46 protein-coding genes, 3 pseudogenes and 1 riboswitch (1 of these 50 cut by a window edge) are annotated in these 50235 nt (G+C 69.3%); of the genes and pseudogenes, 18 read left to right on the top strand and 31 right to left on the bottom strand.

Going from position 1 to position 50235, the window contains the following annotated elements; genetic code table 11:
• Nucleotides 1–55 precede the first annotated feature (55 nt).
• Nucleotides 56–2329: an MMPL family transporter gene (locus ABZ078_RS21360; RefSeq protein WP_189906322.1), complete on the bottom strand. Its 2274-nt coding sequence runs from the start codon at nucleotides 2327–2329 to the stop codon at nucleotides 56–58.
• Between the two features lie 74 nt (nucleotides 2330–2403).
• On the opposite strand from ABZ078_RS21360, the gene ABZ078_RS21355 reads away from it, so the two are divergent.
• Nucleotides 2404–3021 (top strand): TetR/AcrR family transcriptional regulator, encoded by a 618-nt coding sequence (locus ABZ078_RS21355; RefSeq protein ID WP_189906323.1) that lies wholly within the window; start codon nucleotides 2404–2406, stop codon nucleotides 3019–3021.
• A gap of 324 nt (nucleotides 3022–3345) precedes the next feature.
• On the opposite strand, the pseudogene ABZ078_RS21350 reads toward ABZ078_RS21355, so the two are convergent.
• The 3 genes and pseudogenes from ABZ078_RS21350 to ABZ078_RS21340 form a co-directional block, all read right to left on the bottom strand.
• Nucleotides 3346–4340 (bottom strand): annotated as a pseudogene (locus ABZ078_RS21350) (serine hydrolase domain-containing protein).
• Nucleotides 4341–4585: 245 nt separating this feature from the next.
• Nucleotides 4586–4789: a hypothetical protein gene (locus tag ABZ078_RS21345; protein WP_189906326.1), complete on the bottom strand. Its 204-nt coding sequence runs from the start codon at nucleotides 4787–4789 to the stop codon at nucleotides 4586–4588.
• A gap of 247 nt (nucleotides 4790–5036) precedes the next feature.
• Complete coding sequence (locus ABZ078_RS21340; RefSeq protein WP_355274085.1) at nucleotides 5037–5318, bottom strand: hypothetical protein; 282 nt, start codon at nucleotides 5316–5318, stop codon at nucleotides 5037–5039.
• On the opposite strand from ABZ078_RS21340, the gene ABZ078_RS21335 reads away from it, so the two are divergent.
• Nucleotides 5317–6084, top strand: coding sequence for a transposase (locus ABZ078_RS21335; protein WP_189906328.1), 768 nt, complete (start codon nucleotides 5317–5319; stop codon nucleotides 6082–6084). The two genes, ABZ078_RS21340 and ABZ078_RS21335, sit on opposite strands and share 2 nt — an antisense overlap.
• 79 nt (nucleotides 6085–6163) lie before the next feature.
• Here the strand turns inward: ABZ078_RS21335 and ABZ078_RS21330 are convergent, their stop codons facing one another.
• From ABZ078_RS21330 to ABZ078_RS21290, 9 genes and pseudogenes are all read right to left on the bottom strand, one after another.
• Nucleotides 6164–7042, bottom strand: coding sequence for an XRE family transcriptional regulator (locus tag ABZ078_RS21330; protein WP_356577361.1), 879 nt, complete (start codon nucleotides 7040–7042; stop codon nucleotides 6164–6166).
• A complete protein-coding gene (locus tag ABZ078_RS21325; protein ID WP_356577359.1) occupies nucleotides 7032–7490 on the bottom strand; it encodes a hypothetical protein in 459 nt (152 codons plus the stop codon). Before ABZ078_RS21325 ends, ABZ078_RS21330 begins: the two co-directional genes overlap by 11 nt.
• Before the next feature lie 425 nt (nucleotides 7491–7915).
• A pseudogene (locus tag ABZ078_RS21320) lies at nucleotides 7916–8612 on the bottom strand (IS256 family transposase); the annotation flags it as partial.
• Nucleotides 8613–8650: 38 nt separating this feature from the next.
• The gene (locus tag ABZ078_RS21315; protein WP_356577357.1) at nucleotides 8651–10228 is read right to left on the bottom strand and encodes an ISL3 family transposase; all 1578 of its coding nucleotides are present in this window, start codon (nucleotides 10226–10228) and stop codon (nucleotides 8651–8653) included.
• An 82-nt stretch (nucleotides 10229–10310) separates the two neighbouring features.
• A pseudogene (locus ABZ078_RS21310) lies at nucleotides 10311–10814 on the bottom strand (transposase); the annotation flags it as partial.
• Nucleotides 10815–11056: 242 nt separating this feature from the next.
• On the bottom strand, nucleotides 11057–12646 hold the full coding sequence (serA, locus tag ABZ078_RS21305; RefSeq protein ID WP_189906330.1) for a phosphoglycerate dehydrogenase: 1590 nt from the start codon (nucleotides 12644–12646) through the stop codon (nucleotides 11057–11059).
• A gap of 147 nt (nucleotides 12647–12793) precedes the next feature.
• The gene (locus ABZ078_RS21300) at nucleotides 12794–14092 is read right to left on the bottom strand and encodes an MFS transporter (protein WP_189906332.1); all 1299 of its coding nucleotides are present in this window, start codon (nucleotides 14090–14092) and stop codon (nucleotides 12794–12796) included.
• Nucleotides 14089–15291: a PLP-dependent cysteine synthase family protein gene (locus ABZ078_RS21295; RefSeq protein WP_189906334.1), complete on the bottom strand. Its 1203-nt coding sequence runs from the start codon at nucleotides 15289–15291 to the stop codon at nucleotides 14089–14091. The genes ABZ078_RS21300 and ABZ078_RS21295 overlap by 4 nt, the downstream gene beginning before the upstream one ends.
• 781 nt (nucleotides 15292–16072) lie before the next feature.
• Nucleotides 16073–16417: a hypothetical protein gene (locus ABZ078_RS21290; protein WP_189906336.1), complete on the bottom strand. Its 345-nt coding sequence runs from the start codon at nucleotides 16415–16417 to the stop codon at nucleotides 16073–16075.
• A gap of 598 nt (nucleotides 16418–17015) precedes the next feature.
• Here ABZ078_RS21290 and ABZ078_RS21285 point away from each other — a divergent pair.
• Complete coding sequence (locus ABZ078_RS21285) at nucleotides 17016–18530, top strand: potassium/proton antiporter (RefSeq protein WP_189906338.1); 1515 nt, start codon at nucleotides 17016–17018, stop codon at nucleotides 18528–18530.
• A 122-nt stretch (nucleotides 18531–18652) separates the two neighbouring features.
• Here the strand turns inward: ABZ078_RS21285 and ABZ078_RS21280 are convergent, their stop codons facing one another.
• Entirely contained in the window at nucleotides 18653–19297 is a 645-nt protein-coding gene (locus ABZ078_RS21280; RefSeq protein ID WP_189906340.1) for a M23 family metallopeptidase, read from the bottom strand.
• Nucleotides 19298–20171: 874 nt separating this feature from the next.
• Nucleotides 20172–20891, bottom strand: a complete 720-nt coding sequence (locus tag ABZ078_RS21275) for a transglycosylase SLT domain-containing protein (protein ID WP_355274062.1) — start codon at nucleotides 20889–20891, stop codon at nucleotides 20172–20174.
• 470 nt (nucleotides 20892–21361) lie between these two features.
• Between ABZ078_RS21275 and ABZ078_RS21270 the strand changes: the two genes are divergently transcribed.
• The 6 genes from ABZ078_RS21270 (at nucleotide 21362) to ABZ078_RS21245 (ending at nucleotide 26892) form a co-directional block, all read left to right on the top strand.
• Nucleotides 21362–21745, top strand: coding sequence for a BlaI/MecI/CopY family transcriptional regulator (locus ABZ078_RS21270; protein WP_189906342.1), 384 nt, complete (start codon nucleotides 21362–21364; stop codon nucleotides 21743–21745).
• Complete coding sequence (locus tag ABZ078_RS21265) at nucleotides 21742–22653, top strand: M56 family metallopeptidase (protein ID WP_189906344.1); 912 nt, start codon at nucleotides 21742–21744, stop codon at nucleotides 22651–22653. Before ABZ078_RS21270 ends, ABZ078_RS21265 begins: the two co-directional genes overlap by 4 nt.
• Nucleotides 22654–22867: 214 nt before the next feature.
• Nucleotides 22868–23893: a C40 family peptidase gene (locus tag ABZ078_RS21260; RefSeq protein ID WP_189906347.1), complete on the top strand. Its 1026-nt coding sequence runs from the start codon at nucleotides 22868–22870 to the stop codon at nucleotides 23891–23893.
• 22 nt (nucleotides 23894–23915) lie between these two features.
• A complete protein-coding gene (locus ABZ078_RS21255) occupies nucleotides 23916–24785 on the top strand; it encodes a F510_1955 family glycosylhydrolase (protein ID WP_189906349.1) in 870 nt (289 codons plus the stop codon).
• A 53-nt stretch (nucleotides 24786–24838) separates the two neighbouring features.
• The gene (locus ABZ078_RS21250; protein WP_356577353.1) at nucleotides 24839–26158 is read left to right on the top strand and encodes a type II restriction endonuclease; all 1320 of its coding nucleotides are present in this window, start codon (nucleotides 24839–24841) and stop codon (nucleotides 26156–26158) included.
• Between the two features lie 137 nt (nucleotides 26159–26295).
• Entirely contained in the window at nucleotides 26296–26892 is a 597-nt protein-coding gene (locus ABZ078_RS21245) for a hypothetical protein (RefSeq protein WP_356577351.1), read from the top strand.
• A 362-nt stretch (nucleotides 26893–27254) separates the two neighbouring features.
• On the opposite strand, the gene ABZ078_RS21240 is transcribed toward ABZ078_RS21245, so the two are convergent.
• Complete coding sequence (locus ABZ078_RS21240) at nucleotides 27255–28424, bottom strand: peptidoglycan bridge formation glycyltransferase FemA/FemB family protein (RefSeq protein ID WP_356577349.1); 1170 nt, start codon at nucleotides 28422–28424, stop codon at nucleotides 27255–27257.
• Nucleotides 28425–28567: 143 nt separating this feature from the next.
• On the opposite strand from ABZ078_RS21240, the gene murJ reads away from it, so the two are divergent.
• The 3 genes from murJ to ABZ078_RS21225 are packed head-to-tail and all read left to right on the top strand — an operon-like array spanning nucleotide 28568 to nucleotide 31660.
• The gene (gene murJ, locus ABZ078_RS21235; RefSeq protein ID WP_189906362.1) at nucleotides 28568–30259 is read left to right on the top strand and encodes a murein biosynthesis integral membrane protein MurJ; all 1692 of its coding nucleotides are present in this window, start codon (nucleotides 28568–28570) and stop codon (nucleotides 30257–30259) included.
• Complete coding sequence (locus ABZ078_RS21230; RefSeq protein ID WP_189906364.1) at nucleotides 30256–30831, top strand: SigE family RNA polymerase sigma factor; 576 nt, start codon at nucleotides 30256–30258, stop codon at nucleotides 30829–30831. The genes murJ and ABZ078_RS21230 overlap by 4 nt, the downstream gene beginning before the upstream one ends.
• Complete coding sequence (locus ABZ078_RS21225; protein WP_189906366.1) at nucleotides 30824–31660, top strand: hypothetical protein; 837 nt, start codon at nucleotides 30824–30826, stop codon at nucleotides 31658–31660. The genes ABZ078_RS21230 and ABZ078_RS21225 overlap by 8 nt, the downstream gene beginning before the upstream one ends.
• 181 nt (nucleotides 31661–31841) lie before the next feature.
• Here the strand turns inward: ABZ078_RS21225 and ABZ078_RS21220 are convergent, their stop codons facing one another.
• The 5 genes from ABZ078_RS21220 to ABZ078_RS21200 all read right to left on the bottom strand — a co-directional run bounded on the left by ABZ078_RS21220 (nucleotide 31842) and on the right by ABZ078_RS21200 (nucleotide 36993).
• Nucleotides 31842–33236, bottom strand: coding sequence for a peptide chain release factor 3 (locus ABZ078_RS21220; protein WP_356577347.1), 1395 nt, complete (start codon nucleotides 33234–33236; stop codon nucleotides 31842–31844).
• A 582-nt stretch (nucleotides 33237–33818) separates the two neighbouring features.
• The gene (locus tag ABZ078_RS21215; RefSeq protein WP_189906689.1) at nucleotides 33819–34067 is read right to left on the bottom strand and encodes a hypothetical protein; all 249 of its coding nucleotides are present in this window, start codon (nucleotides 34065–34067) and stop codon (nucleotides 33819–33821) included.
• Nucleotides 34064–34927, bottom strand: coding sequence for a prolipoprotein diacylglyceryl transferase (lgt, locus tag ABZ078_RS21210; RefSeq protein WP_356577345.1), 864 nt, complete (start codon nucleotides 34925–34927; stop codon nucleotides 34064–34066). The genes ABZ078_RS21215 and lgt overlap by 4 nt, the downstream gene beginning before the upstream one ends.
• Nucleotides 34928–34945: 18 nt before the next feature.
• On the bottom strand, nucleotides 34946–36487 hold the full coding sequence (lnt, locus tag ABZ078_RS21205; protein ID WP_356577343.1) for an apolipoprotein N-acyltransferase: 1542 nt from the start codon (nucleotides 36485–36487) through the stop codon (nucleotides 34946–34948).
• 50 nt (nucleotides 36488–36537) lie between these two features.
• Nucleotides 36538–36993 carry a hypothetical protein gene (locus ABZ078_RS21200; protein ID WP_189906694.1) on the bottom strand — a complete coding sequence of 152 codons (456 nt, stop codon included), beginning with the start codon at nucleotides 36991–36993 and terminating at the stop codon, nucleotides 36538–36540.
• A 152-nt stretch (nucleotides 36994–37145) separates the two neighbouring features.
• Here ABZ078_RS21200 and ABZ078_RS21195 point away from each other — a divergent pair, with 152 nt between their 5' ends.
• Nucleotides 37146–37343 carry a hypothetical protein gene (locus ABZ078_RS21195; RefSeq protein ID WP_356577341.1) on the top strand — a complete coding sequence of 66 codons (198 nt, stop codon included), beginning with the start codon at nucleotides 37146–37148 and terminating at the stop codon, nucleotides 37341–37343.
• A 49-nt stretch (nucleotides 37344–37392) separates the two neighbouring features.
• On the opposite strand, the gene ABZ078_RS21190 is transcribed toward ABZ078_RS21195, so the two are convergent.
• The 3 genes from ABZ078_RS21190 to ABZ078_RS21180 all read right to left on the bottom strand — a co-directional run bounded on the left by ABZ078_RS21190 (nucleotide 37393) and on the right by ABZ078_RS21180 (nucleotide 39132).
• Nucleotides 37393–37605 carry a hypothetical protein gene (locus ABZ078_RS21190; RefSeq protein ID WP_189906696.1) on the bottom strand — a complete coding sequence of 71 codons (213 nt, stop codon included), beginning with the start codon at nucleotides 37603–37605 and terminating at the stop codon, nucleotides 37393–37395.
• Nucleotides 37606–37717: 112 nt separating this feature from the next.
• Complete coding sequence (locus tag ABZ078_RS21185) at nucleotides 37718–38491, bottom strand: cytochrome c biogenesis protein CcdA (RefSeq protein WP_189906698.1); 774 nt, start codon at nucleotides 38489–38491, stop codon at nucleotides 37718–37720.
• A complete protein-coding gene (locus tag ABZ078_RS21180; RefSeq protein WP_356577339.1) occupies nucleotides 38488–39132 on the bottom strand; it encodes a TlpA disulfide reductase family protein in 645 nt (214 codons plus the stop codon). Before ABZ078_RS21180 ends, ABZ078_RS21185 begins: the two co-directional genes overlap by 4 nt.
• Before the next feature lie 746 nt (nucleotides 39133–39878).
• On the opposite strand from ABZ078_RS21180, the gene ABZ078_RS21175 reads away from it, so the two are divergent.
• From ABZ078_RS21175 to ABZ078_RS21165, 3 genes are all read left to right on the top strand, one after another.
• Nucleotides 39879–40289: a four-helix bundle copper-binding protein gene (locus tag ABZ078_RS21175; RefSeq protein WP_189906702.1), complete on the top strand. Its 411-nt coding sequence runs from the start codon at nucleotides 39879–39881 to the stop codon at nucleotides 40287–40289.
• A gap of 144 nt (nucleotides 40290–40433) precedes the next feature.
• A complete protein-coding gene (locus ABZ078_RS21170) occupies nucleotides 40434–40751 on the top strand; it encodes a metal-sensitive transcriptional regulator (protein WP_189906704.1) in 318 nt (105 codons plus the stop codon).
• Between the two features lie 293 nt (nucleotides 40752–41044).
• A complete protein-coding gene (locus ABZ078_RS21165) occupies nucleotides 41045–41185 on the top strand; it encodes a hypothetical protein (RefSeq protein WP_356577337.1) in 141 nt (46 codons plus the stop codon).
• Nucleotides 41186–41346: 161 nt separating this feature from the next.
• Here ABZ078_RS21165 and ABZ078_RS21160 read toward each other — a convergent pair whose 3' ends face one another.
• Nucleotides 41347–43629 (bottom strand): heavy metal translocating P-type ATPase, encoded by a 2283-nt coding sequence (locus tag ABZ078_RS21160; protein WP_189906706.1) that lies wholly within the window; start codon nucleotides 43627–43629, stop codon nucleotides 41347–41349.
• A gap of 112 nt (nucleotides 43630–43741) precedes the next feature.
• On the bottom strand, nucleotides 43742–44035 hold the full coding sequence (locus ABZ078_RS21155) for a heavy-metal-associated domain-containing protein (RefSeq protein WP_189906708.1): 294 nt from the start codon (nucleotides 44033–44035) through the stop codon (nucleotides 43742–43744).
• 214 nt (nucleotides 44036–44249) lie between these two features.
• Nucleotides 44250–44321, top strand: a riboswitch (cobalamin riboswitch).
• 51 nt (nucleotides 44322–44372) lie between these two features.
• Here ABZ078_RS21155 and ABZ078_RS21150 point away from each other — a divergent pair.
• Nucleotides 44373–44609 carry a CbtB-domain containing protein gene (locus tag ABZ078_RS21150; RefSeq protein WP_189906710.1) on the top strand — a complete coding sequence of 79 codons (237 nt, stop codon included), beginning with the start codon at nucleotides 44373–44375 and terminating at the stop codon, nucleotides 44607–44609.
• Between the two features lie 10 nt (nucleotides 44610–44619).
• Nucleotides 44620–45375, top strand: coding sequence for a CbtA family protein (locus ABZ078_RS21145; protein ID WP_356577334.1), 756 nt, complete (start codon nucleotides 44620–44622; stop codon nucleotides 45373–45375).
• Between the two features lie 68 nt (nucleotides 45376–45443).
• On the opposite strand, the gene ABZ078_RS21140 is transcribed toward ABZ078_RS21145, so the two are convergent.
• From ABZ078_RS21140 to ABZ078_RS21120, 5 genes are all read right to left on the bottom strand, one after another.
• A complete protein-coding gene (locus tag ABZ078_RS21140) occupies nucleotides 45444–45794 on the bottom strand; it encodes a cupredoxin domain-containing protein (protein ID WP_356577333.1) in 351 nt (116 codons plus the stop codon).
• A gap of 280 nt (nucleotides 45795–46074) precedes the next feature.
• Nucleotides 46075–46968: a DUF5134 domain-containing protein gene (locus ABZ078_RS21135; protein ID WP_356577332.1), complete on the bottom strand. Its 894-nt coding sequence runs from the start codon at nucleotides 46966–46968 to the stop codon at nucleotides 46075–46077.
• Nucleotides 46969–47269: 301 nt separating this feature from the next.
• Nucleotides 47270–48691, bottom strand: a complete 1422-nt coding sequence (locus ABZ078_RS21130) for an NADH-quinone oxidoreductase subunit N (RefSeq protein WP_356577367.1) — start codon at nucleotides 48689–48691, stop codon at nucleotides 47270–47272.
• Between the two features lie 5 nt (nucleotides 48692–48696).
• Nucleotides 48697–50205 (bottom strand): NADH-quinone oxidoreductase subunit M, encoded by a 1509-nt coding sequence (locus ABZ078_RS21125; protein ID WP_356577331.1) that lies wholly within the window; start codon nucleotides 50203–50205, stop codon nucleotides 48697–48699.
• A gap of 5 nt (nucleotides 50206–50210) precedes the next feature.
• Nucleotides 50211–50235: the 3' portion of a proton-conducting transporter membrane subunit gene (locus ABZ078_RS21120; protein ID WP_189906714.1), read on the bottom strand. The gene runs 1826 nt beyond the window's last position; only the last 25 of its 1851 coding nucleotides appear in the window; its start codon lies beyond the right edge, outside the window; the stop codon is at nucleotides 50211–50213.

The raw sequence follows: 50235 nt of genomic DNA, 5'->3' as shown, positions 1-50235 counted from the left end.
CCGCTCCCGGCCTGCTGTCCAACGGGCAGACGCGGCCCCCAGGCTCACAACTGACTCACCGCATGGCATGCTGCGTCGGCGAGACGTCATCGGCGGAGTTGGGGGCGGCTTCATCCTCGCCAGAGGACGGGCCGTGGCTGAAGCCGATCCTTTCGTGGATGCGCCGCAACGGCGCGGGGGCCCACCAGTTGGCCCGTCCGGCCAGCCGCATGAAGGCCGGCACGAGCAGCCCCCGGATGACCAGGGCGTCCATGAGGATGGCGAGTGCCGTGCCGAGGCCGAGCATCTTGACGTGGGTGACACCGGCGCTGACAAGGGCGAGGAAGAAGATCGCCAGAAGACCTGCCGCCGCTGTCACGATCCGTCCTGTGCTCTCCAGTCCTGCCGCGACGGCGGCGCGGTTGTCTCCGGTGCGGTCGTACTCTTCCTTGATCCGCGACAGCAGGAAGACCTCATAGTCCATGGACAGGCCGAAAATGATGCAGAACATCAGGATCGGCATGGTCACGTCGATACGGCCCGTGACGGTGAAATCGCCGACCAGCCACTGCAGATGACCGTCCTGGAAGACGAACACCATCGCCCCGTAGGTAGCCGTCAGGCTCAGCAGGTTCAGCAGAATCGCCTTGACCGGCATGACGACGCTGCCGGTGAACAGGAACAGCAGGACGAACGTCAGCACCGCGATGATCAGAGCGGCGTACGGCAGAGCGGACCACAGGCTGTCCAGCGTGTCCGCGTAGGTCGCGGCAGGTCCGGCCACGAGTGCCTCGGTGCCCTGCGGCGGACCGGTCGCCCGCACGTCGGAGACGAGGTCTTGGCCGGCCTCCGAGTAGGCCTCGACTCCCGTGGCAAGGGAGAGCCAGGCGCCGTTGGAGTCGGTGAAGAGGGACCCCGCGCCCGCGGCGGGCGGCGCGATGCGGGCGCCGTCGCGGAAGCTTCCAGTGGCCGTGTCCACGCGGTCGATGCCCGACACCTTGGACAGTGACTCGGCGTACGAGGTCAAGGCTGCGTCGTCCGGCCTGCGGTCGGGCAGGACGACCTTGAGCTCCTGCCCGGCGAAGGACGGGAAGTCGGTGCGCGTGGCGGCACCCACCTGTGCCGCGGCCATGTCCTTGGGCAGCGCCCTGTCGTCAGGCAGGCCGAATGAGGCTTTGGTGAAGGGCATCACGACGACGGCCAGGGCGATGAGGACCAGGGTGAGCACCGGCACCGGGCGTCGCATGACGGCCATGGCGAGTCGGTGCCAGAACCCGTCCTCCGGGCGGCTGGGCTGCTTGCCGGAGCCGCCTCGGCGCAGCTTGGCGAGCACGTCGAACTTGTCGATCCGCGGACCGAGGGCGGCCAGCAGTGCCGGCAGGAGAACGATCGCTCCCAGCGTCGCGAAGAACACCACCGCGATGCCCGCATAGGCGAACGACCGCAGGAAGTAGAGGGGGAAGACCAGCAGTGCCGACAGCGACAACAGCACCGTGAGCGCCGAGAAGACGACGGTACGGCCCGCCGTACGCAGCGAGATTCGCAGGGCCGCGGCGGTGTCATGCCCCTTGCGCAGCTCCTCGCGGTACCGACTGACGATGAACAGCGAATAGTCGATGGCCAGGCCGAGCCCCAGTGCCGTGGAGAGGTTGATGGCGAAGATCGATACCCCGGTCACTTCGTTGAGCAGCCGGAGCACCGCCAGCGAGCCGACCACCGACACGCCTGCCACCGCGAGCGGAAGCAGCGCGGCGACGCCGGAGCCGAAGACGAGCACCAGCAGCAGGATCGTGACGGGCACCGCGATACCCTCGGCCCGGGTCAGGTCGCTCGTGATGCGCTCGGAGCCCTGCCGGTTGAACTCAGCGTGTCCGCCCGACTTGACCTCGAGCACGCCCTGATCTCCCGTGACGAGCGGGGCGACACTCTTGGCCGTCTTGAGGACCTCGTCGTCGTCTCCGTCGAGGCGAGCGAGGATGAGAGCCGAGCGCCCGTCCTTCGAGCGGAGATCGGCCGCGCGGTCGGAGGTCCAGTACGAGGTGACCTCGACGACGCCCTTCTGCTCGGCGAGCTTCTCGGTAAGCGCTTGGCCGTCGGCGACGGCATCGCCTGAGTCCACCTGCCCTGGCGCGCGGGCCAGCAGGACGAAGTTGGGGTCACCGGTGTCGAAGCGGTCCCGAAGGACCTCGACGGCGACGGACGACTCCGCGTCCGGGTCCTCGAAGCCGCCGGCGGAGAGGACCTTCATGGCCGGAGAGGCGATGGCCCCGGCGATGGCGAATCCCAGGACGGCGATGACGAGGACGAATCGGCGTCGTCGCAGTGCAAGCGACGCCAGTCGGGCAAGCATGGGTCCCCCTGAGGGCGGAGAGAAACATTCTCATGGTTGGCAAGATACTCCGAGTATGGAATATCCTCGTGGTTATGACTGTCAAGGGAAGACGCCAGGAGTACGTGGAGGCGACCCGGGCCGCACTGCTGGATTCGGCCCTGCGGCTGTTCACCGAGAAGGGCTTCGCCCAGACCTCACTGGATGAGGTAGCCACTGCGGCACGACTGACGAAGGGCGCCCTCTATCACCACTTCGCCAGCAAGCGGGCGCTGTTCGAGGAGGTCCTGGCGACGGTCAACGACCGGATCGCCGAGACGGTCATGGGAGCCGGCGCCGGCGAGGGCGGGCCCTGGGCGCGCCTCATGCGTGGGTTGGACGCCTACCTCGATGCCTGCCTGGACCTCGAGTACCAGCGCATCTGCCTGCAGCAGGCACCGGTCGTGCTGGGCTGGGAGCGCTGCCGTGAGCTGGAGGCCCGCATGATGGGCTTGCTGGACGCCATGCTGCGGGAACTCGCTGCGTCCGGGCAGACACGGCTTCAACCGAGCCCATTGCTGACGCGCGTGCTCTTCCGGATGCTCAGCGAAGCGGCCATGGTCATCGGCGAGTCCGCGGACCCCAAAGCCACGCGCAGCGAGGTCGGCGTTCTCGTACGCGAGTTGCTGCAATCCGTGCATAAGGGAAACGCCGACGTCATAGCCTCACGCTGAGGCTATCGAAACGGCTCCACCAACGAGTGGTTACTCGTCGAGCCCGCCCGCTCACAGCAGGCGTCTGGGCCAGAAGAGCCAGTCCCGACTGGGGTGCCCCCTCTGGCCCCGACACTCACATTTATGCCACGAGATCCAGCCGTTGATGCCAGCGAACCCTGCCTTGCTCCGGTGTGGTGTAGCCGATGGGCGAGTGGATCCGCTGTCCACCAGGGCGAGGGTCTGGATGCCGCCGTTGACGTTGGTCGCGGTGGTGAGGGCCCTGAACGGTGTGCCACGTCAGCCGCAGATCAAGCTAGTGCTTGCTGCCGAGAAAGCGACCTCTCAGTCTTCGCCGACCACAGCCAAGTCGTCCCCCAGAGCGGCAGCGATCTGTCCAGCGCGGGAGTGGTCCTCCAGCCGCCGTGTCAGGTAGGCACAGCCGTGGCCGTGGCGCAGGGACCACCATGCGGCCGAGCCCCCGATTCCTCCCTTGGCGATCTTGCCGCGGTCGCGGATGAAGCCGAGCGTCCACGTCAGCCGGGTACCGAAAACTTCGTCGTACCCGGTGACCTGGGGGGTGAGCAGTTCGGTGTGCAGGTCGGGGCCCAGTAGGGCGCGCAGCTTCCCGTCCTGGTCGGTGAGGGTGGAGAAGAACGCGGCCATGGCCGAAGCGGTGGTGTGCAGGTTGACCGCACCGAAGACCGACTGCCGCCAGGCGCGAGAGTTCACCCGTCCCGGGTCCAGCGCTCCGACGGGTATGCGCAGCCACGGCTCCGCGTGGAGTTGCTGCGGCCAGTCGGGCCGGCCGTATTCGAGGTCGGCCACCCGATCCAGGTGCTCCGTCGGCACCCCGAACCAGGCATCCAGTCCCAGTGTCGGCCGCACCACCTGGTTGAACATCTCCCCAGCGTCGTCCCCGCCGCGGCTCGCAGGATGCCGTCGACCAGATGGCCGTAGGTCAGGGCGTGCTCCCCCAGGGAGGCACCTGGCACGTACTCCGCCTCCGCCCGCTCGAGACTCGCCCGCAGCCGGTCATCGTCGAGCAGGTCGATCCCGGCCGCCTCAGCCGGAAAACGCGGCTGGCCCGCCCGATGCGTAAGGACTTGGCGGAGCGTGGTGTCACGCTTTCCGCCGCACCCATACCCCTTCCAATGCGCGGCCAGGGGCTCGTCCAGCGTGAGCGCCCCGTCCCTCACTGCCACCAGAGCGGCCAGTGTCACGAACGTTTTTGACAGCGAATAGGGCTGGACCAGCGTGTCCCCCTCCCACGGGTGCCGCCGGTCTGCATCGGCCCACCCCCCGGACAGCCGCACGACCTCGGCGCCGTCCCGCCACACCGACACCCCCGCGCCGCTCTCCGCGCCCTCCCCGACCAGCCGCTCGAAGACCTCTCGCACCGCCTCGTAGCCCGCCGTCGCGAATCCGCGAACCGTCACCGGGACCACCGTCCCAACAACCGGAACATCCCGTTTCCACCTTCCGCATCAGGCGCTCGTCATCACCGATCGGTAACATACCCAGGGAGGGTATGCAAGGATAGTGGATCGCAGGTCCAACATCCGATGTGCGAGCAGCGCCGCGATCAGACCCTCCGATACTCGCGGAGGCGACATGAGTACAGCAGCCTGGTCCAATTCGCAGCGGTGCGTACGGAGTTGAGGTGGTCGTGGCGCTCGCACAACGCGCGGACCAGCTCACCGGGCACGGACGGGCGGTCGCCGACGACGGCCGCCAGCTCCATGGCGGCCAGATACGGGCCACCAGGCTCGCGCAATACAACGTGCATCTCGGGCGAGCTGACAGCCAGCGGGTTGCCTCGGCGAGGACGACGGCTCCCGGATCTCGTCGCCCTCGACCGCTGGCCCGGTCTCAACGGAACGACCACTCGCCGTCCGAGGCTGGGACAGCGAATGGCCCGATGATCGTCATCCTTACTGGGTCGGGTCGCAGGTGGAAACCATGCCGACTGTTCGTGCCACACGGAGACCTGTGCCAGTGCACCGCCGCACGCTGACCCACGGCACCGAAACAGGTCACACCAGCCGGAGGACAGGTCGACTGTCGGGTACCCCGAGTAGCTGGCGCACGCGCGCCGGATGCCAGGCGAGTTCCTCAGCAAGGATCGGAATGGTCAGGCCCTTCTCCCTCTCGGCCAGCTCGTAGGCCTGGGTGAGGAGCACAGGCTGCTCACCGGGGAAGCCGTCGACAGGCTCGGCGGCGAATCCCGGCTGGTCCTCGAGCGTGCGCAGCCGTTGGTAACCCCGGCTAGAGGTTGTCCCGTAACCGGTGGGGCGGTTGGTGCGTTGGCTGGGCATGGGTGGGGTGATCTCAGCGGATGATCCGAAGTGGATCGAGCCGTTCTCCGGGCTGACCGAGTCGCAGTTCATCAGGCTGGTGGCGTTGGTGCGGCGTCGCGGTGGTGACGTTCAGCGCGGCCGTCCGTGGCGGCTGCCGCTGGAGGACCGGGTGTTGCTGGTGGCGACGTACTGGCGCACGAACCTGACGTTGCGGCAGGTGGCGCCGTTGTTCGGGGTATCGAAGTCTGCGGCCGACCGGATCCTCGATCACCTGGCGCCCTTGCTGGCCATCTCGCCGGCCCGCCGGCCGCGCAAGGACACCGTCTACATCGTGGACGGGACCCTGGTGCCCACCCGCGACCGCAGTATCGCCGCGTCCAGCAAGAACTATCGCTACTCGACCAACCTTCAGGTCGTGATCGACGCCAACAGCCGTCTGGTGGTGGCGATCGGCCTGCCGCTGCCCGGCAGCCGCAACGACTGCCGTGCGTTCACGGAGTCCGGCGTCGACCGGGCCTGCCGCGGCGCACCGATCATCGCCGAAGGCGGCTACCAAGGCACCGGCCTGCTCATCCCGCACCGCAAACGACGAGGTCAGACGCACCTCAGCCCGCAGCAGGAAGCGGAGAATGCTGTCCACCGCCGGGCCCGAGCCCGGGTGGAGCACGCCCTGTCGCGGTTGAAGAACTGGAAGATCCTGCGGGACTGCCGGCTCAAGGGCAACGGCGTGCACCAGGCCATGCTCGGCATCGCCCGGCTCCACAACCTGGCCCTCACCGGATAACTCACGCCGCATACGGGACAACCTCTAGCCGTCGCATCGGAGATCATGCCGAGTTCCCGACAGCGATAGATGAAGGACTTCACACTGATGCCCCAGACTCTGCGTAGTTCGGCGAGCCGTGCCAGATCAAGGCGGTGGGGCAGCAGGGGGGGGCGATGCTCGTGGCAGGAGTGAGGAACTCCGCGGCGAAAGCGTCGGCTTCGCGCTCTTGCCGACTGTCACCGGTGGCGTCGCCGTGCAGGACAAGGTGCCCCAATTCGTGGGCGGCGGTGAAGCGGTGCCGGTAGACGTCGTCGGCGCGGTTGGGGGTCAGTACGGCCAGAGGACGAGCGCAGCGGGAGGAAAAGGCATCGACGGTTCGGGCCGCCTCATCGGCGGCGGACGGCGAGACGACCACAATGCCATGGGCTTCCATGCGCCGTACGAGGTGGGTAACGGGGCCGTCCCCGAGGCCCCACTGCCGACGGAGTTCCCGCGCGGCTGCCGCCGGATCCTGCGGCAGGGCCAGGCCAGGATGCACTTCGCCCCCGGTAAATCCGGGGAGGTCAACGGGCGGCAACTGCACCCGTTTCTCCAAGGCGTAGGTCAGTTCCCAGATCTGCTCGGCGAAGGCGAGGGCCCGTTCCCGCTGTGCCTTAGGGGTGCTACGCAGGCTACGGAAGTGGGCCATGGAGGCGTCGAGCCGGTGGCTCGGACGGCCGGCGATGAAGAACGGCATCGGCACGTCGAGAACGTCCGCAAGGCGCGGCAAGAGGTCGGGGCGGGGCTTGGACACTCCCGTCTCGTACTGGCCGACGGCAGCGGGGCTCACCCCCAAGCGTTCGGCGACATCCTTCTTGGTCATCCCAGCCAGACGCCTTGCCTGGGTGAGACGGGCCGGGTCAAAAGCGTCGTAGACGGCCCGCGGCGTGGTGCCGCGCTCCGCCATGCCCGGCAGGAGGGGCTGGTCAGTTCTCATCGTCCTCGTGCGCCAACGGTTCGATCGGTTCCGGCTCGGTCATGGGCGGAACGTCCCGCCCCTGCTCCCCGTCAGGCCGGGCGAACAGCAGCGGGACAGGCCGCTCACCGGAGTCGAAGCTGGCGTGCTGCAAAGTGCTCACCTGCGGCGGAATGACACTGAGCCTACGCCGGGTAGGGGCGGCCGCCAGGGGCAGGGGCTCCGGCGCCGTCACCCACTCCAGCGTGCCCTCCTCGTCGACGAGGGAGACCACGCCCCAATAAGGCTTGAGAAGACCGCGCGGGTTACACGCATACGGCACGAGCACCAGCTGGGTGCCCTCCGGAAGCGACGCCAGCCGGGCACGGACCTCGACCGAGCCAGGTCCGAGGTCGGGGTGTTCGTCGAAGATGCTGGTCTGTGAGGGCCTGGGAGCGAAGGTGAACAACTCCCGGATGAAGGGACCCACGGAGGGCAGCTTCGCGCTGCGGATGGGCGTGTCCTCCGTCGAGAAGCGGAACGGGTACAGCAGGCCCCGACCAACATGCTTCTACGTCCCCGAACTGCCGAGCCACCTGCGTGTACGAGCCCGGCCAACGGGTCCAGCCGTACGGATGGTTGGTGTCGACTCCGCCCTCGTTCTGCGCCGCCCGAGCATTGGCCTGCATATCGACCAAGGCCTGCCTGAGCCGTTCCTGGACAAGCCCTACCTGCTCAGTGCCGAACAGACCAACTGCCCAGGCGGATTCCCCGTTCTTCACGTTCACCGACCTTCCAGTGCTCACACTTCAGGGCATAGATCAGAGTCGCTCCGTTCACTTTAGTTTCCCTTAACCACCTTGGGGTGTGTCCACTAGACGGCTGATCCAGTTTCTGTAGGGGGCAGTTGGCGGCCGGGGTGAGCCGGCCTTCGAAGGCGATCTGGAAGGCGTTCAGGGGTGCCTTCCAGCGCATGGTCCACCGCTTGCGGCCCTTGCCGGTGGGGTCCAGGCTCATCAGCGCCATGTAGACGCACTTGAGGGCCGCGGACTCGTTGGGGAAGTGTCCGCGGGCCCGGACGGCCTTGCGGATGCGGGCGTTGACGGACTCGATCGCGTTCGTCGAGCAGATCACCTTGCGGATCTCGACGTCGAAGGAGAGGAAGGGCACGAACTCGGCCCAGGCGTTCTCCCAGCCGGATGACCGCCGGGTACTTCTTGCCCCAGGCTTCCTGGAACTCCCCGAACCGCTCGGCCGCGGCGGCCTCGTTCGGGGCCGTGTAGACAGGCTTGAGCGCCTTGGCGATCTTGTCCCAGTCCTGGCGGGCCGCGTGCCCGAAGCTGTTCCGCAGCAGGTGAACGACACAGGTCTGGACAATCGTTCGAGGTCAGACCGTCTCCACCGCCTCCGGCAGGCCCTTCAACCCGTCGCAGACCAGCATCAGGACATCGTCGATGCCCCTGTTCTTCAGATCCGTGAAGACGCTCAGCCAGTACTTCGCGCCCTCGCCGCCGTCACCGGCACAGATCCCCAGGATGTCCCGGCGCCCTTCGGCCGTGACCGCCATCACGACGTAGATCGGGCGGTTCGCGACCTGCCCGTCCCGGATCTTGGTTCTGTCGACGATCTTGTGATCCAGCGCGGAGGTTGTCACCGTGCGAGCAAGACGCGTTTGCGAAGGAGATCGAGGCCGGCACGGCCGAACATCTGGCGTTTCAGCATCTTCAGCCGGTTGATGTTGCCTTCAACGGCGCCAGAACTATGTGGCAGGGACAGGCCGTTCTGGACGGCGCCGAAGTCGCGGCGGAGGTTGCGAGCGAAGCCCGCAAGTGGAGCCAGGGTGTCGTGCTCGACGCCGGCGATCCACTCTTCGAGCCGGTCGCCTTGGCGTGCGGTCATCATGACGGCGAACTTCCTGACGTGGCCGGTGAGCCGGTCCAGTTCGGGGTCGCGCTCACGCAGGCGGTTCAGCTTGTCGGCATCGCCGTCGTGGAGGTGTTCGGGATGGGTCATGATCCATGCGGTGACCTCGCGGACCGAGGGAGGCTTGGGGCCGACGGCGGGTGCGTGCCCGCGCCCGGTGCGGTAGCGCCGCAGATGACGCTGGACGGCCAACTCGCCTCCGGGATAGCCGAGTTTTTGGATCTCTCGGTGGAGCTGTGCGGCATTTCTTATGCCTTCGTTCCAGCGTCGGTGCAGGTAGCCGACGTACGGGTCGACGACATGCGCCCGCTGCAGGGTCTTGGCGACGACATCATCAGCGGAGCGGGCGTTGACCAGCTTGCGGACGGTGGCCTGGTGCAGCCCGAGCTTCCGGCCGATCGCCGCCTTCGACATCCCCTGGGCCCACAGCTCGTGGGCGGCGGCATGCTGCTCCCGCAGCCGGGTCACGATCTTCAGCTCCTTCGACGGCTGCACCACCTCGGGCTCCGTTTCCGGGTGGCCGGGGCCGTCTTCCGCTGCGGCAAGCGGTTCTGCCAGGTGGGAGCGGTGGGCGTTGACCGTCTTCTCAACCGCCTGGCCGAGGTTGGCCCACAAGTGATATCGGTCCGCGACCTGCTGGGCCTGGGGCGCCCCGACCCGCGCGCCCTCCCCGTAACCACTGGAGCGGTCCCGGCAGATGACCTTCACCTCGGGATGGCCTTGGAGCCAGGCGGCCAGGTCCTCGCCGTCGCGGCCGTCGTAGAGATGCAGCGGCCGGTGGGTGGCCATGTCGATCAGCACCGTGCCGTAGTGGCGGCCCTTGCGGAAGGCAAAGTCGTCGACACCGAGCACCTCAACCTCGCCGATTTCCGGCTCGGGCAGGGCCCGGACCATCCGCAGCAAGGTGTCCCTGCCCACCGTGATGCCGACCGCGGCCGCCAGGCGGGCCCCTGCCCGGCCGGCCAGCGCCAATCCGATCTGCGTCAACAGCCCGCGAAGCAAAGGGGTATAGCGGCCCTGCGGAGTCGTCAGTCCCGCGATCTGCTCGGCGAACGTCACTGCCGTGCAGGCGGGATTCTCACAGCGGAAGCGACGTATGTGTAACTCGATCACGACACCGAGACCGCCCACAGCGGCATCGCGCAGCTTGCGTACATATCCGCCGTGCACCCGCGACGAGCTATGACCGCAGTGGCAGGCCCCCGTCGTCGACCGCACGCGTGCCCGCAGTACTACCTCGTCCGGCTGTCGCTCGACCTCCTCGATCAGCAGCGCGGACAGGTACGGAAACAGCTCCAGGAGCACATCACGAGAACACCCGACGCATGATCGCGAACAGTCGGCACAGCCCGCTCAACCGTCCGGATCACAAGATCGTCGACAGAACCCGGATCTTCACGTTGGCGGCGTCCACGAACAGCACCGGGTAGACGCGGTCCAGCGGCCGGTTGGACCACTCCGCCCTGCCGTCCATCACCTTGTCGGTGATCGTGGAGATCGTGGCCTTGGACACGCTCGCGCCGTAGACCTCGGCCAGGTGCGCGGATATCTCGCCGTGGGTGAGCTCCTTCGCGGACAACGACAGCACCATCTCGTCCACGCCGGAGAGGCGCCGCTGCCGCTTCTTGACAATGGCCGGCTCGAACGTGCCCGCCACATCCCGGGGGACCTTCACCTCGACAGGACCGACATCGGTCAGCACCGTCTTCGCCCGCGTCCCGTTGCGGGAGTTGCCGCTGCCCCGGCTCTCGGCGTCATGCTTCTCGTATCCGAGGTGATCGGTGATCTCGCCCTCCAGGGCGGACTCCAGGACCCGCTTGGTCAGCTGCTGGAGCAGCCCGCCCTCCCCGGTCAGCTGCAGACCCTCGCTGCGGGCCCGGTCCACGAGCATCGCGACCAACTGCTCGTCACTCGCCGGCACGACCGCCGTCGGCTCGCTGCCCGGTATCTGCTCGATGGTGGTGTCGCTCGTCTGGCGTCTCCTTGATCATCGGATCCGCCGATCATTGAACACTCCCGACCCAAGGCCACTGGCAGTGAACACCGAACTTCGGGAGCTGACGCCCAGCGCTCGCTGAACGGCACTCTGGGCTGCTCAGCGAGCGCTGCAGTGGCCGTGGGCCACCATCTGGTTCAGTCGAGGCTGACCGTTCGGGCGGAGGTGGCGCCGATCTCCTGGGCGATTTCGCCGACAACGTCCGGCGGGACGGTGTTGTCGACGCTCAGGGCGATGAGCGCCTCACCGCCCGGTACGGAACGCGACACCTGCATGCCGGCGATGTTGATACCGGCTTGGCCGAGGATGCCGCCGACGGTGCCGATGACGCCGGGGCGGTCCGAGTAACGCAGGAAGATCAGGTGGTCGGCAACCGGGAGGTCGATGCCGTGCTTTCCCACGGACACGATCTTCTGGATGTGCCTCATGCCCGCGAGGGTGCCGGAGACCGCGATCTCCTCGCCGTCAGTGAGCGTGCCGCGGACGGTCACCATAGTGCGGTGGTCGGGGGAGGCGGAGTTGGTGGTCAGTCGGACCTCGACGCCGCGCTGCTGCGCGAACAGCGGGGCGTTGACGTAGGAGACGGTCTCTTCGACGATGTCCTCGAAGACGCCCTTGAGGGCGGACAGTTCCAGCACCTTCACGTCGTGCTGGGTGATCTCGCCGTACACCTCGACGTCGAGGCGGACCGCGACCTCACCGGCGAGTGCGGTGAAGATGCGGCCGAGGTTCTCGGCGAGCGGCAGGACGGGGCGGACGTCCTCGGAGATGACGCCGCCCTGGACGTTGACCGCGTCCGGCACCAGCTCACCGGCGAGCGCGAGGCGGACGGAATTGGCGACGGCGATGCCCGCCTTCTCCTGGGCCTCGTCGGTGGAGGCGCCGAGGTGCGGGGTGCACACGACCTGGTCGAACTGGAACAGGGGGGAGTCGGTGCAGGGTTCCGTCGCGTACACGTCGAGGCCGGCGCCGGTGACCCGGCCCTCCTTCAGCGCGGAGAACAGCGCCTCTTCGTCGACGATGCCGCCGCGCGCGGCGTTGATGATGCGGACGGTCGGCTTGACCTTGTACAGCGCCTCGTCGCCGATGAGGCCGAGCGTTTCAGGGGTCTTGGGCAGGTGCACGGTGATGAAGTCCGAGACCTCCAGCAGCTCGTCGAGGGAGAGCAGCTGCGCGCCCATCTGCGCGGCGCGCGCGGGCTGGACGTAGGGGTCGTAGGCGACGATCTTCATGCCGAAGGCCGACATGCGCTGGGCGACTAGGACCCCGATGCGGCCGAGGCCGACGACGCCGAGGGTCTTCTCGCTCAGCTCCACGCCCGTGTACTTGCTGCGCTTCCACTCGCCGTTCTTCAGGGCGGCGTCGGCCTGTGGGATGTTGCGGGCGGTGGCGATGATCAGGCCGCAGGCGAGCTCGGCGGCCGTGACGATGTTCGAGGTGGGTGCGTTCACCACCATCACGCCGGCCTGGGTGGCTGCGGTGACATCGACATTGTCGAGGCCGACGCCGGCGCGGGCGACGACCTTCAGGCGTTTCGCGGCGGCGATGACCTCGGCGTCGACCTTGGTGGCCGAGCGGAGCAGGATCGCGTCGACGTCGGCGATTGCAGGCAGAAGTTCGGAGCGGTCGGCGCCGTTGCAGTGGCGGATCTCGAAGTCGGGGCCCAGGGCTTCGACGGTGGCGGGTGACAGCTGTTCGGCGATGAGTACGACGGGCTTCGGGCTCACAGGAGTTTTCAGTCCTTCATGTCTTCAGGAGGACGCCGGCCCGGAGGCAGAGGTCTCTTGCATGGACCGGCGGAGTGCAGGCAGGGGTGACCGGCCGGAGGGGACGGAAGGAGAATCGGTCCGTCCCCTCCAGCACAGGAGGTCGTGTTATGCGTTCGCGGGCTCTGGCTGCGCCTCGCGCACCGGTTGAGCCAGGCGGCCCGTGCGGTGCAGCCCGTAGAGGGCGGCGGCGCAGGCGAGGCCGAGTGCGACCAGCGCCACCCACGGCAGCGCGGACATCCCCGCGGCCCGTGCGGCGTCCAGCGCGGCACCCGTCAGCAGGTTGCCGAGGGTGATGCCGATGCCGCAGATGGTGTTGTACAGGCCGTAGTGGGTGGCGACGAGGCGGTTGCCGGAGAGGCGGACGATGGTGTCCATCTCGAAGGGGTACGCGATCATCGTGCCGATCGCGAGGAGCAGCGCGGACAGCGCCGGCGGCACGGCCGCGAGCAACCACAGCCCAACCCCACCGTCCGGTACCGGGACCGCAGTGGCCACCAGCAGCGGAACGAACCCCAGCCCCATGGTCAGCAACCCCCAGGTCAGCGCGCGGCCCGGTTCCATGCGGGCCTTGCACCAGGCGGTCACCTTGGTCTGGAAGAGGATGGTGCTCAACCCCGAGACGGCGAACAGCACCGCCACCGCCCCCGTGCCGAACGTCCCGTCGCCACCCAGGCGCCGTACCTCCAGCGGCAGGGCCAGATAGACCTGGAACTGCATGACGTAGAAGCCGATCATGGCAACCGAGAACAGCAGGAACGGCCTGTTGGACACGATGCCCCGCCACTGGGACAGCACGCCCTCCTGGTCCTGTCCACGCTTGGCGTCGTCGCCCCGGCGGGCAGGCAGGGACCGGATCTGGACAATGCTCAGCAGAGCGAAGATCCCGGCCGCGGTAAGGCACGTGACGCGGAAGCTCACACCGGTCAGCAGCATGCCCACCAGCGGGCCAAGCAGGATCCCGGCCTGGTAGAAGACGTTGAACAGCGCGAACGCCTCGACCCGGCGTTCACCCGCGTCCGCCGCCACATAGGCCCGTACCGCCGGATTGAACAGGGCCCCGGCCAGTCCCGTCGCCGCCGAAGCGGCCAGCAGGGCGGGTACGGACTCCACGAGTCCGAGGGTCGCGAAGCCGACGATGCGCAGCACCAGCCCGGCGATGATCATGGGCTTGTAGCCGAGACGGTCGGCCAGGGTTCCGCCGAGCAGGAACATGCCCTGCTGGCTGAAGTTCCGCACGCCGAGAATCAGGCCGACCAGCCAGCCCGCCAGCCCCACGGGACCGGCCAGATACGCCGCCAGGTACGGCATCAGCATGTAGAAGCCGAGGTTGATGGTGAACTGGTTCACCATCAACAGCTGGACGCTGCGTTCGTAGGAACGGACCTGTGCGAGGGTGCTCCTCACCGGTTGTCCTCCTCAGCACCGTCGACGTCGTCACGCTGCTCGGCGGTGTCGCTGTCCCTGGACGCCTCGGTTTCCGTTTCGGATGCGTCGAGCGGAGCGGCCACGTCGTAGCGCGGCTCGGAGTCGGTCAGGGTGAGCGGGTCCACGACGTTCTCGCATCGCGTCCAGCGGGTGACCTCCTTCTCGTCCAGGCGGCCGATCACCTCCGGCTCTGGCGCGGGCGGGGAGTCGAGCAAGCCGTGGGCGGCGCAGTAGTCGTCGTCGTAGACGGTGCCGAGGTAGCGCTGCGGGCCGTCGGGGAAGATCGCGGCGATCCGGGTGTCCGCGGGCAGGGTCCGGGCCAGCCAGCCCGCCACCAGCGCTACCGCGCCAACGCTCCAGCCACCCGTTGCGTAGTGGGAAGAGGCGAGCTGGCGGCAGGTCCACACCGACTCGGCCGGGGAGACCCAGTGCACCTCACTGAAGTTGTCGTAGGCCACGTTGCGCGGGTAGATGCTGGAGCCCAGGCCACGCATCAGCCGGGGCCGGGCGGGCTGACCGAAGATCGTCGACCCGATGGTGTCCACCCCGACCAGCTTCAGATCCGGGTAGAGCTGCTGGAGCACCCGGGAGACTCCGGCGGAGTGCCCGCCGGTGCCCACACTGCACACCAGCACGTCGATGTGGCCCAGCTCCGTGGCCAGTTCCAGGGCCAGCGGGGTGTAGGCGGTCGTGTTGTCCGGGTTGTTGTACTGGTCCGGGCACCAGGAACCGGGGTGCTGCTCCATCAGCTTGGCGACCCGGTCCCGGCGCGCCTGCTGCCAGCCCCCAGTGGGGTGCGGCTCGGAGACGACGTTGACCTGGGCGCCGTACGCCATCAGCAGCTTGGACATGGACATTTCCAGGCCCGGGTCGGTGACCAGGGTGACGGGGTGGCCGTAGACCATGCCGGCCAGGGCGAGCCCCAGGCCGAGCGTGCCGCTGGTCGACTCGATGATCCGGGCGCCCGGCCGCAGGTCACCGCGGGAACGGGCCCGTTCGACCATGTGCAGGCCCGGACGGTCCTTGATACCGCCGGGATTGAAGCCCTCCAGCTTCGCCCAGAAACCTCGCCCCTCCGGGGCGAGAGGCTCCGATACCCGCAGCAGCGGGGTGTTGCCGACCAGCCCGGACAGGGCAGAGCGGGTGGGGGGTGTCATGTCAGTGGTCGGAGAATGCATTGTCCGCTCTCGTTCGATGAGGTGCGAGGGGTGTTCGCTCATCTCGCATGCGGCCCGACCAGGGCAGGGAGCAGTCCCCGCCTCCGCGGGCGGCACGCGGCAGCCGTTGCCTACGGCTGCGACCGAGAGGTCTAGATCCGCCACCGACAGACGATCGTGAGCGTCGAGCGGCCGGGCGTCGCTATCGGGTGCCTTCCTGGTCTGCGCCGAACCGGAGACAGCCCCAGGGCCGCGACCGCCGGCACTCCGGCGCCGGAAAGCAGTGAACCCGCGCGGGTCGGCGCATCCGACCCACCCTGAACCTGGGGGACCAGGGTGGGGGAGGAGCAGGACGTACCGCTGTGTGAATGCTCAGACTCACTCTCAAGTGAAGATCCGGCATCGGGCGCTGCGTCACCAGTGAGCACAACCGAAGCAAGGTGCCCATGATCCCCGTCGTGCGACAGGGCAGGGCAGTGGAAGAGCCCCGTCAGCAGTAAGGCGCCCAGCACCCAGGCCAGCAACCGGCGCGGCGATGGCGCAGCGGGCTGGGCCAGACGGGCGGGGGAGGGGGCGTTCGGCACAGGTCCTCCGTGCGGCAGCCGTCTCCAAGCCCTGTAGGGCAGGGAGGAGCAGCAACAGGTCGGCGAGCAGTGGGCGAGCGCCGTCGTCCGGTCCGTTCAGCCTGTAAGCGGCCGTGCGGGAAGTCGGGCGCCAGAATCCTTCCAAGATCGCACACAACGGACATTAGCGGTCCGTTCGCTTACGTGCGGGGAAGTGGCCGGCGGGAGGCGTGCCGAATCTAGACCTGCAGCACGATTGATGCTCTGGACTCCAGAGGTGACGGGACAGTCACCCCTGCCCCTTCCGGGGACGTCCGACGGATGTCCACCCCGTGGGGCAGCAGTTCCTCGCTCAGTGGAGAGGGGCAGGGAGCCCCGAAGGTGACCCCCTGCTGCGGCTGCCCCGGCGTGCACTCCTGTGCGGGGTGGGAGGGAGCATCGTCGTGGTCGTGCGGATCGAGCGGTGAGGCTTCGAGCGCCTGCTCACCATGGGTGACCAGGGTCGTGACCTGACCGTCGACGGCGCTCTGCGACGTGGTCGCCGCAGTGGCGTTGATGTGGCCTGCGACGCCCTCGGTGCTCACACTGTGGGCGTATACAAGGCCGAACAGCAATGTGGCCAGCCCGAAAAGATGCAGCAGGGCAGCCCATGGGCGTGTCCGCTGCGCTCCGCGGGGAGACCAGTTCGTAACCACGCCGTGATCCTAGCGTCCCCCGCGACACAACACTGACCCCTCCCTGCATCACGCGCGTTAACAAGCCATGTGCGGATTGCGGGAATCGCGCATCATGAACGAAACCACAGCAGCACTCGACAAATGGTTGCGCGACGGGCTTCGTTGCCCAGGGAGGTCAGACAGCCCGCGAGGGCATAGAGCCTGGTCGGCAGGCCTGTTGTCTGTCGGCATCGCATGAAAGTACGGATCGCCGTGTCGGAAGCTGCCCGACGGACGGACGCTGCCCCGCTCGGGCGAAACAGATTCGCAGCGGCGAGCGCGGCCTGCTGTGCCCGGATCGATGGCGCCGGCACGGTGACCTTGCCTGACCAACCTACCTGGGCCCGCTCGAGTGCCAGGCTGGTCCATCGGATGAGGAGGTTCCCGTGGCCGCCGGAGCAGCCCCGGTTCGTCCCGTCGGTGACACAGGCTGCCGGCTGCCCGATGTCTGGATCGGGGCGGCACTGTGACTCTGCACGAGATGTATCTGGTGTTGCTGGTCGGTGGTGCGGTGCTGCTGGTCAGCATCGCTGCGGCTCGCATGGCACACGGGATCGGTCTGCCTGGCCTGCTGCTGTTCCTGGCGGTCGGTGTGATCGTCGGCGAGGACGTCATAGGGCTGGAGTTCGACGACGCGGGGCTGGCTCAGTCGCTGGGCACGGCGGCGTTGGGCGTGATTCTCGTCGAAGGCGGTCTGACCACGCAGTGGACGGAGGTGAGAGAGCTGCTGCTGCCCGCCGGGGTGCTGGCCACCGTGGGGGTGGCCGTGTCGGTGGTGGTCACGGCGGCCGGGGCGCACTGGCTGCTGGGGATGGAATGGACCCTGGCCTTGCTGCTGGGTGCGATCGTCGCTCCGACCGATGCCGCGGCGGTCTTCGCGGTGCTGCGTGCCCTGCCGCTGCCGCGGAAAGTGACCGGCTTGCTGGAGGCGGAGTCCGGGTTCAACGACGCGCCCGCGGTCATCCTGGTGCTGGTCTTCAGCGCGGGGGCGGGTGATTCGCCCGACCTTGCGCACGTCGTCGGCAACGTGGTCTACCAGCTGGGCGTGGGCGGGGTGCTCGGGCTGGCCATCGGGTGCCTGGGAGCCATTGGTCTACGGCACATCGCGCTTCCCTCCACCGGGCTGTATCCGCTGGCAACCGTGGGCTTCGGTGTTGCGGCGTTCGCCGCTGCCGGGGCCGTGGAGGCCAGCGGCTTCCTCGCCGCCTACCTGTCCGGCCTGATCCTGGGCAACGCCAAGCTGCCGCACCGTGCCGCCACCCGCTCGTTCGCCGAGGGCACCGGCTGGCTGGCCCAGATCGGCCTGTTCGTCATGCTCGGCCTGCTGGTCACCCCCCGCCAGCTGCCCTCCGCGATCTGGCCGGCCGTCGTGGTCGGGCTGGTCCTGTTGCTGGGCGCCCGACCCGTGTCCGTGCTGGTCTGTCTGCTGCCGTTCCGCTTGCCGTGGCGGCAGCAGGCGTTCGTCTCCTGGGCCGGACTGCGGGGAGCGATCCCGATCGTGCTGGCCACCTATCCCACCGTCGAGGGCGTCAACGGTGCCCGTGACCTGCTGAACATCGTGTTCGTCCAAGTGGTTCTCTTCACCCTGCTGCAGGGCCCCAGCCTGCCCGTCGCCGCCCGGAGACTCGGTCTTGCCCGGCCCGGTGCGCTGCGTGATGTCCAGGTCGAAACCGCGCCGCTGGACGTGCTGGACGCCGACCTGCTCACCGTCACCGTCCCGCCAGGGTCCCGCCTCATGGGCGTGGCCGTCTTCGAACTGCGCCTGCCCCCGCCCACCGTGCTGACGCTGATCGTCCGGGAAGGCGCCACGATCGTCCCACGCCCGGAGGCCGTGCTGCGTACGGGAGACGAACTGCTGCTGGTCACCACGCCAGCCGTACGGGACGCCGCCGAACGCCGACTGCGCGCGGTCGGCCGCCGTGGCAGGCTCGCCCGCTGGTTCGGCGAACACGGCCACCCCGGCCCGACGCCCAGCAGTTAGGCAGCAGAGCTAAGCGGCGCCTATCCGGGGCGTAGTCGAACGCCCCGGCGATGCACGGGCGGATCCGCCAGGCGCAAGCAGACCCTCTGACAACAGCGCTCTGGCCCACGCCTCTGACCGCGTCAGACGGTGACGCCCTGCGAGCGCAGGAAGGCGAGGGGGTTGATGGCAGAGCCGAAGTTCGGGCTCGTACGAATCTCGAGATGCAGGTGCGGGCCGCTGGAGTTGCCGGTGTTGCCGGAGCGGGCGATGGTCTGCCCGGTCTTCACCTTCTGCCCGATCTTCACATCGATCCGGGACAGATGCGCGTACTGCGAGAACCTCCCGTTGCCGTGCTTGATCACCACAGCATTGCCGTACGCCGGTCCGTCCCCACCACCGTTCGGGCCGGCCTTGACGACGGTGCCGCCGCGCACGGCGCCGACCGGCGTGCCGAGAGGCACAGCGAAGTCCTGCCCGGAGTGGGTCGACGACCACCTGCTGCCCGTCTGGGCATAGCCGGCGGTGAGCTTGTACTTCTTGACCGGGACGGCCCACGAGGGTGCCTTCTTCGCCGCCTTCTTCACGGCGGCAGCCTGCTTGGCGGACTTCTCAGCGGCCTGGGCCGTGACCGAGCCGGCCAGCGTGGTGGCGGTCTTGCCGGTTTCCGCAGCCACCGCGGTGCCCACTCCGAGCAGCGCCGACGCTCCGAGGCCGGCGGCTATGACGGCCGCGCGAGTGCGGAGTAGGGGCGAGACGGGATTGCGGGAGTGAGTGCGCTGGGACATTCGGGATTACCTCCGGGCATGAACGGACCCGACACGCAAGCCGTGCCGGGCGGGCCGCTCCTTGGTAACCCGAGCTCCCGTGGGTGCTCAAAGGGCCTTTCTACTAGCCAAGGCCGTGGACGGGCGGTGGGATTCCAACGCGCGTTGCCCCCGCACCTTCTGCGCAAATAGCCCCAAAACGACCATCAGGCCATTGTTGTGGAGGGGCTGGGCCGCCCAGGCAAGCGGCGAACTACGCCCGTCCGGCAGCGTCCTGTCGGCTTGGAGGCTGGCACGAAAGGGCCCCTCAAGCCTTGGGTGATAAACCCTGCCTTTATCGCCTTCTTCGCCACTATTCCGCCTAGTAAGGGGCAAATCGCCTGTGGTGGACGTCACCGGACGACAAGATCCGATAACTGCGGAATGTGACGCGCGCTACGTCGATGCGCATGGCCACTATTGCCGGAAGTCGCGGCCGACGCGGGCGGGGGTGACCCGTCTCGTCGGAACGTGGCTCTCTGACCTAGGCATGTCGCAGGCGGGTATGGGCGGCGAGGCGTAAGAAAAGCGGACTGAGGTGCCGGATCACCGGCATGCGGTGGGCGAGACGCGCAGCAGCGCGAGCTGCCGCACCGTGACATACGTGGGGTAGTGGACCGTCGACAGCGACCGTGCCCACGCCGGCGTACGCCTCGACGCCCGGTCCTGCAACGGACATGCCCGCGCCGCGAGGGCATCCAGATCAGCAGGGCCGTGGCCGCCTGCTCCCCCGGGACAGGCTTCGCTCGGCGGCAATCAGCAAGGGCAGCAGCACAGACCTGGTCACCCCGGAGCTGCTGCCCCCGGAGTCGGCTGAGGGCATGGACTCGGAGACCTCGCGGACTGCCAGGCTGGTCTAGTACCAGTTGTTGGCCTGCCAGAACTGCCACGCCCCGCAGGGGCCGCCATAGCGGCTGTTCATGTAGTTCAGGCCCCACTTGATCTGAGTGGCCGGGTTGGTCATCCAGTCGGCGCCGGCGGAGGACATCTTCGAGCCGGGCAGCGCCTGCATGAGGCCGTAGGCGTCGGACGTGGGGTTGTCCGCCCGGTAGTTCCAGCTGGACTCGCGCTCCACGATGCTGCTGAAGCACTGCCACTGGTCGGCGGGCACCATCTGACGGGCCATCGCCTGCACCTCTGCGACGGAGTACGTCTTCTGAACCGGGAAGGAGGAGGCGTCACGAGACGACGAGCGGCTGGCGGCCTCCCTGGCCTCCTCCCGCTCCTTGGCGAGCTGCTCGGCTCGGGCCTTCTTCTCCGCCGCCTCCCTCTTCTCCGCCGCGTCCTTCTTGGCCGCCGCGTCCCGGGCTGCCTGCTTTCGGGCGGACTCTTCCGCGGCCTTCTTCGTCGCGGCGTCCGCAGCGACGGCCTGGGCGTCGGCCTGCTGGGCCAGCGAGCTGACCTGGACCTGCGCCTGCTGGCCCGCGGGTATGTCTGCGAGGAGGGTCGTGTCGGCCGCAGCCGCTTCGAAGTCGTTCGATGACTGAGCGGTTCCGCCCTGGGCAACACCCACGACGGCGCCGACGGTGGTGACGGCGGTGGCGGAGGCCACTGCGAATCCCCGTATCCGGCTCACACGGTTTCCTTCCGGCTTCGCCCGCTCCAGATTGGGTGACCTCGCGGGCGCGATCGTGCCCCTGGCGCTGGCCTCCGAATGCTGACGCGTCACAGGAGGCACGGGCCCGGTGCGCAACTCCCTTGCTGGGAGTGCCACGTAGTGTTCCCGGGCGGCATACGGCGCTCGCTACGCAGGGGTGGGACTGTGTTGCTAGCGGTACTGGTGTGTCGTATGCGGGGCCTGACGAGGCCCAGACTCTGCCGGATCGGGGCGCCCTGTGGCAATTCTGTGACCAGTGTGAAACCTCACACCCCCGTTCGCCCTGACACCTGGGCCGGTATCGGTCTGATCCGGGCCGCCAACCGGCAGTGCCCGTGTGACCCGCCTCTTCGATCCCGGCCTGATGTCGGCGTGCGTGGCCACGAAGGCCTGTCCGAACGGCGGTCTACTATGGCCTTGCGTAATCGGTGGCGAAGGGAAGTCAGGCCATGCGGCGGCTGGGAGATCTCGAAGCGGAGATCATGGATCGCCTCTGGACGTGGAACCGTCCGGCGACGGTGCGCGAAATAGTCGATGACATCAACAAGACCCGCCCGATCGCGTACACCACGGTGATGACCGTCACCAACATCCTGTACGGCAAGGGCTGGCTGCTGCGCGGCAAGCACGGCCGGGCCTGGCTGTACTCGCCGGTCCGCAGCCGTGAGCAGTACGCCGCCGCGCTCATGGAGGACGGTTTGGGAGAGAGCAAGGACCGCCCGGCCGCACTGGTCCACTTCGTGGCGAACATGTCCGAGGAGGAACAGGCCGCCCTGCGCAAGGCCCTGCGGAACACGGCACGCCAGGCGGACCAGGCGAAGGCGGACTCTTGAACGCGGCGCCCGCCCTGATCGGCTACACGGCAGCGGTGGGCTTCGCCGCCCCGTACCTGCTCCTGCGCGCCGCCTGGCCGCACCGAGCCCCCGCCCTGGCCGCAGCAGTGTGGCACGCCCTGGCGGTGTCCTTCTCGTTCGGAGCCGCGCTCTCCGCGGCAAGCCTGGCCATGCCGGCCGAGAACCTGCACGCGGGCCTGGTGGGCCTCCTGCACGCCTGCGGGCTGGACGTGGGCGCGGGGCAGCCGAACCCGGAAGTCGCAGGTCGGCTGGCCGTCGGCGTTCCGGCCGCGATCGGAATCGCCCTCATGGCGAGCTTCGCCTTCCACGTCGTACGAGCCCGTCGGGCCCGGAGCGAGCACCGGGAAGCCGTCGACCTGGTGGGCCGCCACTCGGCCCACCTGAGCGCCACCGTCCTGCCCTACGACGTCCCCGCCGCCTACTGCCTACCGGGCCGCGGCCCCCGGATCGTGATCAGCGACGCGGCCGTACGTCAACTGACACCCGAGCAGCTCGGCGCCGTGCTGGAGCACGAACAGGCCCACATCGCGGGCCGCCACCACCTGGTCCTGGCCGCAGTGGAGGCCTTCTACTCGGTCTTCCGGTGGCTGCCGCTGGCGCGCCACGCCCGGGAGCAGACGGCTCTGCTGCTGGAGATGATCGCCGACGACAGGGCTCTACGCAGCCACTCCCACGAGGTGCTGGCCACCGCAATGTACGAGATGGCCACGGCCCGCACCCCGAAGGGCGCCCTGGCGGCGGGCGGCCACACCACCCTGATCCGCCTGAAGCGTGTCCTCGGCCCGCGCAGGACCGCGCATCCCGCCCTGTGGGCCTCCGTAGCCGCCGCGGCCGCGATGGTGCCGCTGCTGCCGCTGCTGGTCGCCTGCCCGCCAGGGCTCGGCTGACTGCCGCTGGTGAGACCGGCGTGACCGGACCTCACTTGCGATACGCACTACGAAGCTACTAAGTTCTCGCCTGCTCGATGAATGCGGCGCTGGGCGCGGGCCACGGCTCAGCGCCCAGTGTCGGATCCACGGGAGAGTGCCGAAGCTGACTATTGTCGGCCGGACGGCAAAACCCGTCGCTCGGTCCACAGACGCGCAGAGGAGTCAGCTCACGATGGGAACGCACCGTCGGCCGAAACCGCCCAGCCGTGCCCGAATAGCCACCCTCGGCGTGGCGGCCGGGGCGGTCAGCCTCCTGCCGACGCAGAGCCAGGCGGCGCCGAAGCCGACGGTGGACGAGGTGCGCAAGCAGGTGGAGCTGCTGTACGAGGAGGCCGAGGCTCCCACAGAGGAGTACAACGGCATCGCGGAGAAGCAGAAGAAGCTGCAGCGCGAGGTGGACGCTACCCAGGACCGGCTGGCCCGCAAGCAGCAGGAGATCAACGAGCTGCGCGAGAAGATTGGCCCATTGGCGGCGGCGCAGTACCGATCAGGCGGCATCGACCCGAGCGTGCAGCTCTTCCTTTCCAGCGATCCGGACGAGTATCTCGACAAGGCCCAGGTGCTGGGGCGTACCAGCGACCGGCAGGCCGAGGCTCTGCGGGCGCTGCACAGCAAGCAGCGGGAACTCGCTCAGGAACGCGCCGACGCCGCGAAACGGCTGAAGGCCATCCAGGAGACCCGCGCCAAGGCCAAGGAGAAGAAGGACGAGGTCCAGGGCAAGCTCGCCAAGGCCCGCAAACTCCTCAACAGCCTGACCGCGGCTCAGCGCGCCAAGATGGAAGCCGACCAGAAGCGCGAGGACGCCGCCGCCGGTGCCAGTGACGCGCCTGCCACCTACAACGGTCCAGCCAGCGGTCGCGCCAAGACCGCCATCGAGTTCGCGTACGCCCAGCTCGGCAAGCCCTACGAGTGGGGCTCCACCGGACCCAACTCCTACGACTGCTCGGGCCTGACCGGCTCCGCCTGGCGCGCTGCGGGCGTCTCGCTGCCCCGCACCGTCAAGCAGCAGTACGACGCCGGCCGCAAGGTGGCCAAGTCCGATCTGCAGCCGGGTGACATCATCTACTGGTACAACGACAACCAGCACAACGGCATGTACGTCGGCAACGGCAAGGCCATCCACGCGCCGCGCACAGGCAAGAACGTGGAGATCGTCCCCTTGGACTCCATGCCGTTCTTCGCCGCAAGCAGGCCCTGAGCGCCACCACCTTGGAAGTTTCGTGAACCCACGCCCGGCCGTCCGTTCCCTGCTCGCCATCGCGGGCGCCTCGACCGCCCTTCCGATCCTCGTCGCCTGCGGAGGCGGGTCGTCGGACACGGACGAGTCATCCGCCGCGTCGACATCGTCGGAGGCGCTCTCCCACGTGCACGGGCTGGGCGTCGACCCCGCCGACGGGCGCGTGTACGTCGCCACCCACAACGGCCTGTACACGGTCGCCAAGGGACAGAAACCGAAGCTCGTCGGCGACCGCAAGGACGACTTCATGGGCTTCACCGTTACCGGCGAGAACACCTTCATCGCCAGCGGACACGGCGCCCCAGGCAGCGACCGTCCGGCCAACGTCGGACTGATCGAGACCAAGGACGCCGGTCGCACCTGGACCACCCGGTCGCTGTCCGGGGAAGCCGACTTCCACTCCCTGGACTCGGCCAAGGGCACCGTCTACGGATACGAGGGCGGCCGCGTCCGGGTCAGCAGCGACCTGAAGAACTGGGACGACCGAGCGACACTGGAGGCCCTCGACCTCGCGGTGAGCCCGACCGGCGACAAGCTGCTGGCCACCACGGCAGAGGGCGTCGTCACCAGCACCGACGGCGGCCGTACCTTCCGCAAGGGCGCCGGGAACGTCCAGGCGTTCGTGTCCTGGCCCGCGGAGAAGTCCCTGTTCGGCATCGACACGTCCGGGAAGCTGAGCAGCAGCGCGGACGGCGGCAAGACCTGGAAAGAGCTCACGACCGTGCCAGGCGGACAGCCCCAGGCGCTGACCGCGATCAACGCCGACCGTGTCCTCGCGGCGACGATGACGGGCGTGTACGAGTCGCGCGACGGCGGCAAAACGTTCAGCGAGTTGGCGCCGCTGACCTCCTGATTTGTGTGCTACGGCGGGACGAATCGCCAAGTCCGATGCAACAATGCTCTGTTGTGGCGATCTCTCCCTCTTCCTCCGCTTCGTCCTCCGTGCTCGGCCTCGACCATGAGGCCGTCGGCGCCCTCATCCGCCGGTGGCGGGACGACCCCGGCAGTACGTACCGCACGTGGTTCCTGTGGGAGGAGCGGACGAAGAACTTCCGGTCCATCCGGCGCGGGATCGAGCAGGTCGTGCGGGAGATCGAGGCGGACACCTTCGGGGTCGCCTACAAGGGCTCGTCGCTGGAGACGGTGGTCGGCTCGATCGCGGAGCAGCGGCAGATGTTCAAGGGGGCCGACCACGCCTTCCTGTGGAAGCCGAAGCTGCGCATACCCGACATCTACGAGGACCGGGAGAACCAGCTGGCGTTCGCCCGAATGCTGGAGACGTGCCGGTGCTGTACCACTGAGGCGCAGGTCCTGGGCGCGATACGCACGCTCACGGAACGCGGCATCAAGGGCCTCGGGCCGGCAGCGGCCAACCTGCTCTACTTCCTGCACCCCACCATCGCCCCGCCCTTCAACACCGCCATCGTCAACGGCTACAACGCCCTGACCGGCGCGAAGGTCAAGCTCGGCAAGTGGGACGAGTACCTCGCGATGCGCGAGGGGATCTTGGCTCTCAACGATGCCCACCGCAATCTGCTATCCAATGACCTGGGCGCGGTCGCCGGGCTGCTCTTCGACCTCGGCTCAGGGCGCTACATCGCTCCACCGCGCGGCGACGCCGACACGGCGGCGGCCCGGGCCGCCTGGCATGCCGACCTGGAGCAGGTCCGCTCTGACGCGAAGGCCGAGAAGGCCCGCGCCGAGGCGGAACGGCAGGATGTCTCGCATACCGAGGTGCAGGCGTGGCTGCGTGACCTCGGCAGGGCGCTCGGCTTCCAGGTGTGGATCGCCGCCAACGACCGCAACCGACACCACGAGGGTCGGCGACTCGCGGACGGCTGCCTCATCAAACTCCCACGGGAACTGGCGGCTGGCCCCGCCGGTGAGGCGATCAGCCTCATCGACGTGCTGTGGCTGGAGCCCGAGGGCAAGGTCGCCGCCGCCTTCGAGGTGGAGCACACCACCTCCATCTACTCCGGCATCGTGCGGATGCTCGACCTGGCACTCAGTGGCGACCCGGCCGCAGCCCACGGCATGTACCTGGTCGCGCCGGACGCGCGCGACGAAGAGGTCCGTACCCAGATCCGGCGGCCTGCCTTCAGCCGGGTCGTGGACCTGAAGGTGCGGTACCTCCCCTACGGCGAGTTGCAGGCGAACCGGGAGGCGATCATGCGCTTCGGAAAGGGGCTGCATCCCATCGAGGCCCTGGCCCGTGACCTGAGTTGAGTGGTTCGGCGGCGCGCTGCCTGACACGTCGCCGAAGGTCAAGAATCCGTCATGTGTCACCGGTGACTGAACAGAACCAGAGTTCCCAGCCGTACTAAGGGAGTAAGTAGAAGTCACTCCCGACGAAGGGAAACTCAGTGAACCGGCAACGCACCGTTCCCGTAGCGGCCGCAGGGCTCGCCTCGACACTCCTGCTCGCGGCCTGCGGCAGCTCGTCGGACAACGCCTCCAGCACGAGCCCCGGTAATGCCGCGCCGGTCGCCACGGCCAGCTCCGCCCCTGCGACGTCCGCGCCGGCCGACAGCGGTGACTCGGGCAGCGGCGACATGGCTATGGCCGCGACCACCATGCTGATGGCCAAGGACATGGGCGGCGGCATGGGGAGCATGGTCACCGACGACAAGGGCATGACGCTCTACCGCTCCGACAAGGACCAATCGAAACCGTCCATGTCGATGTGTACCGGCGAGTGCGCGAACACTTGGATGCCGGTCATGGCCAAGGGCGACGTCCAGGCGATGGGAGTGGAGAAGAATCTTCTCGGCTCGGTGGACCGCTCGGACGGCATGAAGCAGCTCACCCTCGGTGGCTGGCCGCTGTACCGGTACATCGGCGACACGAAGGCCGGGCAGATGAACGGCCAGGGCAAGGACGACAAGTGGTTCGCCGTCACGCCCTCTGGCAAGAAGTCCGCCATGAAGGGCATGGAGGGTATGCAGGGTATGGAGGGCTGAGGCGAGTGGCACTGCCGTGGGGCTGCCGCTGTTCGGCAGTTCGGCAGACCGTTCGGTGCGCGGCGGCCGGATCGTCGTGGACAATGCGCCGCTGCGGAGTCGGCGACTAGTGCTGCCTGTGCCACCCTGACGGGTCAGCCCCCCTCGGCTGTGCGCTCAGGCCTTCCCGCCTGCGGGGTGGGCGGACTGGGGCTCATAAACCGGCGTGCAGTCTGTCGGACGCGCGCCCGCCTGTCGACGCGCCTGTCTAGCGCTCCTTGAAATCCCATTCACCCGGCGCAGCACAGGGGAGAGTACTAAAGTGCTTAGCACTTTGCGGCTACTGTTTCCCCATGACTGATCCGCGCGCCCCGGGGCTGCCCTCAGCGCCGTGCCAGATACTTCTGCATAGCACGGTGCAGGGTCTTGTTGACGGCGCCCTCAAGTGGCAGCTCCCATTCACCGAGCGTCTCGACGACCTGGCCCCCCGTGCCGAGCTTCCAGCGCATCAGGCCGAAGGACCGCTCCTGCGGATCGAGTACGTCGGGCACGCCCCGCATGTCGTACACCTGGGCGCGCAGCGTGTGCGCGTCGCGGAGCATGCGCCACTGCAGGGCGTTGCTCGGCCGCACCTCGCGGCGGTGGTCCGCGGACGCTCCGGTCTGGTACCAGGCCCGTCGCCCCGCCAATATCAGCGTGTGGGCGGCGAGCACCTCCCCGTTGTGCCACGCCAGGTACAGCCGCATGCGGCCGGACTCTTCGGCGTTGAGCTCGCGGTACTGGCGCTGGAAGTACTCCAGCGAGCGTCCGAGCCGGAAGCCGTCGCGCTGCTCGGTGAGCTGCAGCAGCCGGTAGAACTCCGGCAGATAGTCGGCCGTACCGACGCAGGGCTCGACGTCGGCCTTCGCCGCCTTCTTTATGTTGCGCCGCCATTCCTGGTTGAGCCCTGCCCACAGGTCGTCGAGGGTGCGGCCGGCGAGCGGCACCTCGAAGAGGTAGCGGGGCTGTGCGTCGCCGGCGTTCCCCTCCTCGCCGCAGCGCCGCCATCCGCCCGCCCGCAGCCGGTCCGCGACGGCGGCGCCGACCGGGTCGACGAGGTCCGGCAGGACGTCGCCGACGCGGCGGCCGGGACCGACCGCAGCCTTGAGGGTCGCGGCGTTCCAGCGGCGGTAGGGCAGCGGAGGCCCCATCCGCACCGCGAAGGCGCCGGCCGACCTCAGATGGTCCAGCAGCGGCTGAAGCAGGTGCGGCAGCCGTGGGTCCGCCCAGTCCAGCACCGGCCCTTCCGGCAGGTAGGCGAAGTACCGGCGTGTTCCGGGCAGTGGCCGGTACAGCACCTGGGCGGCGCCGCACTGGCGTCCGGAGCTGTCGAACCAGCCGAGGCGTTCCGCCTTCCAGCCTGTCTTCACCGCGGCCCAGGACGGGTACTGCAGGAAGCTCGCCTGTCCGGGGAGAGAGTCCAGATATCCCAGGTGCCGCTCGGTGGTGGTGCTGCGCACCACGTAGCTGCGGGTGTGGGTGGTTTCGGACATCTGCGCCTCTGTCACGGCCATGTGGGAGGTCTCCTCGATCTGTTCCGTGCTCCTCCGCCGGGAGGGCGGCGGGACAGACCCGCCTGTCTCTTGCACGCCTGGCGGCCCCGGGTTGTGGCGGGGAATTTCGCTGAGTTGCGCGAGTGGCGGGGAGGACACAGGGCGTGACGGCTCAGGAACAGGCGGAGGCCGCCACCGGCGCGGCTCCGAAGGCCGGCTCGGCGCGTCGGCTGCGCGGCGGGGCCGTGATGATGCTGGGCTCGCTGACATCGCGGGCCACCGGGTTCGTCCGCGGCGCGGTCGTGGTCGCGGCGCTGGGTACGGTGTTGCTCGGCGATGCCTACAACGTCGCCAACACGGTGCCGAACATCGTCTACATCCTGCTGATCGGCGGGGCGCTGAACTCGGTGTTCGTGCCGGAGCTGGTGCGGGCGGCGAAGGAGCACGCGGACGGCGGGGCCGCGTACACCGACCGGCTGCTCACGCTGTGCCTGACCGCTCTGACCGCGATCACGACGCTGGCGGTCCTCGCCGCGCCGTGGATCGTCTCCGCGTACACCGACTACACGGGTGCCCAGCGTGACCTGACCGTCGCGCTCGCCCGTTATTGCCTGCCGCAGATCTTCTTCTACGGCGTGTTCACCGTGCTCGGCCAGGTCCTCAACGCGCGCGACCGGTTCGGGGCGATGATGTGGACCCCGGTCCTCAACAACGTCACCGTGATCGCGGTGTTCGGGCTGTACCTGGTGATCGCCCGCGCCGCGAGCACGGCGGGCGAAGTCACGGACGGCCAGCTGCTCCTGCTCGGCCTGGGCAGCACGGCGGGCATCGCCGTCCAGGCGCTGGCGCTGCTGCCGTCGCTGCGCGCGGCCGGATTCCGGTGGCGGCCACGGTTCGACTGGCGCGGATCGGGGCTCGGGCGGCCGGTGCGGGCCGCGGTGTGGACGCTGCTGCTGGTCCTGGTCAACCAGGTCGCGTACTGGGTGGTGACCCGGCTGTCCACGTCCGCCGGGGTGCGCGCCGTCGCCGAGGGCGTCAGGGAGGGCGTCGGTTATACCGCGTACAGCAGCGCCTATCAGCTGTGGGTGGTGCCGCAGGGCATCATCACCGTCTCCCTGGTCACCGCGCTGCTGCCGCGGATGAGCCGCGCCGCCACCGACGGCGACCTGGCGCAGGTGGCCGCCGGCCTCTCCCGGACCCTGCGCACGACAGCGGTGGCGATCGTGCCCGCCGTCTTCCTCTTCCTGGCGCTCGCACCCCAACTCACCGGCCTCGCCTACCAGTACGGGCAGGTCAGCGACGCCGACGCCCGGGCGATCGGCTGGGTACTGGCGGCGTTCGCACCCGGCCTTGCGGCCTTCTCCGCCCAGTACGTGCTCTCCCGCGGCTTCTACGCGCTCGGCGACACCCGCACGCCGTTCCTGCTGACCCTGGTCATCGCCGGCGTCAACGCGGGGGCGTCCGCAGCCTCGTACGCCCTGCTCTCAGCGCGCTGGGCGGTCACCGGCATCGCGGCCGCGTACGCGCTCGCCTGCACGGCGGGCCTGTGCTGCACCGCACTCGTGCTGCGCCGCAGACTTCGCCACCCCCTTGAGCAGGCCCTCGGCACGCACCTGCGCATCGGCGTCGCCTGCCTGCCGGGCGCCGCCCTGGCGTACGCGGTGAGCGGCTGGTTCACGGAACGGCTGGGTGACGGTCTCGCGGGGGACGCGTCGGGCCTGATGGCCGGCGCCGCCCTCATCGGCCTGTCCGTCGTGGTGTTGGCGCGCCCGCTGCGCATCCCCGAGGTCGCCGAGCTCGTTGCTCCGCTGACCCGCCGTTTGGAAGCGAGTGGCCGTCACAGGAGGGGGCGATGACGGACATCCAGGAGCAATCACCGGAGGCACGCAGGGACTTCGAGACCTTCTACGCCGGGACCGTCAAGCGGCTCGTCACCGTCGTGTACGCCGTGACGGGCGACCTCGGCGAGGCGGAGGACGCGGTCCAGGAGGCCTACGCCAGGGCCTGGCCACGGTGGGAGCAGTTGGTCGCACAAGGAGATCCGGCACCGTGGGTACGCACGGTCGCCCTGCGTCTCGCGGTCAGTTCCTGGCGCCGGGCCCGCAACCGGCTCCGCGCCCACTTCCGGCACGGTCCGCCACCCGACCTGCCCGGCCTCGCACCCGACCACGTCGCCCTGGTCGCCGCGCTGCGGCACCTCAACCCCGAACAGCGGCGCGCGGTGGTGCTGCACCACCTCCTCGATCTGCCGGTGGAGGAGGTCGCCCGTCAGACAGGATCGACCAGTACGGCGGTACGCTCACGACTCATGCGGGCCCGCCGCCTCCTCAGTACCCACCTCACCGACTCGCCGGACACGCCGACGCCCCGAACTGGCCGTACCGCGGCCGCCGCCCAGCCCCGGAAGGAGGTTTTTCCGCATGAGTGACGAAACCCGCCGTCCCCCACAGGACGACCTCGGCGCACTGCTCCAGCGCTACGCCGACGACACCGAGCCTCTGATCTCCGTGAGCGGGGGTGTCGCGGACGTGCAGGAGCGAGTACGCCGCCACCGGACCCGTCGCCGGCTGGCGGTCACCACGGCGGGCTGCGCCGCCCTGCTCTCCCTCGGTCTCTGGGGCATCCCGCCTCTGCTTGGCGGCACATCCGCCGATCGCCCAGAGGGGACCAGCCCCGGACTTGTGTCGGCCGCCTCGATCCTGCCCTCACCGGACAGCACCAGCGGCCTGGTCCGTACGGACCTGCTGTCCCCGTCCGCGCTGCCCTGGAACGCCGCCTATCACTGGCGCACGACAACCACCGGTAACGGCGCCACCACATACGTGCCGACCGGCGACTGCGCGCCGCAGTGGTTCGACGGGACCGGCGCCGAGGACCAGATCGCCCGGACTTACAGCGGAGACAGCGGCGCGTCGGCACAGCACCGCATCATGGCCTACACGAGCAACTCCACCGCCCAGGAGGCCGTCAGACAGCTGGCCGAAGCCCTGCACAAGTGCGGCTGGCACGAGACCCGAAGTCCTCGTACACAGCACCACAACTCGATGACGCCCGCGCTGTATGAATACGTCCTGACGCACGGGGCGGAAGCCCCACTACGCGTGACGCTGGTCCAGTCCGACCACCGGATCGCCGTGCTCGCCCTCGCCACCCCGCAGGTCGACGACCACGCGCACGCCGATCCGCGGACAGAGACCTGCCTGGAGCACAACGTGAATTCCGCACAGCCGCACCCAGCAACGACGGGGCACTGCTGAGTAGCGGAGGCGAAGCGCGTGCAGGGGAGGCCTGACCCTGTCGCCCGCCAAGGCGTATGCCGCATCACGTGCCCTGCGGGCCTGCTCGGTCGGTGCTCGGCCGACATCGACCGTGGACGAGGCTGCTCATGGGCTACTGATGGGTGGCGATGTCGATCCGGCCTTGGGAACCTGGACCGTGTCAGGGGCGGTCGGAGTCGGGATGCCGGCGGTGGTTGCGCTTGTGCAACGTGTCGGCTTGGTGCCTGCCGACCGCGGCCAGAACCGGGGCCTGTTCCCCGCGCAGCTCCGAGACGAGCACCTGCACCACGCCCTCCTCGTCCAGTTGGGCGATGCTCCGCCGGAACTGCTTGGAGCGGCTGACGTCGACGGGCCCGGCGACGGCGAAGTGCTCGGGGGCGAAGGAGGGCATCGGGGGGAAGACGGCGGCCTGGCCCGCGTAGAGGGTGTCGCCCACCCGCAGGGCGTGGGCGTTGACCAGGCCGACCACATCGCCGGGGTAGGCGACGTCGACGGTGGAGCGGTCCTGGCCGAAGAGGCTGTGCGCGTACTTGGTGGCGAACGGCGTCCCGGTGGCGGCCCTCATGACGGTCATGCCGCGCTCGAAGGCACCGGAGCACACCCGTATGAAGGCGATCCGGTCGCGGTGGGAGGGGGCCATGTTCGCCTGCACCTTGAACACCAGCCCCGCGAACGGCGCGTCGACGGGGCGGGTGCCGCCGCCCACCAGCTCCCGCGGCCCTGGGGACGGGGCGTGATCGACGACGGCGTCCAGCAGCAGCCGTACGCCGATGTTGGATATGGCCGCGCCGAAGAACACGGGCGTGGTCCGGCCCGCCAGGAACGCCTCCTGGTCGTGCATGGCGTCGGCGGCGCGCAGCAGCTCCAGCTCCTCTACCGCTTGGTCCCACATCGGGCCCTCCTCGGCCGCCGCCCGATCGGCCGAGATTGCCTCTTCGACGGCCTCCTGGGCTCCGCCCAGGGCTGGGGTATAGCGCAGCATCTGCTCGGGCGTTCGTACGTCGATCAGACCGCGCAGATCCCCGGCGTCCCCGACGGGCCAGGTGACCGGGGTGGGGCTGAGGCGGAACTCGCGCTCGATCGCGTCCAGTTGCAACGCCTCACGTCCGGGCCGGTCCCATTTGTTGACGAACGTGATCACGGGGATGCCGCAGTGGCGGCAGACGTCGAAGAGCTTGCGGGTCTGCTCCTCCAGGCCCTTGGCCGCGTCGATCAGCATCACCGCGCAGTCCACTGCGGCAAGGACGCGGTAGGTGTCCTCGGAGAAGTCCGCGTGGCCGGGGGCGTCCAGCAGGTTGAGCACGCACCCGCGGTGGGCGAACTGCAGCGCAGCGGCGGTGACCGAGATGCCGCGGACCTTCTCCATCTCCATCCAGTCCGAGGCCACCCGACGCCGCCCGGTCTTGCCGTGCACCGCGCCCGCCCTCGTGATGGCGTGGGCGTGCAGCGCGAGTGCCTCGGTGAGCGTGGACTTTCCCGCGTCGGGGTGGCTGATCACCGCGAAGGTGCGCCGCCGTGCCGCCTGGGCCACCGCCCCTCTACTGTCCAGGCTCACCGCACCGCCTTCCCGCCCGCGAGGCTGGCCGCCACGGTGCCATGAGCCGGGCGAGGCGGCCTCACGGGGACGACGCCGTCCTTAAGGGCGTCGGTTCCCGGCTCATGGCTTCGCACTATGCGGCGGCCTCGACCCGGCACGTGCCCCCAGGCCACCAGTTCGCCGCGCCCGCCGGGCGGTCTCCGGATCGGGGGTCCGCCTGCCCGAGCGGAGTCGAAAGCTTGGGGCAGGCGTTTCCCGCCGGACGGTCGCGTCATCTCCATGGTCTCCAGCCTGCTGGTCACGGCCTGTCCGCATCTGATCCGCGGATCGGTGCGGTGCCGGCAGTCACGCCCTCTGGGTCAAGGTGGGCACGCAGTCCTGCTTGTCCAGGACGTGGGTGGTGCCATGGCGCGTGGCCAGGGTCTAGATGCCGAGCAGGGTGCGCCCTCCTGAGCGCTCCCTCAGCGTCATGAGCCACGGCCATTAGCCGTACCTTGGCGCAGGGCCGACCCGTCCACGCGGTTGGCCACTGGCTCGGGCGCCGAGGCACCCGAGCCACCGGGATGATGGGCCGTGAGCAGGATCGGAGGCCAGGAGCGCCTACGACTTCGCGTCCATGACGCCGGCTCGCCAGAGTCCGATGACGGCCGCGACAACACCGCCCGCGAGGTAGAACACGGAGTGGCCGCCGGGAAGCACTTCCAGGTCGCTGAATTCCTCGATCCAGTTCACCACGATGACCACCAGGCTCAGCCAGAACAGGGACCATCCGAAGATCCTGTTCGGCACGGACCGGGTGTGCACCTTGCCGATCTTTATCTTGTTGGTCTTGAGGCTGTCGCCGCTCATGCGCTCGCCTTCTCTTCTTTCGGAGTGCCCGCTTGAGCGTCGCTCGCCGAGATGTCCTCCACGCCCGGGTGTCGCCGGGCCGAGATCACCAGGTAGGTCACGGCGCCGGCGAAGACCACGATCGAGGTCCAGTTGTTCAGCCGGAGCCCCAGGAAATGCTGTGCCTCGTCGATGCGCAGGTACTCGATCCAGAACCGGCCGACGGTGTACGCGGCCACGTACAGAGCGAAGGTTCGTCCGTGACCCAGGGCGAAGCGGGCGCCCGCCCAGATGACCAGCACTGCGACGCCGACGTCCCACAGCGACTCGTAGAGGAAGGTGGGATGGAACGTCGCCACGTTCTCGTAGCCCTCGGGCCGCTTGTCGGGAGAGATCTCCAGACCCCAGGGAAGCGAGGTCGGGCGGCCGAACAGCTCCTGGTTGAACCAGTTACCCCATCGCCCGATGGCCTGCGCGAGGGCGATGCCGGGCGCGACCGCGTCCGCGTACGCGGGGAACGGGACCCCGTGCCGACGGCACCCGATCCACGCCCCGAAGCCGCCCAGCGCGATCGCGCCCCAGATGCCGAGCCCGCCCTCCCAGATGTACAGGGCTTTGATGGGCTCGCCGCCTGCACCGAAGTAGGCGTCCGGGCTGGTGATCACGTGGTACAGGCGGCCGCCGATGATCCCGAAGGGCACCGCCCAGATGGCGATGTCGGCGATCGTCTCCTTCCTGCCCCCGCGCGCCGCCCAACGGCGCGCGCCGAGCCATACGGCGACGAAGACGCCCAGGATGATGCAGAAGGCGTACGCCCTCAGCGGGACCGGACCCAGGTACAGGACTCCGGTCGAGGGGCTGGGCAGTGCGGCGAGTTCCATACCCGCACTATAGACATTTCAGCTAAGTAGTTTAGTAAATGGCTGGTCATGGTCGAGCGTGGAAGCAGGGCCCTGAGGTGCGGTTGCGGTGCGCCGCGAGCGACGCAGGGAAAGCGCCAGGCCGACGAGGAGGGGTGTCCCCAGCAGCACCTCCGGCCATACGCCGAACCACTCGGAGAGGGTGAGCCGCGATGAGAGCGGTACGCGCTCCAGCAGATGGCCGGCACGCCAGGTCCCCAGCCGATCCATGACCTGTCCGTCCGGTCCCACGATGGCGCTGACCCCGCTCGTCGAGGCGAGGGCGACCGCGCGTCCGTACTCGATCGCGCGGATGCGGGCCATCGCGAGCTGCTGCTCGGACTGGCCGGCCTGGAGACCGCGCTCGTAGGTGGCGTTGTTCGTCTGGACGACGAGGAGGTTGGCGCCCGCCCGTACGGTGTCGCGGACCCGGTCGTCGTAGGCGATCTCGTAGCAGATCACGTCGCCGAGCCGCACCTTCCCCGCGGCCAGCGGGGCCGTGGAGGTGCCCGGCAGGAGGTCGCGGGGGATGAGCTGAAGCGCGCCGAGACCCCCGAGGAGTGAACGTGCCGGGATGTACTCGCCGAAGGGGACGAGCTGGCGCTTCGCGTACCAGGAGGCCGGGCCCTGGCCGGGCAGCCACAGCTGGCCGGCGTTGTAGGCCCGGTCGTCGGGGGCTTCCAGCATGGCGCCGATCAGGAGGGGACTGCCCAGTTCCCGCACCGAGTCGGCGACCAGGGCGCCGAACTCCGGATAGCGTTCCGGATCGCCGTCGAGGGAGTTCTCCGGCCACAGGACGACGTCCGGACGCGGGACCTCGCCGCGGCGTACGGCGTCGGCCAGGGCCTTGGTCTCGCGCGCGTGGTTTTCCGCGACGCCGCGCACCCGCGCCTGCTCCTCCAGGGTGCGCTCGCGTTCGACATTGCCCTGCACGACGGCCACCACGGCGCTCGGCCCGGATGTGCTCGGGGCGGGGAGGGCGAGCGGAGCGGTGATCAGGACGGCCGCTCCGAGGCATACGGCCGCGCTGACCTGCCGACGGCCGCCGCGCCACTCTGTCAGGCCGTACACCAGCAGCGAGCCCAAAAGGGCCACGGTGAAGGAGACGGCTGGGCCGCCGCCGACTGCGGCCCAGCCGGCATAGGGGGCATCCGCCTGCCCGAAGGCGAGCCGCCCCCAGGGGAAGCCACCGAGCGGAGCCCGGCCGCGTACCGCCTCCAGGGCCACCCACCACGCGGCGGTGTACAGCGGCCAGCCCGGCAGCGCGATCAAGCGGGGCAGAGGCATTGCGGCGAGCGCGAAGACCAGGGCCTGGACCGCCGTGAGGACGAGCCACGGGGCCAGTCCGAGATTTGCCAGCCAGACGATCAGCGGAGCGAAGAAGGCGATGCCGAAGAGGCCACCCGCAGCGAAGGCGGACCGGGCCCGCCGTCCGCGCACCGCCAGGATCAGCAGAGCCGGACCGAGCGGGGCCAGGAACCACCATCCGACCGGCGGGAACGAAGCGTAGAGAAGCAGCCCTCCGACGGAGGCGGCTGCCAAGGATCGGAGCGTGGCCGCACTCGGGCGGGCTGCACGCGGTGAAAGTGCCCTCATGAGGGCACTTCGCAGACCTTCTCGGTGCGAAGCCGCCTCATCAGCGCGTGCACCAGCAACGCGACGGAGGCCAGGGCGAGCACCGGCTGCACCGGAGCGAAGTACGCCAGGGCGCCGCTGACCCCCAGAGCGAGCACCACGAGCTTGTTGCAGATCGGACACCCCACCGCGAAGGCGGACAGCAGACCCGCGCCGAGGGCACGCGCGGTGCGGGGACGTTCAGGCGTCGAGGTCTCGCGGGCTTCGGCCGGGCCGATGCGTACGTACGAGGCCACGAGAAGGCCCTCAAGTACGGAGCTGACCAGCCAGACCGGGTAGTTCCACCACAGCACCGGGGTCATCCGCGTATAGAAGGGGGTCTGCACCACACCCGTCGGCACGCCGATGACGATAGCCGCGATCGCCGTGACCGCTGCTGCCACGACCCATCTGCGGGCCGGCCAGGTACGCATAGGGGTTGCTCCTCGTGATCGGGCCGCCGACCGGCAGGCCGGGCGCCGGGGAGCACCATGCGCGGGCTCCCGGTCGGCGACTGGCCGCCATCCTAAGACACTAAGAGAATTAGTAACAACGGCCGGTCTGTCCGCCTGGACGGTGCGACCCGATGTCCGCGCGCAAGGCTGCTCATGCGCTGCTGGTAGGAGCGTGCGTCGATCCGGCCGTGCAGCAGCAGGCCCGCGCACCACCGCTCCTCGTCCTCAAGAGCCGCACGCCGTCCTCGGAGCCGGGCGAGCGGCGGCAGGTGGCTCTGATGGGGCGAGGTCAGGCGCGCGATGTCGTAATAGATAGCCGCGAGGAGTAGTACGGCGATCAGTATCGCTGCCGCGGCCATGGCGCTGTCGGTCTCTGTGTCAGTTCCGTGAGGGCTGGTGGGTGTGCGTCTGGGCGGTGCGCATCTCGGCGATTTCCTTGCGCAGCTCGGCCAGCTCGGCCAGCTCGGCCTGCTCCCTGAGGGAATCGTTCCGCCGCGGTGTGTGCGAGCCTCCGCGCAGCATCAGCCACATCATCAGGCCCATGCCGATCGGGCAGGCCAGGAGTAGCAGCGGATACAGGGACTGGGGCATGAAGACCTCCTGGCGGGCGGAGGGTCGCGTGTGGGCCCTGCCGAAAACTCTCCTACTAAGTAATTTAGATTATGTCGGGCCGGCGTGCCAGCCTGGGCAGGCCTGTGGCCCGTCACAGGGGCAGCTGGAAACCGGTGATGAGCGTCTGGAGCCGGGCGATCATCTGCCCCCACCAGCCCGTCACCTGCATCACGCCCACCGCTACCAGCAGCACTCCTCCGAAGCGCATCACGGCCCGTGCGTGCCGCCGTGCCCAGGTGAAGCGCCGCATGGCCCCGTCGAAGGACGCAGCAGCGAGCAGGAACGGGATGCCGAGGCCGAGGCTGTAGGTGAAGGACAGGGCGGCCCCGCGTCCCGCGCTCGCGCTGTCGGCGGCCAGGGACAGGACGGCGGCCAGGGTGGGGCCGATGCACGGCGTCCATCCGATCGCGAAGAGAGCACCGAGCAGCGGCGCGCCCGCTAGCCCCGCGCCGGGCCGGAAGGAGGGCCGCCAGCTGAACCCGGCCAGCGGCAGTTTGTCGAGCAGCCCGGCGAAGACAAGGCCCAGGACAATGGTGAGCGAGCCCAGCACGATGCCGAGCGTGCGCTGGTGCGCCAGCAGGACGGCGCCAGCTCCGCCGAACAGCGCGCCGAAGCTGGTGAAGACGGCGGCGAAGCCGACCACGAAGAGCAGGCAACCGGCCAGGACCCGCCAGCGCACGGTGCGCCTCGCGGTGTCGGCGGCATCCGCGCCCGACATTCCGGCGACGTACGACAGGTAGCCCGGGACCAGGGGCAGGCAGCAGGGGGAGAAGAAGGACAGGGCTCCGGCGGCGAGGGCCAGCAGGAGTGCGAGGACGAGCGGACCTGCCATGACCGTTTCGCCCACACCGGCGGCGAGTGTCACTGCGCCGCACCTCCGCCGCTGTTCTTTGCGTTCTCCGTGGCGATGTCCTTGGCCAGGTCGCGCAGCGTGCGGTACGTGGTCTGGCCGATGATCCGGGCGGCGATCCGCCCGTCACGGTCGATGAACACGGTGCTGGGGACCGCCGACAAGGGAATGCGGCCGTTGAAGCGCAGGAGCAGTTCGCCGTCGGGGTCGCGGAAGCTGGGATAAGTGATGCCGTAGGTGCGCTCGAAGGCGCGTGCCGCCGCGTCGTTGTCGCGTGTGTCGATGCCGACGAACCGCACGCCGAGGTCGTATGTCTCGTCGGACGCCTTCTTCAGGGCGGGCGCCTCGGCCCGGCACGGTGCACACCATGATCCCCACACATTGAGCACGATCACCTTGCCGCGCAGAGCGGCCAGGTTCAGCCGGTCTCCGGTGATCGTCGCGCCGCTGAGCACTGGAGCTGCGGGCCGCTTGCCGGCCGGGTACTCGGTCAGGGCCTGGCGGGTGCCCGATCCGGCCGTTTTGGCAGCCGACGGGCCGGACGTCGTGCTCGTCCCGCAGGCGGCCAGCAGAAGGCCGGCCGCGATCAGGCCTGCCGCCCGCCGCCGGGTGTGCAGGAGGGCCCCTGTGCGAGCGGTGCCTCCGTCCGGCCGCAAGGCTGGGGGGGCGGATTGTGGGCGGGGTGCGGTTGGGGCCACGGCCGGTCTCCTTCGCCGACGCATTGGTCAATGCTGCTAAGTAGCTTAGGGAGTGTGTTGGAGAGCCTCGGCGGCGGGGCTGTGGAGGGCGGCTGGGCGGCGCGCGTCAACACCCGCGCCAGCGACGGCGTGATCGTCCAGTCCGAGCCCGAATCAGGCGCCCTGGGCCTCAATCCCAGGGCGCAGGGCCGGGCAGCAACCCATGGCACCCATTGAGAAAGTCGGACAACCGTGTACGAAGCGAGATGGCCTCCGCAGCCGCCGATGCTGCCTCGGCCGCTGCGGTCGGCTCCCTTCTGTTTGGCGGTGCAGTCATCGCCTACCGGTTACATTGCGTAGCCCCGACCTGGGCCCACCCGGTGATCGGGTCAGGGTCACCATCCCGGCGGCACCGTAGCCTGCCGGATCACCGCAGTCACTGCGCGCCGCAGGGGCCGCACTGTCAGGCGAATACACCGCTACCACCGGCGCACCGGCTGGTGCCCGGTTCGTCACCAGCACTGGGCTGTACTGCACGGCAGCGGCTACCGCGACCGTCTTTACGCCATCACCGCTCCCGCCGCGCCCTCGCGGCCGGGCACGGCTCGCCGCGGCCACCGCCAACAGATGACCCAGGCCGCAGTCGGTTTCCCGCACCCCACCTGGTGCTACCCGTAGCAGGACGGCAACCGCCGCACCAGGACGACACCATTCCGGAGGCTGACATGACCACCGCGGTCAAGGAAATGCTCGACACCTACCCGGCCGACCTGGGTCGGGTGGATCGCGAGAAGCTCGCCCGCTGCATCGAGGAGTGCATCGCCTGTGCGCAGGCGTGTACGGCGTGCGCGGACGCGTGCATGTCGGAGGAGATGGTCAACGAGTTGACCAAGTGCATCCGCACCAACGCCGACTGCGCCGACATCTGCAACGCCACCGCCTCGGTACTCTCCCGCCACACTGGCTACGACGCCAACGTCACCCGGGCGATCCTTCAGGCCTGCGCCACTGTCTGCAAGGCGTGCGGTGACGAGTGCGAACGGCACGCCGGCATGCACGAGCACTGCCGGGTGTGCGCCGAGGCATGCCGCCGCTGCGAAGAGGCGTGCAACGACCTGATCACCTCTCTGGGCTGAACGCCCCGGAGCGCACAGGGGTGGCCGGTGCTCGTCCGGGCTGTCGGACACCCCTGCTGGGCCACCGTGCCTCGACACCCTTGACCCCGGTGCCGAGGAAGTCTTGCATCAGTAGGGCATCGCCAGGTCATACCCTTAGGGAGTATGACGCCGCTGGAGCAAGACGGGGCCGAGCAGGCCCCACCGGGTTACCTCGACGACAAGGACGCCGTCCTCAAGCGGCTCCGTCGTATCGAGGGCCAGATCCGTGGCCTGCAGCGCATGGTGCAGGAGGACCAGTACTGCATCGACGTGCTCACCCAGGTCGCTGCGACCACCAAGGCCCTCCAGGCGGTGGCCATGCAGCTGCTGCAAGAACATCTCGACCACTGCGTACACGAGGCCATGGTGGCCGGAGGGCAAGCGGCCCAGGACAAAATCGCAGAGGCTTCGCGGGCCATCGAGCGGCTGCTGCGCACGTGATCTGGCCTGCGCCGGACCCGGCGGTCCCTCCTCGGCGGCGCCTGGGCCGCACGTGAGCTGCGCCAAGTCGTCGTATGGCCCTACCGGATCCAGTGGCTGCCGCCAGGACTCTGGCCGACCGGCGCTCCCGCCCTCCATACCACTGGCAGGTCGGCGTCTGCGCCGACGGCTTGTGGGTGTTGTCGCCGCGCCCGGCGCGGAACAGCGGGGCGAGTGGGATCCACGTCTCGGGAGACTGGATGCGTACATTCCCTAAGCGGGTTAGTATTCCTGCGCTGTGAAAGGGATGGGACATGCCGCCCACCGAGCCGCGCTGCTGCGTCGTCCGCCGCTGGGTCCTGGCCCCGGCGGTCCGCCGCAGCGCGGCTCTCCCGGAGTGCCATGTCCGGTGGCGGACGGTTGACCGGCTGGGCCGCAGGCGCGCCGAACCCTGATCTGAAGCCAGCCCTCATGAGCCGCGCGCACGGGCAGGGGAGGTGGCCACGTCCTCCAAAGGAGCCTGCCCGTGCGCGCACCGTCGGCCTCCGGTAACGGTGCGCTGAGGCGCCCGGCCGCAAAGGCCGGGCGCCTCGGTCAAAACGGGTTGTCCATCTGCCTACTTGAAGGACCGAAGACGCAGGCTGTTGGTGACGACGAAGACCGACGAGAAGGCCATCGCGGCTCCGGCGATCATCGGGTTCAGCATACCGAGCGCGGCGAGCGGCAGTGCGGCGACGTTGTAACCGAAGGCCCAGAAGAGGTTGCCCTTGATCGTGGTGAGGGTCTTGCGCGAGAGGCGGATCGCGTCCGCCGCGACCCGCAGGTCACCGCGTACGAGGGTGAGGTCGCCCGCTTCGATGGCCGCGTCGGTGCCGGTGCCCATGGCCAGGCCCAGGTCGGCGGTGGCGAGGGCAGCGGCGTCGTTGACGCCGTCGCCGACCATGGCGACCATACGGCCCTCGCTCTGGAGCCGCTTGACCACGTCGACCTTGTCCTCGGGCAGGACTTCTGCGATCACCTCGTCGATGCCGACCGCCTTGGCCACGGACTGCGCGACGAGCTGGTTGTCGCCCGTCAGCAGAACGGGCTTCAGGCCCAGCCTGCGAAGTTCGGTCACTGCCTCGGCGCTGGTCTCCTTGATCGCGTCTGCGACGGTGAGGACGCCGCGCGCCTCGCCGTCCCAGGCGACGGCGACCGCTGTGCGTCCCTCGGCCTCCGCGGCGGCCTTGGCCTCGGCCAGCTCCTGCGGCAGCTCGATGATCCACTCCTTCAGAAGCTTCTCGCGGCCCACGACCACCGCGTGCCCGTCGACGACGCCCTGGACGCCGAGGCCGGCGACGTTCTCGAAGTTCTCCGGCACCGGCAGGCTGCCGGTCCGCTCGGTTGCACCGGTGGCGATGGCCTGGGCGATCGGGTGCTCCGAGGCGTGTTCCAAGGCGCCTGCCAGCTTCAGCAGTTCGTCCTTGTCCACGCCGGTTGCGGGGATGACGTCCTGGAGCTGCATGCGGCCCGTGGTCACGGTGCCGGTCTTGTCCAGGACGACGGTGTCGACGCGGCGGGTGGACTCCAGTACCTCGGGGCCCTTGATCAGGATGCCGAGCTGGGCGCCACGCCCGGTGCCCACCATCAGGGCGGTCGGTGTGGCGAGCCCGAGGGCGCAGGGGCAGGCGATGATCAGCACCGCGACGGCGGCGGTGAACGCGGCGGCGGCGTCCCCGGTGACGAACAGCCACGTCAGCAGGGTGCCGAGGGCGATGAGGATGACGACGGGCACGAAGACCGCCGAGATCCGGTCGGCGAGGCGCTGCACCTCGGCCTTGCCGTTCTGCGCGTCCTCGACGAGCTGGGCCATGCGGGCGAGCTGCGTGTCGGCGCCGACCCGGGTCGCCTCGACGACCAGGCGCCCGCCGGCGTTCACGGTCGCGCCGGTCACCGCGTCGCCGACGGTCACGTCGACCGGCACGGACTCGCCGGTGAGCATGGAGGCGTCGACCGCCGAGGAGCCTTCGACGACGGTCCCGTCCGTGGCGATCTTCTCCCCGGGCCGTACGACGAACCGGTCGCCGACCGCCAACTGTGCGACCGGGATACGTACTTCCTTGCCGTCGCGCAGCACCGCGACGTCCTTGGCGCCCAGTTCCAGCAGCGCCCGCAGCGCGGCACCGGCCCTGCGCTTGGACTTCGCCTCGAGGTAGCGCCCGGCGAGGATGAAGGTGGTGACGCCGGCCGCGGCCTCCAGGTAGATGGAGGAGGAGCCGTCCGAGCGGGAGATGGTGAACTCGAAACCGTGCCGCATACCCGGCATGCCCGCGTGGCCCCAGAACAGCGCCCATACCGACCAGCCGAGCGCGGCCAGCGTCCCGATGGACACCAGTGTGTCCATGGTTGCGGCGCCGTGCCGTGCGTTCGTCCAAGCCGCCTTGTGGAAGGGGAACGCACCCCAGACGACGACTGGTGCTGCCAGAGTCAGTGACAGCCACTGCCAGTTGTCGAACTGCAGGGCCGGCACCATCGCCATCAGCACCACGGGCACGGTCAGCACCAGAGACACGTACAGACGCTGCCGCAGCGACAGCAGCTCGCTGCCCGCCGCCGGAGTGGCCTCTCTCTCGCGCTCGTCGACAGGGGCGGAGGCGGGCGGAGGCGGCTCCGCGGCCGTGTAGCCAGTCTTCTCCACGGTGGCGATGAGGTCGGCGACCTCGATGCCCTCCGGGTAGGCCACCTTGGCTTTCTCCGTGGCGAAGTTGACGGTCGCGGCGACGCCGTCCATGCGGTTGAGCTTCTTCTCGATGCGGGCCGCGCACGAGGCGCAGGTCATGCCACCGATGGAGAGCTCGACCTCACGGGCGGGCACGGGCGCTGTGTCAGGGACTGCCTTCTCGGGAGCCGTGCTGGTCATGTGCGTATCTCCAGGGGGAGGCCGGGAGGCGCAGCGTCCGTATCAGCGGAGCGACGCCTCCCGGCGCGGGGAGCAATTCGCGTATCCGGGTCCGTGGGCCCCGGGTGAGCTGTCAGGCGCGGCCGACGAGCTCGTAGCCGGCCTCGTCGACGGCGGCGCGGACGGCCTCCTCGTCGAGCGGGGCGGCGGAGGTGACGGTGACCTCCCCGGTTTTGGCGACGGCCTGGACCGAGGTGACACCGTCCAGCGCGGAGATCTCCTTCGAGACCGCGCCCTCGCAGTGGCCGCAGGTCATGCCGGACACCTTGTAGACGGTGGTGACGCCGGTGCCCTGGACGTCGACGGTGGTGCCGGAACCGCAGGAACCACAGCAGGAGCCAGAGCTGGCGTTCGTCTCGGTGGTCATGGCTTCTTCCCTCGGGTGTCGGTGCGTGAGTCATTGTCCGAGAGGGGCACCGCTTCCCCGGCCCCTCTCGACCGATGACAACACTATACCCCCCTGGGGTATTCCGGCTATCTGTGTTCCTGCCCACACGATGTGTTTGAAAGATGCCCGGTTCGCTAATTTACTTAGTAAGCGCTGCGACCCGCGGCGACAACTTCACATCGAGGCGACGGTGAGCAGGAACCCGGTGAAAATCCGGGACGGTCCCGCCACTGTGACCGGGGTTGTCCCCGGGAGTCAGACACTGACCCGTCGTCCTCCTGAACGGCGGGGCGTGTGCACCCCGCGAGGAGGTTCCATGAGTGCTTCGGCGACTCCCCAGGCACGACCGGCCGCTGGCCTGGTTGTCCACCCGCTGCGAGACGGGCTGATCGCTGCCGCAGCGGTGATCCTCGCCCTGGTCGCGCTGGACGCGGTCTTCCTGGACCAGGGCGCGCTGCTCTCACCGGTGCTGGGCAAAGTCGCGGCATCCGCCAACTACGTCCACGAGTTCGCCCACGACGGCCGGCACCTTCTTGCCGGCCCCTGCCACTGAGAGGGCACTCGTGACATCACTTCTTTCCCTGCTGGGGCGCGGCGCGCTCGCGGGTGCGGCCGCCGGGCTGGTCAGCGGAGGATTCTCGTGGCTGCTGGCCGAGCCGGTGCTCGACAAGGCGGTGCGGCTGGAGGCGGCCCGCGAGGAGGCGCGCGGCAGCGGATCGGCTGCGGCCGAGGTCTTCTCCCGCTCCACGCAGCACACGGGCCTGCTGGTGGCCGCCGTCCTCACCGGAGCGGCGATCGGGGTCCTCTTCGCCGCCGTGTACACGATCCTGCACCGCCGTGATCCGGACGCCGCTCCGTGGCGGCGCTCGCTCACCCTGGCCGGAGCTGGAATCACCGGGCTCTGGCTGCTGCCGTTCCTGCGCTATCCCGCCAACCCGCCGGGTGTGGGCGACCCGGGAACGCTCGACACCCGCACCCACGCATGGCTCGCAGCCATCGCGATCGGCGTGATCGCCGTGGCCCTGGCCTGGCGCGTCCACGGGTGGCTGGCGGAGCAGGGCCATTCCGCGCCGCTGCGCCAGCTCGCCGTTGCAGCCATCGTGCTGGCCGCGCTGGCGTCGCTGTTCGCGCTGCCTGACAACCCTGACGCGGTGACCGCTCCAGCCACGCTGGTGTGGAATTTCCGGGTGCTTTCGGCCGCGTCCATGGGGCTGCTGTGGGCCGGGCTGGCTGTGGGCTTCGGACTGCTCGGCGTGCGGGCGTCCCGCGCCCGGACGGAGGCGAGCCTGCCCGCGGCATCCGCCGTCCCCGTGGTCTGACGCCTCTCCGGCATGACCTCGGTCGGCGCCCGTGTCAGGCGGTGCAGTCGGCCGAGGGCTCGGACGGCTCAGCGGACGATCAGCGTGCCCGTCATGTTCGAGTGGAAGGTGCAGACGAAGGCGTACTCGCCGGCCTTGGACGGCGCCGTGAATGCCCCGGACTCCCCGCCGGCGATGCTGCCGGTGTCGAACGCGTCGCCCTTTGTTGCCGTGACGGTGTGGGCGGCGGAGTCCTTGTTCACCACTGTGATCTTCTCTCCCGGCCGCACCTGAGGATTTGCCGGACTGAACGCGAAGTCCTCCATCGTGATGCGGTCCACGCCCGCGGTAGCAGCGGGCGAGGTGGAGGCGGGTTCGTTGCCCCCGTCGGCACAGGCGGTGGCGACGAGCAGCAGGACTGTGGCTGCTCCGAGCGCCAACGGGACGGAACGCCTGCGGAGCTGTCGAGGCCACATCGGACCGGACCCTTCGGACGGGCGCCCGCAGTGGGCCATCGCTGGTGATCGCGGAGCCCAGGCCCACCCGAGCACGCGGATCGCTCGTGTCCATTCTCGCCGTTCCGGGGACTCGATACGACCCGGCTTCGCAGACTCAGGTCGGCGCTGATGCCAGTCCATGGCGACGCCGATGCCGATCACGTTGGTCGGCGCTCCGCACCGGGAAGCAGTGTCGGCGTGCCCGCTCAGGGTTGACCGGCTGTCACGCGGCCATCAACAGCAGCATGGCGGACATGCTCCCGCCCATGCCGATATGAGCCGCCAGAGCTGCATCCGGGGCGGCTCCGATTTTGCGCCGCCGCCCGCGACCCGACCCTCGCGCCGTCTTGCTCTTGTCCCACACGGAGATCGTCAGCGATGCCAGGAAGACGAGCACCGTGTCCGGCATGGCGAGCAGCCAGCGGCCCCAGCCGTACGCGGAGCCTGAGCCCTTGCCGCGCCCTCCGGTGCCCCGGACCCTGGCCCATACAGACGCGCCGATGGACAGCAGGAAGTACACGGCGAGTGCCACGATCACGTACCGCCACGCAGAACCGGACCCCGCGGAGGAGCCCGCGTCGGCTGCGGCGTTCGTCATGCCCGCCATGTCCATCCCATGCATGGAGCCCATTCCTTCCATGGATTCCATCCCTTCCATGGATTCCATGCCGGCCATCTGGTGCGCGCCGGCCGTGCTCTCCATGTTCATGTTCTCCATGCCCGGCATGTGCGCCATCGAGTGCCCACCCAGGGCGAGCACCGGACCGGATGGAGTACTCGTCATGGCGAGTGTCATGATCACCATGCCGGCGCTGCCGACGATGAGGTGGACCCAGTGGCGGCCGTGCTTCCATCCGCACGTGCGGGTGTGCTTGACCGCCATCGCCACGCCCCCGAGCCCGAGGACGCCGAACGCCACTGCCCACCACATGCCATAGCCCGCGTACCAGCCGACTGTCGCCGGAAGCGCCATGGCCGCCATGCACAGGCCCATCAGTAGGTCGCCACCCGCCGCGAACCGGGTTTCACCGCTCGTGGTCGCCATCCGGACCGCGCTGACGGCGGCCACTAGGGCGGAGACCAGCCCGATGGCCCAACTGAGCGCAAGAGTTCCCATCTCACCTTCCCGATCGTCCGAGCACGGCGGGTCCGTACTGTCACGCCGTCGCGTCGTAAAGGCACACAGAGACGCCGCATGGGCATCTACTGCTACTGCCCTTAGTACGTTTGTGGAACGGAGGGTGTTCAGGTGATCAGAAGTCCGTCCGGTTGTCGGCCGGCCGAGCTGGCCGAGGCCAATGGGTCGCCCGCCGTGCGCCTGCGGGTGGCCGACGGGTGCTGCACTGTTCGCACGCTCGTGCCCCAGGTCCAAGCGCGTACTCCTGCCCGGCGGCGACGACACACTCCGGGGCGGGCGGTCAGGGCGCGAGCGGACCGCCCAGTACGTCGAGGACGGTGCCGCCTAGCAGCCCGAGGGCGACGGATCCGGCTGCCGCGCCGTAGGCGATCACAGCGGCCGTCCGTGACGTCGTACGGGAGTCACCCGCGGGTCCGCGCGCGAGGAACGCCGGGGCGATCCAGCGCAGGTAGTAGAAGAGGGACGCGACGGTGTTGACGGCCGCAACGACGGCCAGCCAGGCGTAGCCGCCGTCGAAGGCCGCGCTGAAGGCCTCCAGTTTGCCGAGGAAGACCGCGGTCGGAGGCGTGCCCACCAGACCCAGCAGGCAGACGACGAGCGAGCCCAGCAGGGCCGGGTGCGCCCGTGCCAGGCCCCGGTAGTCGTCGATGGCGTCGGGTCCGGGGAGTGCGCAGACGACGGCGAAGGCCCCGAGGTTGGTCAGCGCGTACCCGGCCAGGTAGTACAGAAGCGCCACTTGGTCGAGGCCGGTGCGTCCTGCGACGGCCACCGGGAGCAGGAGGTAGCCGACCTGGCTGATGGTGGAGTACGCGAGCAGCCGTTTGACGTCCTGCTGGAAGAAGGCCGCCAGGTTGCCCAGGGTCATCGAGGCGACCGAGAGGACCGCCACCAGGTCGGCCCAGGGCAGGTCGGCGTCCGCCAGCGGCACCGCGCCGAGACGGTAGAGGGCCGCCAAGGCGCCGATCTTCGGGATGGTGGTGAGGAAGGCGGCGACCGGGGCCGAGCTGCCCTGGACGGCGTCCGGTACCCAGAAGTGGCCGGGCACGCCTCCGGCCTTGAACAGGACACCGGCGAGCAGGGCGAGCGTGCCGACCGCCACCAGTCCGGCCGGTGCCTCGGCGAGCTCGGAACGCAGCATGGGGTACGCGGTCGCCCTGCCGGCGGCGAGCAGGACGGTGATGCCGGTGAGCATCAGGACGCCCAGGAGCGCGCCGACGACGTAGTACTTCAAGGCCGCTTCGGTGCCGGGGCCGTCCTTGCGGAATCCGGCCAGCGCGTAGGCGGGCACGCTCGCCAGCAGGTAGCCGGCGGCGAGGAGGAGCAGGTCCTGGGCTCCGGCCAGGACGAGGGCGCCTACAGCGGCGAGCTGGAGCAGGACGTAGAACTCGGTTTCGCGCGGGTCGGCGTACAGGCGCGGCATGGCGAGCGTGAGGACGAGCAGGGTGCCGCCCAGGATGACGATCCTGCTGGTGGCCGTGAGCGGATCGATGGCGAAGGACTCGCCAAAAGCCGTCTCCACAGGCTTGGCCGCGGCAATCGCGGCGGCCACGATCCCTCCGATGCAGGCCGCGCCCGCCATGGCCCCGGTCAGCCACTGGCGGCGGCGCGGCAGCCACGCTCCGAGCAGCAGCCCGAGTACGGCGGAGGCGGCGAGCAGCACCTCGGGGAGGAGGTCGAGGGGGTTCTCGTTCATCCCGGTCATCTCGTTCATCGCGCGAGCAGCTCCAGCACGGCGCGGGAGGCCGGTTCGATGACGTCGAGGACGAAACGGGGTGCGAGGCCGAGGACGACTCCCAGAGCCAGCAGGGGGACGATCGCCAGTGCTTCGTGGCGGAGGATGTCGGGGAACGGCCGGTCGGCACCTGGCGCGGCAGCGGGCAGCCGCAGCGGCCCGAGGAAGACCTGTTGCAGGGCGCGCAGGAACAGGCCCGCGGTGAGCAGGATCCCGAGCACGGCAAGGCCGGTGGCGACCGGCTCGGGCCCGAGGCTCCCGGTGAGGATCTGGAACTCGGCGATGAAGCCGGAGAACCCCGGCAGCCCGAGCGAGGCGAAGGCGGCGACGCCGGTCATCGCGGCGAAGACGGGCGCCCGCCCGGCGACACCCGAGTACGCGGACATCTCGTACGTACGCCCGCGCTCGTACAGCACGCCGGACAGCAGGAACAGCGCGCCGGTCAGCAGGCCGTGGCTGACCATCTGGAAGACCGAGCCGGTGACGGCGAGGCGGCGGGCCTCCTCATGGCCGGCGCCGACGGCCCCGGCCGCGCCGATCGCCAGGATGATGTAGCCCATGTGGTTCACGGATGTGTAGGCGACCATGCGCTTGAAGTCGTTCTGGGCGAGGGCGACCAGTGCTCCGTACAGCACGGAGACCACGCCGACGACGACGAAGACGAGCGCGTGGTCGCGCCAGGCGCCGGGCAGGACGGGCATCGCGATGCGCAGGAATCCGTACGTGCCCATCTTCAGCAGCACGCCGGCGAGGATCACCGACCCGGCGGCCGGGGCGTCGGTGTGGGCGGGCGGCAGCCAGGTGTGGAAGGGCACGGTCGGGGTCTTCACCGCCAGCCCGACGGCGATGGCGAGGAGGACGAGCGCTCCGTAGGTGGAGCGTCCGGCGAGGGGATTGGCGCGGGTCAGTTCGACGATGTCGAAGGTGTGCGGGTCAGTGGCCAGGTAGAGGCCGATGAAGCCGAGCAGCAGGGCGAGGGAGCCGATGAAGGTGTAGAGGAAGAACTTCAGCGCGGCGCGGGCGGCGCCCTGGTGTCCCCACCCGGCGATGATGAAGTACATCGCCACGATGGACAGGTCGAAGAAGACGAAGAACAGGATCAGGTCCAGGGCCACGAACAGGCCGAGGCACGTCGTCTGCAGGAAGAGGAACAGCGCCGCGAACTCCCGCACCTTGCGCGTCTCGCGCCACGCGTATAGGGCGCAGGCGAGGAACAGTACGCAGGTGACGGCCACCAGCGGCAAGGACAGGCCGTCGACGCCGACGTGGTAGCTGATGCCGGCGCTGGGGATCCAGCGGGCACGCGTCTCGTACTGCATGCCGCCATCGGCCCGGTATCTCGCCCAGACGATCACCGTCAGGACCAGTTCGGCGGCGGTGGTCACAACCCAGGCCGTCAGGAATAGGGTGCGGGGCGTGCTGCGCGGCAGGCACAGCAGGAGGGCCGCCATGGCGGTCGGGAGCAGGACGATGGCCGTGAGCACGGCGGTCACCTCACGAGGACGAGGACGACG

The organism is Streptomyces sp. NPDC006385, assembly GCF_040612485.1.
Lineage (GTDB): Bacteria > Actinomycetota > Actinomycetes > Streptomycetales > Streptomycetaceae > Streptomyces.
Note: the sequence above shows the minus strand (reverse complement) of the source record. Positions and strands in the feature narration are given on the sequence as shown.

Excerpts from the sequence above, each read along its gene's own strand:
- ABZ078_RS21360 (WP_189906322.1), bottom strand. The coding sequence starts at position 2,329 with ATGCTTGCCCGACTGGCGTCGCTTGCACTGCGACGACGCCGATTCGTC.
- ABZ078_RS21355 (WP_189906323.1), top strand. The coding sequence starts at position 2,404 with ATGACTGTCAAGGGAAGACGCCAGGAGTACGTGGAGGCGACCCGGGCC.
- ABZ078_RS21345 (WP_189906326.1), bottom strand. The coding sequence starts at position 4,789 with ATGCACGTTGTATTGCGCGAGCCTGGTGGCCCGTATCTGGCCGCCATG.
- ABZ078_RS21335 (WP_189906328.1), top strand. The coding sequence starts at position 5,317 with ATGGGTGGGGTGATCTCAGCGGATGATCCGAAGTGGATCGAGCCGTTC.
- ABZ078_RS21340 (WP_355274085.1), bottom strand. The coding sequence starts at position 5,318 with ATGCCCAGCCAACGCACCAACCGCCCCACCGGTTACGGGACAACCTCT.
- ABZ078_RS21330 (WP_356577361.1), bottom strand. The coding sequence starts at position 7,042 with ATGAGAACTGACCAGCCCCTCCTGCCGGGCATGGCGGAGCGCGGCACC.
- ABZ078_RS21295 (WP_189906334.1), bottom strand. The coding sequence starts at position 15,291 with ATGCATTCTCCGACCACTGACATGACACCCCCCACCCGCTCTGCCCTG.
- ABZ078_RS21280 (WP_189906340.1), bottom strand. The coding sequence starts at position 19,297 with ATGTCCCAGCGCACTCACTCCCGCAATCCCGTCTCGCCCCTACTCCGC.
- ABZ078_RS21270 (WP_189906342.1), top strand. The coding sequence starts at position 21,362 with ATGCGGCGGCTGGGAGATCTCGAAGCGGAGATCATGGATCGCCTCTGG.
- ABZ078_RS21260 (WP_189906347.1), top strand. The coding sequence starts at position 22,868 with ATGGGAACGCACCGTCGGCCGAAACCGCCCAGCCGTGCCCGAATAGCC.
- ABZ078_RS21240 (WP_356577349.1), bottom strand. The coding sequence starts at position 28,424 with ATGGCCGTGACAGAGGCGCAGATGTCCGAAACCACCCACACCCGCAGC.
- ABZ078_RS21230 (WP_189906364.1), top strand. The coding sequence starts at position 30,256 with ATGACGGACATCCAGGAGCAATCACCGGAGGCACGCAGGGACTTCGAG.
- ABZ078_RS21225 (WP_189906366.1), top strand. The coding sequence starts at position 30,824 with ATGAGTGACGAAACCCGCCGTCCCCCACAGGACGACCTCGGCGCACTG.
- ABZ078_RS21215 (WP_189906689.1), bottom strand. The coding sequence starts at position 34,067 with ATGAGCGGCGACAGCCTCAAGACCAACAAGATAAAGATCGGCAAGGTG.
- lgt (WP_356577345.1), bottom strand. The coding sequence starts at position 34,927 with ATGGAACTCGCCGCACTGCCCAGCCCCTCGACCGGAGTCCTGTACCTG.
- ABZ078_RS21200 (WP_189906694.1), bottom strand. The coding sequence starts at position 36,993 with ATGCGTACCTGGCCGGCCCGCAGATGGGTCGTGGCAGCAGCGGTCACG.
- ABZ078_RS21195 (WP_356577341.1), top strand. The coding sequence starts at position 37,146 with ATGTCCGCGCGCAAGGCTGCTCATGCGCTGCTGGTAGGAGCGTGCGTC.
- ABZ078_RS21190 (WP_189906696.1), bottom strand. The coding sequence starts at position 37,605 with ATGCCCCAGTCCCTGTATCCGCTGCTACTCCTGGCCTGCCCGATCGGC.
- ABZ078_RS21175 (WP_189906702.1), top strand. The coding sequence starts at position 39,879 with ATGACCACCGCGGTCAAGGAAATGCTCGACACCTACCCGGCCGACCTG.
- ABZ078_RS21170 (WP_189906704.1), top strand. The coding sequence starts at position 40,434 with ATGACGCCGCTGGAGCAAGACGGGGCCGAGCAGGCCCCACCGGGTTAC.
- ABZ078_RS21165 (WP_356577337.1), top strand. The coding sequence starts at position 41,045 with ATGCCGCCCACCGAGCCGCGCTGCTGCGTCGTCCGCCGCTGGGTCCTG.
- ABZ078_RS21160 (WP_189906706.1), bottom strand. The coding sequence starts at position 43,629 with ATGACCAGCACGGCTCCCGAGAAGGCAGTCCCTGACACAGCGCCCGTG.
- ABZ078_RS21155 (WP_189906708.1), bottom strand. The coding sequence starts at position 44,035 with ATGACCACCGAGACGAACGCCAGCTCTGGCTCCTGCTGTGGTTCCTGC.
- ABZ078_RS21150 (WP_189906710.1), top strand. The coding sequence starts at position 44,373 with ATGAGTGCTTCGGCGACTCCCCAGGCACGACCGGCCGCTGGCCTGGTT.
- ABZ078_RS21135 (WP_356577332.1), bottom strand. The coding sequence starts at position 46,968 with ATGGGAACTCTTGCGCTCAGTTGGGCCATCGGGCTGGTCTCCGCCCTA.
- ABZ078_RS21130 (WP_356577367.1), bottom strand. The coding sequence starts at position 48,691 with ATGACCGGGATGAACGAGAACCCCCTCGACCTCCTCCCCGAGGTGCTG.